Annotated in this window: 54 protein-coding genes (2 of these 54 cut by a window edge); 28 read left to right on the top strand and 26 right to left on the bottom strand. The window is 73.2% G+C overall.

Translation table 11 applies throughout. The annotated features are described in order from the left end of the window. On the bottom strand, positions 1 to 341 hold the 5' portion of the coding sequence (locus HS99_RS17220) for a 4-coumarate--CoA ligase family protein (RefSeq protein ID WP_030550683.1). It extends 1261 nt beyond the left edge of the window; the window shows 341 of its 1602 coding nt (coding positions 1-341); the start codon lies at positions 339 to 341; its stop codon lies beyond the left edge, outside the window. A 212-nt stretch (positions 342 to 553) separates the two neighbouring features. Between HS99_RS17220 and HS99_RS17215 the strand changes: the two genes are divergently transcribed. Further along, positions 554 to 1159, top strand: coding sequence for a hypothetical protein (locus tag HS99_RS17215; RefSeq protein ID WP_232543019.1), 606 nt, complete (start codon positions 554 to 556; stop codon positions 1157 to 1159). After that, a complete protein-coding gene (locus HS99_RS17210) occupies positions 1146 to 1832 on the top strand; it encodes a class F sortase (protein WP_043388143.1) in 687 nt (228 codons plus the stop codon). The genes HS99_RS17215 and HS99_RS17210 overlap by 14 nt, the downstream gene beginning before the upstream one ends. Positions 1833 to 1846: 14 nt before the next feature. Here HS99_RS17210 and HS99_RS17205 read toward each other — a convergent pair whose 3' ends face one another. From HS99_RS17205 to HS99_RS17180, 6 genes are all read right to left on the bottom strand, one after another. Next, positions 1847 to 3019 carry an acyl-CoA dehydrogenase family protein gene (locus HS99_RS17205; protein ID WP_030550690.1) on the bottom strand — a complete coding sequence of 391 codons (1173 nt, stop codon included), beginning with the start codon at positions 3017 to 3019 and terminating at the stop codon, positions 1847 to 1849. A 32-nt stretch (positions 3020 to 3051) separates the two neighbouring features. After that, complete coding sequence (locus HS99_RS17200) at positions 3052 to 4986, bottom strand: ATP-binding protein (RefSeq protein WP_030550692.1); 1935 nt, start codon at positions 4984 to 4986, stop codon at positions 3052 to 3054. Positions 4987 to 5000: 14 nt separating this feature from the next. Further along, positions 5001 to 6599, bottom strand: coding sequence for an acyl-CoA carboxylase subunit beta (locus HS99_RS17195; RefSeq protein ID WP_030278827.1), 1599 nt, complete (start codon positions 6597 to 6599; stop codon positions 5001 to 5003). Continuing rightward, the gene (locus HS99_RS17190) at positions 6596 to 8302 is read right to left on the bottom strand and encodes an acyclic terpene utilization AtuA family protein (RefSeq protein WP_030550699.1); all 1707 of its coding nucleotides are present in this window, start codon (positions 8300 to 8302) and stop codon (positions 6596 to 6598) included. Before HS99_RS17190 ends, HS99_RS17195 begins: the two co-directional genes overlap by 4 nt. A gap of 173 nt (positions 8303 to 8475) precedes the next feature. Continuing rightward, a complete protein-coding gene (locus HS99_RS17185; protein WP_030550701.1) occupies positions 8476 to 9159 on the bottom strand; it encodes a response regulator in 684 nt (227 codons plus the stop codon). Positions 9160 to 9202: 43 nt separating this feature from the next. Next, positions 9203 to 10396 (bottom strand): sensor histidine kinase, encoded by a 1194-nt coding sequence (locus HS99_RS17180; RefSeq protein WP_078938633.1) that lies wholly within the window; start codon positions 10394 to 10396, stop codon positions 9203 to 9205. 189 nt (positions 10397 to 10585) lie between these two features. On the opposite strand from HS99_RS17180, the gene HS99_RS17175 reads away from it, so the two are divergent. Beyond that, the gene (locus HS99_RS17175) at positions 10586 to 10975 is read left to right on the top strand and encodes a hypothetical protein (RefSeq protein WP_030278844.1); all 390 of its coding nucleotides are present in this window, start codon (positions 10586 to 10588) and stop codon (positions 10973 to 10975) included. 182 nt (positions 10976 to 11157) lie between these two features. On the opposite strand, the gene HS99_RS47825 is transcribed toward HS99_RS17175, so the two are convergent. After that, a complete protein-coding gene (locus HS99_RS47825; RefSeq protein WP_267885508.1) occupies positions 11158 to 11292 on the bottom strand; it encodes a hypothetical protein in 135 nt (44 codons plus the stop codon). A gap of 194 nt (positions 11293 to 11486) precedes the next feature. Between HS99_RS47825 and HS99_RS17170 the strand changes: the two genes are divergently transcribed. From HS99_RS17170 to HS99_RS17155, 4 genes are all read left to right on the top strand, one after another. Then, positions 11487 to 11990: a GNAT family N-acetyltransferase gene (locus tag HS99_RS17170; RefSeq protein ID WP_030550705.1), complete on the top strand. Its 504-nt coding sequence runs from the start codon at positions 11487 to 11489 to the stop codon at positions 11988 to 11990. Between the two features lie 215 nt (positions 11991 to 12205). After that, positions 12206 to 12949, top strand: a complete 744-nt coding sequence (locus HS99_RS17165) for a class I SAM-dependent methyltransferase (protein WP_030550707.1) — start codon at positions 12206 to 12208, stop codon at positions 12947 to 12949. A 145-nt stretch (positions 12950 to 13094) separates the two neighbouring features. Then, a complete protein-coding gene (locus tag HS99_RS17160; RefSeq protein ID WP_030278851.1) occupies positions 13095 to 13508 on the top strand; it encodes a VOC family protein in 414 nt (137 codons plus the stop codon). Positions 13509 to 13634: 126 nt separating this feature from the next. Next, complete coding sequence (locus HS99_RS17155) at positions 13635 to 15998, top strand: ATP-binding cassette domain-containing protein (RefSeq protein WP_030278853.1); 2364 nt, start codon at positions 13635 to 13637, stop codon at positions 15996 to 15998. Here HS99_RS17155 and HS99_RS17150 read toward each other — a convergent pair. The 3 genes from HS99_RS17150 to HS99_RS46755 all read right to left on the bottom strand — a co-directional run bounded on the left by HS99_RS17150 (position 15983) and on the right by HS99_RS46755 (position 18699). Beyond that, positions 15983 to 16510, bottom strand: a complete 528-nt coding sequence (locus tag HS99_RS17150) for a GNAT family N-acetyltransferase (protein WP_030278855.1) — start codon at positions 16508 to 16510, stop codon at positions 15983 to 15985. The two genes, HS99_RS17155 and HS99_RS17150, sit on opposite strands and share 16 nt — an antisense overlap. A gap of 157 nt (positions 16511 to 16667) precedes the next feature. Next, entirely contained in the window at positions 16668 to 17603 is a 936-nt protein-coding gene (locus HS99_RS17145) for a Gfo/Idh/MocA family protein (protein WP_030550709.1), read from the bottom strand. A gap of 67 nt (positions 17604 to 17670) precedes the next feature. Next, the gene (locus HS99_RS46755; RefSeq protein ID WP_370863262.1) at positions 17671 to 18699 is read right to left on the bottom strand and encodes an LLM class flavin-dependent oxidoreductase; all 1029 of its coding nucleotides are present in this window, start codon (positions 18697 to 18699) and stop codon (positions 17671 to 17673) included. Between HS99_RS46755 and HS99_RS46750 the strand changes: the two genes are divergently transcribed. Next, a complete protein-coding gene (locus HS99_RS46750; RefSeq protein ID WP_232543017.1) occupies positions 18592 to 19089 on the top strand; it encodes an arylsulfotransferase family protein in 498 nt (165 codons plus the stop codon). The genes HS99_RS46755 and HS99_RS46750 overlap by 108 nt on opposite strands. Before the next feature lie 23 nt (positions 19090 to 19112). Here the strand turns inward: HS99_RS46750 and HS99_RS17130 are convergent, their stop codons facing one another. After that, complete coding sequence (locus tag HS99_RS17130; RefSeq protein ID WP_030278864.1) at positions 19113 to 20024, bottom strand: LysR family transcriptional regulator; 912 nt, start codon at positions 20022 to 20024, stop codon at positions 19113 to 19115. 124 nt (positions 20025 to 20148) lie between these two features. On the opposite strand from HS99_RS17130, the gene HS99_RS17125 reads away from it, so the two are divergent. Next, a complete protein-coding gene (locus HS99_RS17125) occupies positions 20149 to 20832 on the top strand; it encodes a TolB family protein (RefSeq protein ID WP_141763744.1) in 684 nt (227 codons plus the stop codon). A gap of 190 nt (positions 20833 to 21022) precedes the next feature. On the opposite strand, the gene HS99_RS17120 is transcribed toward HS99_RS17125, so the two are convergent. The 3 genes from HS99_RS17120 to tdh form a co-directional block, all read right to left on the bottom strand. After that, the gene (locus HS99_RS17120) at positions 21023 to 22615 is read right to left on the bottom strand and encodes a CocE/NonD family hydrolase (RefSeq protein ID WP_030550717.1); all 1593 of its coding nucleotides are present in this window, start codon (positions 22613 to 22615) and stop codon (positions 21023 to 21025) included. 325 nt (positions 22616 to 22940) lie between these two features. Continuing rightward, positions 22941 to 24134, bottom strand: a complete 1194-nt coding sequence (locus HS99_RS17115) for a glycine C-acetyltransferase (protein WP_030278873.1) — start codon at positions 24132 to 24134, stop codon at positions 22941 to 22943. Between the two features lie 29 nt (positions 24135 to 24163). Next, positions 24164 to 25192, bottom strand: coding sequence for an L-threonine 3-dehydrogenase (tdh, locus tag HS99_RS17110; protein WP_030278875.1), 1029 nt, complete (start codon positions 25190 to 25192; stop codon positions 24164 to 24166). Between the two features lie 452 nt (positions 25193 to 25644). Here tdh and HS99_RS17105 point away from each other — a divergent pair, with 452 nt between their 5' ends. Further along, entirely contained in the window at positions 25645 to 27138 is a 1494-nt protein-coding gene (locus HS99_RS17105) for a serine hydrolase domain-containing protein (protein ID WP_051835464.1), read from the top strand. Positions 27139 to 27207: 69 nt separating this feature from the next. Here HS99_RS17105 and HS99_RS17100 read toward each other — a convergent pair whose 3' ends face one another. After that, positions 27208 to 28269 (bottom strand): ATP-dependent DNA ligase, encoded by a 1062-nt coding sequence (locus HS99_RS17100; protein ID WP_030278879.1) that lies wholly within the window; start codon positions 28267 to 28269, stop codon positions 27208 to 27210. Between the two features lie 65 nt (positions 28270 to 28334). Between HS99_RS17100 and ligD the strand changes: the two genes are divergently transcribed. From ligD to HS99_RS17085, 3 genes are read left to right on the top strand one after another with little or no spacing between them, the layout of a single operon-like run. Further along, positions 28335 to 29351, top strand: a complete 1017-nt coding sequence (gene ligD / locus HS99_RS17095) for a non-homologous end-joining DNA ligase (protein WP_030550720.1) — start codon at positions 28335 to 28337, stop codon at positions 29349 to 29351. Between the two features lie 9 nt (positions 29352 to 29360). Then, complete coding sequence (locus HS99_RS17090; protein WP_030550722.1) at positions 29361 to 29963, top strand: class I SAM-dependent methyltransferase; 603 nt, start codon at positions 29361 to 29363, stop codon at positions 29961 to 29963. A 39-nt stretch (positions 29964 to 30002) separates the two neighbouring features. Continuing rightward, positions 30003 to 30653, top strand: a complete 651-nt coding sequence (locus HS99_RS17085; protein WP_030597664.1) for a GNAT family N-acetyltransferase — start codon at positions 30003 to 30005, stop codon at positions 30651 to 30653. A 62-nt stretch (positions 30654 to 30715) separates the two neighbouring features. Here the strand turns inward: HS99_RS17085 and HS99_RS41330 are convergent, their stop codons facing one another. Continuing rightward, positions 30716 to 31123: an RICIN domain-containing protein gene (locus HS99_RS41330; protein WP_050366973.1), complete on the bottom strand. Its 408-nt coding sequence runs from the start codon at positions 31121 to 31123 to the stop codon at positions 30716 to 30718. Between the two features lie 250 nt (positions 31124 to 31373). Next, the gene (locus tag HS99_RS17080) at positions 31374 to 32597 is read right to left on the bottom strand and encodes an 8-amino-7-oxononanoate synthase (RefSeq protein ID WP_030550728.1); all 1224 of its coding nucleotides are present in this window, start codon (positions 32595 to 32597) and stop codon (positions 31374 to 31376) included. 171 nt (positions 32598 to 32768) lie between these two features. Here HS99_RS17080 and HS99_RS17075 point away from each other — a divergent pair, with 171 nt between their 5' ends. Continuing rightward, positions 32769 to 35261: a DEAD/DEAH box helicase gene (locus tag HS99_RS17075; RefSeq protein WP_370863267.1), complete on the top strand. Its 2493-nt coding sequence runs from the start codon at positions 32769 to 32771 to the stop codon at positions 35259 to 35261. Between the two features lie 74 nt (positions 35262 to 35335). Here the strand turns inward: HS99_RS17075 and HS99_RS17070 are convergent, their stop codons facing one another. Continuing rightward, positions 35336 to 36235 carry a hypothetical protein gene (locus HS99_RS17070; protein ID WP_141763743.1) on the bottom strand — a complete coding sequence of 300 codons (900 nt, stop codon included), beginning with the start codon at positions 36233 to 36235 and terminating at the stop codon, positions 35336 to 35338. 237 nt (positions 36236 to 36472) lie between these two features. Between HS99_RS17070 and bioB the strand changes: the two genes are divergently transcribed. The 5 genes from bioB to HS99_RS17045 all read left to right on the top strand — a co-directional run bounded on the left by bioB (position 36473) and on the right by HS99_RS17045 (position 42040). Beyond that, on the top strand, positions 36473 to 37687 hold the full coding sequence (gene bioB / locus HS99_RS17065; protein ID WP_030550730.1) for a biotin synthase BioB: 1215 nt from the start codon (positions 36473 to 36475) through the stop codon (positions 37685 to 37687). A gap of 83 nt (positions 37688 to 37770) precedes the next feature. Continuing rightward, positions 37771 to 39075: an adenosylmethionine--8-amino-7-oxononanoate transaminase gene (locus tag HS99_RS17060; RefSeq protein ID WP_030550732.1), complete on the top strand. Its 1305-nt coding sequence runs from the start codon at positions 37771 to 37773 to the stop codon at positions 39073 to 39075. After that, positions 39072 to 39830, top strand: a complete 759-nt coding sequence (gene bioD / locus HS99_RS17055) for a dethiobiotin synthase (RefSeq protein ID WP_037828210.1) — start codon at positions 39072 to 39074, stop codon at positions 39828 to 39830. The genes HS99_RS17060 and bioD overlap by 4 nt, the downstream gene beginning before the upstream one ends. 53 nt (positions 39831 to 39883) lie before the next feature. Next, entirely contained in the window at positions 39884 to 40330 is a 447-nt protein-coding gene (locus tag HS99_RS17050) for a hypothetical protein (protein ID WP_030550734.1), read from the top strand. Between the two features lie 246 nt (positions 40331 to 40576). Further along, on the top strand, positions 40577 to 42040 hold the full coding sequence (locus HS99_RS17045; protein ID WP_030550736.1) for an aminopeptidase P family protein: 1464 nt from the start codon (positions 40577 to 40579) through the stop codon (positions 42038 to 42040). 130 nt (positions 42041 to 42170) lie between these two features. Here the strand turns inward: HS99_RS17045 and HS99_RS17040 are convergent, their stop codons facing one another. The 3 genes from HS99_RS17040 to HS99_RS17030 all read right to left on the bottom strand — a co-directional run bounded on the left by HS99_RS17040 (position 42171) and on the right by HS99_RS17030 (position 45031). Beyond that, complete coding sequence (locus tag HS99_RS17040) at positions 42171 to 42842, bottom strand: class I SAM-dependent methyltransferase (RefSeq protein WP_030278901.1); 672 nt, start codon at positions 42840 to 42842, stop codon at positions 42171 to 42173. A gap of 121 nt (positions 42843 to 42963) precedes the next feature. Then, positions 42964 to 44352 carry a sensor histidine kinase gene (locus HS99_RS17035; RefSeq protein ID WP_232543016.1) on the bottom strand — a complete coding sequence of 463 codons (1389 nt, stop codon included), beginning with the start codon at positions 44350 to 44352 and terminating at the stop codon, positions 42964 to 42966. A 1-nt stretch (position 44353) separates the two neighbouring features. Beyond that, complete coding sequence (locus HS99_RS17030) at positions 44354 to 45031, bottom strand: response regulator transcription factor (RefSeq protein WP_030278905.1); 678 nt, start codon at positions 45029 to 45031, stop codon at positions 44354 to 44356. A gap of 148 nt (positions 45032 to 45179) precedes the next feature. Between HS99_RS17030 and HS99_RS44995 the strand changes: the two genes are divergently transcribed. Together HS99_RS44995 and HS99_RS17020 are read left to right on the top strand one after the other, a co-directional pair. Beyond that, positions 45180 to 45767, top strand: coding sequence for a hypothetical protein (locus tag HS99_RS44995; RefSeq protein WP_030550740.1), 588 nt, complete (start codon positions 45180 to 45182; stop codon positions 45765 to 45767). 1 nt (position 45768) lies between these two features. Further along, positions 45769 to 46569, top strand: coding sequence for a COG4705 family protein (locus tag HS99_RS17020; RefSeq protein WP_046385903.1), 801 nt, complete (start codon positions 45769 to 45771; stop codon positions 46567 to 46569). Between the two features lie 119 nt (positions 46570 to 46688). Here the strand turns inward: HS99_RS17020 and paaK are convergent, their stop codons facing one another. After that, complete coding sequence (gene paaK, locus HS99_RS17015) at positions 46689 to 47945, bottom strand: phenylacetate--CoA ligase PaaK (protein ID WP_232543015.1); 1257 nt, start codon at positions 47943 to 47945, stop codon at positions 46689 to 46691. A 416-nt stretch (positions 47946 to 48361) separates the two neighbouring features. Between paaK and HS99_RS17010 the strand changes: the two genes are divergently transcribed. From HS99_RS17010 to HS99_RS17000, 3 genes are all read left to right on the top strand, one after another. Further along, on the top strand, positions 48362 to 49906 hold the full coding sequence (locus HS99_RS17010; RefSeq protein WP_050366969.1) for a hypothetical protein: 1545 nt from the start codon (positions 48362 to 48364) through the stop codon (positions 49904 to 49906). A gap of 30 nt (positions 49907 to 49936) precedes the next feature. Continuing rightward, entirely contained in the window at positions 49937 to 50212 is a 276-nt protein-coding gene (locus HS99_RS17005) for a hypothetical protein (RefSeq protein ID WP_030278916.1), read from the top strand. Between the two features lie 245 nt (positions 50213 to 50457). After that, positions 50458 to 51621, top strand: a complete 1164-nt coding sequence (locus HS99_RS17000) for an ROK family transcriptional regulator (RefSeq protein ID WP_030550746.1) — start codon at positions 50458 to 50460, stop codon at positions 51619 to 51621. A gap of 129 nt (positions 51622 to 51750) precedes the next feature. Here the strand turns inward: HS99_RS17000 and HS99_RS16995 are convergent, their stop codons facing one another. Further along, entirely contained in the window at positions 51751 to 52497 is a 747-nt protein-coding gene (locus HS99_RS16995; RefSeq protein WP_223886150.1) for a GntR family transcriptional regulator, read from the bottom strand. 332 nt (positions 52498 to 52829) lie between these two features. Here HS99_RS16995 and HS99_RS16990 point away from each other — a divergent pair, with 332 nt between their 5' ends. Next, positions 52830 to 53633 (top strand): exodeoxyribonuclease III, encoded by an 804-nt coding sequence (locus HS99_RS16990; protein ID WP_030550750.1) that lies wholly within the window; start codon positions 52830 to 52832, stop codon positions 53631 to 53633. Positions 53634 to 53704: 71 nt separating this feature from the next. Then, entirely contained in the window at positions 53705 to 53851 is a 147-nt protein-coding gene (locus tag HS99_RS44990) for a hypothetical protein (protein WP_157846553.1), read from the top strand. 211 nt (positions 53852 to 54062) lie between these two features. Here the strand turns inward: HS99_RS44990 and HS99_RS16985 are convergent, their stop codons facing one another. Next, a complete protein-coding gene (locus HS99_RS16985; protein ID WP_030278924.1) occupies positions 54063 to 54257 on the bottom strand; it encodes a hypothetical protein in 195 nt (64 codons plus the stop codon). 44 nt (positions 54258 to 54301) lie between these two features. Here HS99_RS16985 and HS99_RS41325 point away from each other — a divergent pair, with 44 nt between their 5' ends. Together HS99_RS41325 and HS99_RS16980 are read left to right on the top strand one after the other, a co-directional pair. Next, entirely contained in the window at positions 54302 to 54460 is a 159-nt protein-coding gene (locus HS99_RS41325) for a hypothetical protein (protein ID WP_232543014.1), read from the top strand. Between the two features lie 94 nt (positions 54461 to 54554). Then, positions 54555 to 54860, top strand: coding sequence for a carboxymuconolactone decarboxylase family protein (locus HS99_RS16980; RefSeq protein WP_223886149.1), 306 nt, complete (start codon positions 54555 to 54557; stop codon positions 54858 to 54860). Between the two features lie 110 nt (positions 54861 to 54970). Here HS99_RS16980 and HS99_RS16975 read toward each other — a convergent pair whose 3' ends face one another. Beyond that, positions 54971 to 56189, bottom strand: the 3' portion of a protein-coding gene (locus tag HS99_RS16975; RefSeq protein WP_030278928.1) for a glycoside hydrolase family 15 protein. The gene runs 605 nt beyond the window's last position; only the last 1219 of its 1824 coding nucleotides appear in the window; its start codon lies off the right edge, out of view; its stop codon occupies positions 54971 to 54973.

The raw sequence follows: 56189 nt of genomic DNA, 5'->3' as shown, positions 1-56189 counted from the left end.
TCGCTGTCGCCCAGTTGGCCGGCCAGCTCGCCGGGGGTGCTCAGCGAGGACACCGTGGTCACGGTGGCGCCGGCCCGGCTGGCGCCGTAGTAGGCCGCCGGGTAGGCGATCGAGTTCGGGCTGAACAGCGCCACCACGTCGCCCTTTCGCACCCCCGCCTCGGCCAGCCCGGCGGCGACCCGCTCGACCGAGGCGGCGAGCCGGGCGTAGCTGACCCGCTCCCCGGTGAGGCCGTCGATCAGGGCCGTCCGGTCGCCGTACCCGGCGGCCGGTGACAGTACCGCTTCGTGGATCGGCAGGTCGACGTCGGGAACGTCCGGGAACTCGCTTCGGAAGACCAAGGCATGCCTCCAGTAAGGAAGTTGACGCGACAACTAAGTGGTTCCGGGGTGCGCTCAGGAGCATACGGACAGTCAGGGGGCAGGCTCGGCCATTGTGAGGAACCCGGGGCGGTGCACGCGTGGCGCGGTTGCTCCGGAGGGCGCCCGACCGGGCGGTTTGCAGCACGGCCGCCCACCCCCGAGGTGCGGCCTCGGACCATGGAGCAACCCCCGTGAGACCTCCCTCCGCCCATCTGCCCTCCTCCCGCCGTCTGCTCGCCGCCGCCACCGCCGCGGCCGCGCTCACCCTCGGTACGGCGCCGGCCGCGCTGGCCGCGCCGGGCGACAACGGCGACATCAAGGTGCACGAGAGCAGCACGCCGCTGACCGACCAACGCGACCAGCTCAAGGTCTGCCGGCTCTACCTGGACGCCTCCAACTTCGACACCCTCCAGCTGGTCAACTGGACGATCGAGCAGGCCCCGCCGACCGGCACCGCCCTGGTCCAGTCCGGGGCGATCACCCTCGCCAACGGCACCGGCGTGACCAGCGCGCTGACCCTCCCGGACGGGCACTACAAGCTCGAATGGACGTTCGCGGGTGAGACCGGCGCGGCGAGGCAGAAGGTCTTCGACGTCTCCTGTGCCACCTCGGCCCCGCTGCCCGCGCACCTGCCCGGCGGGCCGCACGGCGGACCGCACGGCGGAGTGGGCACCGGCGGCGGCACCTCGGGACCGGACGCCGCCGAGGTGCTCGGCGGCTCCGCCCTGCTGGCCGGTGCCGCCGGGCTCTGGATCCGCGCGACGCGCCGCCGCTCCGGACGCAATGCCACGTCCTGACCGCCCCCTGCGCGCCCGGCGCGGCGGCCCCGGCCCGATGGCGGCCGGGGTCGTCGCGCTGGTCCTGGCGGCCGGCGGCGGCTGGCTCCTCCATGACGGCACCGACGGCCTCGGCGGCCCACCGCTGCCCGCCCCGGTACCGCCGGCGTCCACCGCCCCGACCGCCGCCCCGACCGGGACGGCGAAGCCGACCCCGGCACCCGCCGTCCCGCCGCTGGCGGCCTCGGTGCCGACCCGGATCCGGATTCCCGCGATCAAGGTCGACGCCCCGGTGACCGGCCTCGGGCTGACCCCCTCCCAGCAGCTGGACACCCCGCCGACGGACCAGCGCAACCTGACCGGCTGGTACCGGGACGGCACCGCGCCCGGCGCCGCCGGGAACGCCCTCGTGGTCGGCCACGCCGACACCCGCAGCGGACCGGCCGTGTTCTACCGGCTCGGACTGCTGCGCGTGGGCGACACCGTCGAGGTGAGCCGCAAGGACCGCCGCGTCGCGGTGTTCACCGTCGACTCGGTCCGGGTCATCCCGAAGCGGGACTTCCCCGACGCCCTGGTGTACGGCCCCACCGAGCGGGCCGAGCTCCGGCTGATCACCTGCGGCGGGAAGTTCGACCGGAAGACCGGGTACGAGTCCAACACCGTCGTGTTCGCCCACCTGTCGAAAACCCGCTAGACCGGTTTGCCGGATCAGTACGACTTCGGCAGGCCGAGGGTGTGCTGGGCGACGTAGTTGAGCACCATCTCCCGGCTGACCGGGGCGACCCTGCCGACCCGCGTGGCGGCCAGCAGGGCGCCCAGGCCGTACTCCTGGGTGAGGCCGTTGCCGCCGAGGGTCTGCACCGCCTGGTCGACCGTCCGGGCGGCGGCCTCCCCGGCGGCGTACTTGGCCATGTTCGCCGCCTCCCCCGCGGCGACGTCCTCGCCCGCGTCGTAGAGCAGCCCGGCCTTCTGGGTCATCAGCCGGGCCAGCTCGATCTCCACCGCGCACTGGGCCAGCGGGTGCGCCAGGCCCTGGTGGGCGCCGATCGGGGTGGACCAGACGGTACGGGTCTTCGCGTACTCCACCGCCTTCCCGAGCGCCTGGCGGGCCAGGCCCAGCGAGAAGGCGGCGGTGAGGACGCGCTCCGGGTTGAGGCCGGCGAACAGCTGGAGCAGGCCGGCGTTCTCGTCGCCGACCAGGGCGTCGGCGGGCAGCCGGACGTCGTCCAGGAAGACCTGGAACTGCTTCTCGGGGGCGACGAGTTCCATCGGGATCGCCCGGTACTCGAAGCCGGGGGTGTCCCGTGGCACGACGAACAGGCAGGGCTTGAGCTTGCCGGTGCGTGCGTCCTCGGTGCGGGCGACGAACAGCACGGCGTCCGAGTGGTCGATGCCCGAGACGAACACCTTGCGGCCGGTCAGCAGCCAGTCCTCGCCGTCCCGGCGGGCGACGGTGGAGATCCGGTGCGAGTTGCTGCCGGCGTCCGGCTCGGTGATGCCGAAGGCCATCCGGCGGCTGCCGTCGGCCAGACCGGGCAGCCAGCGCTGCTTCTGCTCCTCGGTGCCGTAGCGGGCTATCACCGTGCCGCAGATCGCCGGGGAGACGATCAGCAGCAGCAACGGGCAGCCCGCGGTGCCGAGTTCCTCCAGGACGATGGCGAGGTCGCTGATGCCGCCGCCTCCGCCGCCGTACTCGGCGGGCAGGTTGACGCCCAGGTAGCCGGCCTTGCCGGCCTCCGCCCACAGTTCGTCGGCGGGCTCGCCGGCCCTGGCCTTGGCGAGGTAGTAGGCGGAGCCGTAGCGGCGGCCGAGGTCGCCGACGGCCTTGCGCAGGGCGGTGCGTTCGGGGGTTTCGAGGAGCTGACTGCCGATGCCGGACATGCGGGGGTCCTTCCTCAGGCTGTACGGGGGTCTCAGGCCGGTTCGGTGGACTTGACGACGGCGAGCAGGGTGCCGAGCTCGACCTGTTCGCCGGGGGCGACGCGAAGTTCGGCCAGGATGCCGTCGGCGGGGGCGGTGACGCGGTGCTCCATCTTCATCGCCTCCAACACGAGCAGCGGCTGCCCGGCGGTGACGGTGTCGCCGACGGCGGCGGCGGTGCGCAGGACGGTGCCGGGCATCGGGGCGAGCAGGGCGCCCGGGTCCGTGCGGACGGTGGGGTCGGGGAATCGCGGCAGCGCGGTGAGCGCGATGCTGCCGGTCGGGGTGTCGACGTGGACCCGGTCGCCGTAGCGGGCTACGGCGTAAGGGCGTTGGACCGCTCCCTCGCGCAGCACGACCAGGTCCGCGGTGGCGTCCACGAGTTCGACGTCGCCGTGGCCGTCGGTCTCCAGGCCGGCCCTGGTCCGGCGGTAGCGGACCTCCAACTCCTCTCCGTCCGCGGCCCGGTAGCGCCTGGACTGGGGCTGGGAGGGCAGATTGCGCCAGCCGGACGGCAGGGCGGTCCGGCGGGCTGCCGCCTCGGCGAGGGCGGCGGCCAGGGCGGCGCGCCCGGCGCTCCTGGCGTCGGGGGCGGTGAGTTCGGCCGCGTGCTCGGCGAGGAAGCCGGTGTGCAGGTGCGCGGCGAGGAAGGCCGGGTGCCGCAGCGCGCGGACCAGCAACTCCCGGTTGGTGGCCGGGCCGTGGATCCGGGCGCGGGCGAGCACGTCGGCCAGCCGGCGGGCGGCGGCGGCTCGGGTCGGCGCCCGGACGATCACCTTGGCGAGCATCGCGTCGTAGTGCGGGGTGATCTCGCTTCCGGGCTCCACACCGGAGTCCAGCCGCACCGCGCCGTTGCCGAACTCCGTGTGCTCCGAGTCGAGTTCGAGCCGGTGCAGGGTCCCGGTCGCGGGCTGCCAGTCCTTGGCCGGGTCCTCCGCGTACAGCCGGGCCTCGATCGCGTGGCCGGCGGTCGGCGGCGGAGCGGCCGAGGGCAGCTCCTCCCCCTCGGCGACGGTGAGTTGGAGCGCGACCAGGTCCAGGCCGGTGACCGCCTCGGTGACCGGGTGCTCGACCTGGAGGCGGGTGTTCATCTCCAGGAAGAAGAACCGGCCGTCCTCGGTGAGCAGGAACTCGGCGGTCCCGGCGCCGACGTAGCCGATCGCCCGGGCGGCGTTCACCGCCGCCGTGTGCAGCTCGGCCCGTACGTCCGCCGGCAGGCCGGGCGCCGGGGCCTCCTCGATCACCTTCTGGTGCCGCCGCTGAAGCGAGCAGTCGCGGTCCCCGACCGCCCAGACCGTGCCGTGGGCGTCGGCCAGCAGCTGGACCTCGACGTGCCGGCCGGTGGGCAGATAGCGCTCGCAGAACACCTCGTCCGAGCCGAAGGCCTTGGCCGCCTCCGCCCGGGCCGCCTCGATCTCGGCGGGCAGGTCCGCGAGGTCCCGGACGACGCGCATGCCACGGCCTCCGCCGCCCGCCGCGGCCTTGACCAGCACCGGGAGGTCGGCCTCGGCCGGCTCGTCCAAAGCCCCCAGAACGGGCACCCCGGCCGCGGCCATCAGCCGCTTGGCGGCGGTCTTGGAGCCCATCGCGGCGATCGCGGCCGGCGGCGGGCCGACCCACACCAGGCCCGCGTCCAGCACGGCCCGCGCGAACTCGGCGCTCTCGGAGAGGAACCCGTACCCCGGGTGGACGGCGTCGGCCCCGGCCTCCAGCGCGGCCCGCACGATCAGCTCGCCGCGCAGGTAGGTGTCTGCGGGCGCCGCGCCGGGCAGCCGGACGGCGGCGTCGGCCTCCCGGACGTGCGGGGCGCCGGCGTCCGGGTCGGAGTGCACGGCGGTGGTCGCGATGCCGAGCTCCCGGCAGGTGCGGAACACCCGGCGGGCGATCTCGCCCCGGTTGGCGACCAGCAGGTTGGTGATCGTGGTCATGGTCGGTAGCCCTCTCACATTCGGAAGACGCCGTAGCCGCGCGCGCCCTCGACCGGCGCGTTGTGGATCGCGGACAGGCACAGGCCGAGCACCGTACGGGTGTCGCGCGGGTCGATCACGCCGTCGTCGTAGAGCCGGCCGGACAGGAAGACCGGCAGCGACTCCGCCTCGATCTGCTGCTCGACCATCGCCCGGATCGCGGCGTCGGCGTCCTCGTCGTACGGCTGCCCCTTGGCGGCGGCCGACTGGCGGGCCACGATCGACAGCACCCCGGCGAGCTGCTGCGGTCCCATCACGGCGGACTTGGCGCTCGGCCAGGAGAACAGGAAGCGCGGCTCGTACGCCCGGCCGCACATCCCGTAGTGGCCGGCCCCGTAGGAGGCGCCCATCAGCACGGACAGGTGCGGGACCTTCGAGTTGGCCACGGCGTTGATCATCGTCGCGCCGTGCTTGATGATGCCGCCCTGCTCGTAGTCCCTGCCGACCATGTAGCCGGTGGTGTTGTGCAGGAACAGCAGCGGGGTGCTGCGCTGGTTCGCCAACTGGATGAACTGCGCGGCCTTCTGGGACTCCGCGCTGAACAGCACGCCCTGGGCGTTGGCCAGGATGCCCACCGGGTAGCCGTGCAGCCGGGCCCAGCCGGTGGCCAGGCTGGTGCCGTAGAGCGGCTTGAACTCGTCGAAGTCGGAGCCGTCGACGATCCGGGCGATCACCTCGCGCGGGTCGAAGGGCACCTTGAGGTCCCCCGGGACGATGCCGAGCAGCTCCTCCTCGTCGTACTTCGGCGGCTCGGCGAACCGGTCCGGGTCCGGGCCCGGCTTGCGGTGGTCGAGCCGGGCGACGATCCGGCGGGCGATCCGCAGCGCGTCCCGCTCGTCCACCGCGAAGTGGTCGGCCAGGCCGGAGGTGCGGGCGTGCATCTCGGCGCCGCCCAGCGACTCGTCGTCGGCCTCCTCGCCGGTGGCCATCCTGACCAGCGGCGGGCCGCCGAGGAAGACCTTGGCGCGCTCCTTGACCAGCACGGTGTGGTCGGACATGCCCGGCACGTAGGCGCCGCCGGCCGTCGAGTTGCCGAACACCACGGCCACGGTGGGGATTCCCGCGGCGGACAGCCGGGTGAGGTCGCGGAACAGGGCCCCGCCCGGGATGAAGATCTCCTTCTGGCTGGGCAGGTCGGCACCGCCCGACTCGACCAGGTTGACCAGCGGGAGGCGGTTGGTCAGCGCGATCTCGTTGGCCCGCAGCGCCTTCCGCAGGGTCCACGGATTGCTCGCTCCGCCGCGCACCGTCGGGTCGTTGGCGGTGATCACGCACTCGACTCCCTCGATCACGCCGATGCCGGTGACCAGCGCCGCGCCCACCGGGTAGTCGCTGCCCCAGGCCGCCAGCGGGGACAGCTCCAGGAACGGCGAGTCCTCGTCGACCAGCAGCTCGATCCGCTCCCGGGCCAGCAGCTTGCCCCGCCGGCGGTGGCGCTCCACGTACTTGGGACCGCCGCCGGCCAGCGCCTTGGCGTGCTCGCCGTCCAGGGCGGCCAGCTTGGCGATCATCGCGGCCCGGTGCTCGGCGTACTCGGGCCCGGCCGGATCGACACGGGTGGGCAGGGCGGTCACAGCAGAACCTCCGGAATGTCCACGTGGCGCGAGCGCAGCCACTCCCCCAGGGCCTTGGCCTGGGGGTCGAAACGGTGCTGGGCGGCGACGCCCTCGCCGAGCAGGCCGGCGAGGGTGAAGTTGACCGCCCTGAGGTTCGGCAGCAGGTGCCGGGCGACGGGCGACTCCGCCGTCTCGGGCAGGAGTTCGCGCAGCTTCTCGACGGTGAGGGTGTGCGCGAGCCAGCGCCAGGCGTCCTCGGTGCGGGCCCAGACGCCAAGGTTGGCGTCGCCGCCCTTGTCGCCGCTGCGGGCACCGAGCAGCATCCCGAGGGGGGCGCGGCGGGTCGGGCCCGGCGGCAGCGGGTCGGGCAACTCCTCATGAACATCGGCCGGTTGGCCGGTGACGGGGGCGGGCGGGACGGCGATCCGGCGGCCGTCCGGCAGTACGGCGGTGTGCTCGACCAGCTTGGCGTCCGCGTACGCGGCGCTGAACACCCCGTACGGCGCGCCCGGGCCGGGCGGGGCGGTGAGGTGGAATCCGGGGTAGCCTGCGAGACCCAACTCGACTGCTGCCTTGCCGAGTTCACGGCCGACCTTGGCCGGGTCCCGGTCGCGGGCGGTCAGCCGGAGCAGGGCCGAGGCGGCCTCCTCGGTGGGGGCGTCCGGGTGGTCGGTGCGGGCGAGGGTCCAGCGCAGCTCGGCCGGGCGGCCCTCGGGCGGCAGCGCGGCGGCGAACTGGCGTTGCACGAGGGCGGCCTTGGCCTCGATGTCCAGGCCGGTGAGCACGAACACCACCTCGTTGCGGTGGCCGCCCAGGCTGTTGCAGCCGACCTTCAGGGTGGGCGGCGGGGCCTCGCCGCGCACGCCGTCGATCCGCACCCGGTCCGGGCCGTCCTCGGTGAGCCGGACGGTGTCCAGCCGGGCCGTGACGTCGGGGCCGAGGTAGTGCGGTCCGCCGGTCTCGTAGAGGAGTTGGGCCGTGACGGTGCCGATCGTGACGGCTCCGCCGGTACCGGGGTGCTTGGTGATCACGCTGGAGCCGTCCGGGTGCAACTCGGCCAGCGGGAAGCCGGGGTGGTCCACGTCGTGCTCGCCGAAGAAGGCGTAGTTGCCGCCGGTGGCCTGGGCGCCGCACTCCAGCACGTGCCCGGCCACCACCGCCCCGGCGAGGGCGTCAAGGTCGGCGGCGGTCCAGCCGAAGTGGGCGATCGCGGGCCCGGCGACCAGCGCGGCGTCGGTCACCCGTCCGGTCACCACCACGTCCGCGCCCCTGGCCAGGCATTCGGCGATCCCGAACCCGCCGAGGTAGGCGTTGGCGGCCAACGCCCTCTCCGGCAGCCCGAGTTCCTCCCGGCGCGGCAGCAGGTCGTCGCCCTCGACATGGGCGACGGCGGTCGGTACCCCCAGGCGCTGCGCCAACACCCGCAGTTGCTCGGCGAGCCCGGCCGGGTTGAGGCCGCCCGCGTTCACCACGATCCGCACGCCCCGCTCCCGGGCCAGCCCGAGGCACTCCTCCATCTGGCGCAGGAACGTCCGCGCGTACCCGAGCGACGGATCCCTCAGCCGGTCCCGCGCCAGGATCAGCATGGTCAGCTCGGCGAGGTAGTCCCCGGTGAGCACGTCCAGCGGCCCACCCGTCAGCATCTCCCGCACCGCCGCGAAGCGGTCCCCGTAGAACCCCGAGGCGTTGCCGATCCGCAGTACCGAGCTCGTGCGCGCCAAAGCGCCTCCCCTGCCGGTGGGTTGACGACACCCCGCACGCATGCCGCCGCGCAGCAGCGTGGCACCGGCCGAAGAAAAAAGCAATCATGCCTGCTTGTTTCGCAGCGCCGACCCGAGCGGCGCCCGCTACCGCCCGCGTGGCCCCCGCGGGACCGGAACGGCGGGCCTCGGCGTCAGTCGGCCGTGGGCCGCCGGTCGCCGCCGACTGTGACCAGGCCGCTCTCGTAGGCGACGACCACGGCCTGGGCGCGGCTGCTGAGCGCGAGTTTGGACATCACCCGGTTCACGTGCGTCTTGACGGTGGCGGTGCTCACCACCAGGCTCTCGGCGATCTGGTCGTTGGTCAGACCCCGGCCGACGAGGTGGAGGACGTCCCGTTCGCGCGCGGTCAGCCCGTGCAGCGTGTCCGGGCGGCCGACGAGCGGCTCGGCCTGCCGGGCGAACGTCTCCACCAGGCGCCGGGTGACGGTCGGGGCGAACAGCATCTCGCCGTCCGCGATCTGCCTGACCGCGGCGAGCAGCCGCTCGGGCGGCGTGTCCTTGAGCAGGAACCCGCTGGCCCCGGCGCGCAGCGCCGCGTAGACGTACTGGTCCAGGTCGTAGACGGTCAGCATGGCGACCCTGGGCTTCGGCGGCGGTGCGGCGGCGAGGATCCGTTCCAGGGCGGCGATGCCGCTCATGCCGGGCAGCCGGATGTCCATCAGGACGACGTCGGGGGCGCAGCCGGCGGCCAGGTCGACGGCCTCCTCGCCGGTGGCGGCCTCCCCGGCCACCTCCAGGCCGTCGGTGGCCCGGACCAGGGCGGCGATTCCCGCCCGGATGAGCACCTGGTCGTCCACGATCAGTACCGATGTCACCGTCGCCGCCCCCTCGTCCCCGTGCCTCGACCGGTGCACGACGTCACGGATCGGTCGAGGTGACCGGCAGCGTGAACGCGACCTCGAACCCGCCGTCCGGGCGGGGGCCGGTGTGCACGGACCCGCCGTAGAGTCTGACGCGTTCACGGATCCCGATCAAACCGAGTCCGCTGCCCGGCACCGCCCGGCCGTTCCCGGGCCCGTCGTCGGTGATCCGGCCTTCGAGTCGGTCCGGCCGGTAGCACAGGTCGACGGTCGCGGTGGCGGGCCGCCCGGCATGCTTGATCACGTTGGTCAGCGCCTCCTGGACGACCCGGAACGCGCACAGGTCCACGCCGGGGGCCAGCATCCGCGCGGAGCCCGCCACGACGACCCGGACCGGCACGCCCGCCGCCCGGGTGCGCTCCACGAGCTCGCCGAGCTGGGCCAGACCGGGCGCCGCACGGTAGAGCCGCTCCTGGTCGCAGGGCACCTCCCCCGACACGCGCAGGACCTGGAGCAGTCCGCGCATCTCCTCCAGCGCCTCGCGGCTGGTCGCACCGATCGCGGCCAGGGCGGCCCGGGCCGCCGGCGGATCGGAAGCGAAGACGTACTCGGCGACGCCCGCCTGCACCGCCAGCGCCGACAGGTGGTGAGCGATCACGTCGTGCAGTTCCCGGGCGATCCGCACCCGCTCCTCCACCACGGCGTGCCGCGCCCGCAGTTCCTGCTCGCGCCGCAGCCGGTCGGTCGCCTCGGCCAGCTGGGCGTTCCGCTCGGCCAGGCGCCGGGTGCCGGTCGCGAAGATCCCCACGATGCCGAGCGCGATGACGGACTGCGCGACCGCGAGCTCCACCGACAGCCGCGCCTCCAGCCCGCTGGCGATCCAGGCGCCACCGGTCAGCGTCCCGGCCGCGACCGCCTCGCGCGGCGGCTGGCGGGCGATGACGGTGTAGCCCGCGAGCAGCGGCGGCCACACGTTCACCGAGGGCTGGAACCCGGCCCCGGTGTACACCAGCAGACCGGTGACGGACAGGACCAGTACGGGCCACGGGTGCCGCCGGCGCACCGCCAGCGGCAGTGCCACCAGGACGCACAGCCCGGCCGCCGCCAGGTCGAACGGCCGCCAGCCCTCCGCCCGGTAGCGGGCCTGGTAGGACTGCAGCCCGTACACGATGGTCACCACCGTGAGCACGACGGCGAGCGCGGTGTCCGCCTGCACCGGATCCACCCGCAGCCTCCGACCGATCAACCGCATCCCGGCAGGGTACGGACGGCTGCGGCCGGTGTCGTCAGCCCTGGGGTTGACCGCACCGGGCCCCGGAGCGGCAGCCGCTACCGCAGGGGTTTACCCGGCCGTTCGACCCTGGAGTTGACGCCGCGTCGGGGCCCGAACTGCCACGCTCTTCCCATCCACCGCGACCCCGCGGTGGCAACGGGAGGAAGCATGAGGAAGAAGCTCGCGGCGACGGTTCTCGGCGGGACGGCGGTGCTGGGGCTCGCGCTGGGCACCAGCCCGGCGTCGGCCGCATCGTGGCACTACGCCTGGTTCGACACCCACACCCCGACCACCGGCTGGTCCACCAAGAACATCGGCCTCGGACCGGGCGGAAGCAGTGTGCGGTTCGACGTGTGGTGCTCCGGCGGCGGCTCGTACAAGGTGGAGATCCGTAAGGCCGGCGTCGGCATCGGCGTCAGCCAGGCCGACCACGTGCCGTGCGACGGCCACTGGTACTCCGTCACCACCAAGCACCTGAACACCCGCTGGGCGTACTACGCCCACCTCAGCACCCACAACGGCAAGCGCCCGCTCCAGGTCGCGGCCTACTGGGGCTGATCGCCCGCGCGGTCCCTCACGACCGGCGCGACGCCACGGGGGACGAGGCGCCGGGGGTGCGAGGCGCCCGGGGGTGCGGGGCCGGGGGTGCGGGGGCCGAGGAAGGCCAGGACGTGTGCTCGATCGGGGGACGTCCTGGCCGACCTCGGCCACCGCGTCGGCGCAAGGGCGCGGTCGCGGGCTCAGATGTGGCCGGGGCCGGGAGGGGGGCCGCCGCTTCCCCAGGGGCCCGTGCCGAATATCCAGGCGCACAGGAAGAACAGGATGAAAGGCACCAACAGCAGGGTCAGGATCACGAACACGATCCGGTCGCCCATCGGTGGCCTGTTGTCATCCGGTCGATGCTCCGCCACGCGTCCCGCCCCTCTCCCGTCGCCGGTCACCGTGAGACCAACTCAACTTAACGCCCAAGGGCGTTGATGTCTCCGGTCGGAGCAGGGCGTTGCGTCCCGCGGGAGGGCGGGGCGATATTCCGTGCGCCGACTGCCCGCCGCTGGATAGCCTCGGCGGCATGACCTGGCTTCCTGCTGACTTCGTCCACCCCGTCCGCGTCCCGCTGCCCGGCGGGGCCCACCATCTGCGGCCGATCCGGGAGTCGGACGCGCCGATGGACTACCCGGCCGTGATGGGGTCGCGGGAGCGGTTGTTCGGCATCTTCGGACCCGCCTGGGGGTGGCCGTCGGAGACGATGACGGCGGAGGCGAACCGGGTTGACCTGGCGCGGCACGAGCGGGAGATCGCCGCGCACGAGTCGTTCAACTACGTGCTGTTGGACCGGGCCGAGACGGCGGTGCGCGGGTGCGTGTACATCGACCCGCCGGAGCGGGCCGGCGCCGACGCGGAGATCTCCTGGTGGGTGGTGGACGAGCTGGTCGGCAGCGAGGTGGAGCAGGCGCTGGACGCCCTGGTGCCCCAGTGGATCGCCGCCGACTGGCCGTTCCGGCGACCGCGCTTCCTGGGGCGGGAGATCAGCTGGCAGGACTGGCTGGCGCTGCCGGGTGTCCGGGGTGCCTGAACGCGCCCTGAGTTTCGGGACGGTCGCGGAGGCCTACGAGCGAACTGGACGCCGACATCACGGCGCACCTCGCCCGCCGCCGCTGATTCGTGGCTTCTGCCAGTACGCCCGCCCCGTCGGCCTGCGGAAGACTTCCCGGCGGAGGCCACGGCGCGTCCCGGGCCGTGGCCGCAGCAGACGGCCGCACAGGGCCGATCACAGGGGAGGACGGCGCGATGAGCGTGCACCAGTACGACCGGATCGGCGAGGCGTTCGAGGGCTTCAAGGCCCTGCCGTTGGTGCGGTACGGGGAGGTTCCGAGCGTCCTGGCGCTGGTCGGGGACGTGCGCGGCAAGACCGTCCTCGACCTCGCGTGCGGCACCGGTTTCTACAGCCGGGAGCTCCGGCGGCGCGGCGCCGCCGAGGTGCTCGGGATCGACATCTCCACCGAGATGATCGCCGCGGCACGGGCGTTGGAGGAGCGCGACCCGCTCGGCATCCGCTACGAGGTCGGCGACGTCGCCGAACTGCGGCCGCTGGAGCTGCAGTTCGACTCCGCACTGGCGGTGCAGTGCCTCAACTACGCCGAGGACGTGGCGGCGCTGGAGCGGATGTGCCGCAACGTCCACCGCAGTCTGGTGCCGGGCGGGGACTTCTTCGTGTTCGCCCAGAACCCCGACTACCGCTTCGACTGCGCGTCCCTGGAGCAGTACGGGTTCCGCTGCGAGCCGACCGGCGAGGAGGCCGGGGCTGGTCCGCGGGTGCGGGTCACCGCGCTGCTCGACCCCCAGCCGATCAGCATCGTCGCCACCTGTCCGCGCCGCGAGGTCTACGAGCAGTCCCTGCGGGCGGCCGGGTTCCACGACCTGGAGTGGGTGCCGCTGCGGATCTCCGAGGAGGGCCTGCGCGAGTTCGGCGAGGACTTCTGGGCGGACGCGCTCGCCCACCCGCCGCTGGAGCTGCTGCGCTGCCGCGCCTGAGCAGCAGTGGGACCGGCGCTCGCCCGATCGGGGGGTCGGGCGAGCGCCCTCGTGCGGGTGCCCGGCGGGGACCGAGAGGGACGGAGAGGGAACCGGTCAGGATTCGAGAAGCGCCCTCCCGGGGGCCGCGCCTAGCGTTGCGGTCATGAACGACATCACCATTCACTGGACCTTCCTCCCGCACACCGACCCCGAGGCCTCCCTGGCCTTCTACCGGGACCTGCTCGGCTTCGAGGTCCGCCAGGACGTCGGCGGCGGCCCGATGCGGTGGATCACTGTCGGCCCCGCGGACCAGCCCGGCGTCTCGCTGGTGCTGGAGCCGCCGTTCGCGGACCCGGGCATCACCGAGGACGAGCGGCGTACCATCACCGAGATGATGGCCAAGGGAACGTACGCGCGACTGGTGCTCGCCACCGCCGACCTGGACGGGGTGTTCGACCGGTTGAAGTCCGGCGGCGCCGAACTCGTCCAGGAGCCGACCCTGCAGCCGTACGGCATCCGCGACTGCGCCTTCCGCGACCCGGCGGGCAACATGGTCCGCTTCAACGAAGTGCGCTGAGTCGCCCGGGCCCGCCCCGACCGCCGGAAGGCCGGGGCGGGCCCCGACCCGCCCGTCCGGACAGCCCGCCGTCCGGAGAGGCCGCCGCCCGCAGACCGCAGACACCGCCAGGGAGCGAAGAACACGATGGCCGAGCCGCACGTCGCCGACAGCCACGACCTGATCAGGGTGCACGGCGCCCGCGAGAACAACCTCAAGGACGTCAGCGTCGACATTCCCAAGCGCCGGCTGACGGTGTTCACCGGGGTGTCCGGTTCCGGCAAGAGCTCGCTGGTCTTCGACACCGTCGCCGCCGAGTCGCAGCGGCTGATCAACGAGACCTACAGCGCCTTCGTCCAGGGCTTCATGCCCACCCTGGCGCGCCCCGAGGTGGACGTCCTGGAGGGGCTGACCACCGCGATCATCGTCGACCAGCAGCGGATGGGTGCCGACCCGCGCTCCACCGTCGGCACCGCCACCGACGCCAACGCGATGCTGCGCATCCTGTTCAGCCGGCTCGGCACCCCGCACATCGGCTCCCCCAAGGCCTTCTCCTTCAACGTCCCCTCGATCAGCGGCGCCGGCGCGGTGACCGTCGAGCGCGGCGGCCGGACGGTCAAGGAGCGGCGCAGCTTCAGCATCACCGGCGGCATGTGCCCGCGCTGCGAGGGCCGGGGCAGCGTCTCCGACATCGACCTCACCCAGCTGTACGACGACACCAAGTCGCTCGCCGAGGGCGCGATCCTCATCCCGGGCTGGAAGCCGGACAGCTGGTGGACGGTCGGCGTCTACGCCAACTCGGGCTTCCTCGACCCGGACAAGCCGATCCGCCGGTACACCAAGAAGGAGCTCCAGGACTTCCTGCACCGGGAGCCGACCAAGGTCAAGGTCAACGGGGTCAACCTGACCTACGAGGGCCTGATCCCCAAGCTCCAGAAGTCCATGCTGTCCAAGGACAAGGACGCCCTCCAGCCGCACATCCGGGCCTTCGTGGAGCGCGCCGTCACCTTCACCGCCTGCCCCGAGTGCGAGGGCACCCGGCTGAGCGCGGCCGCCCGTTCCTCGAAGATCGGGAAGATCAGCATCGCCGACGCCTGCGCGATGCAGATCAGCGACCTCGCCGACTGGGTGCGCGGGCTGGACGAGCCCTCGGTGGCGCCGCTGCTCACCGCGCTGCAGCAGGTGCTGGACTCCTTCGTGGAGATCGGCCTCGGCTACCTCTCGCTGGACCGCTCCTCCGGCACCCTCTCCGGCGGCGAGGCCCAGCGGGTCAAGATGATCCGCCACCTGGGCTCCTCGCTCACCGACACCACGTACGTCTTCGACGAGCCCACCACCGGACTGCACCCGCACGACATCAGCCGGATGAACGACCTGCTGCTGCGGCTGCGGGACAAGGGCAACACGGTGCTGGTGGTGGAGCACAAGCCGCAGACCATCGCGATCGCCGACCACGTGGTGGACCTCGGCCCGGGAGCCGGTGCGGCGGGCGGCTCGGTCTGCTTCGAGGGCAGCGTGGCCGGGCTGCGCGGGAGCGGCACGGTGACCGGGCGGCATCTGGCGGACCGAACCTCGCTGCGGGAGGCGGTCCGTACGCCCACCGGGAAGCTGGCGATCCGCGGCGCGGACACCCACAACCTGCGGAACGTGGACGTGGACGTCCCGCTCGGAGTGCTCACCGTGGTCACCGGGGTCGCGGGCTCCGGGAAGAGCTCGCTGATCCACGGCTCGCTCCCCTCGGAAGAAGGCGTGGTGTACGTCGACCAGGGCGCGATCAAGGGCTCCCGGCGCAGCAACCCGGCAACGTATACCGGGCTGCTCGACCCGATCCGCAAGGCCTTCGCCAAGGCGAACGACGTCAAGCCGGCCCTGTTCAGCGCCAACTCGGAGGGCGCCTGCCCGACCTGCAACGGCGCGGGTGTGGTCTACACCGACCTGGCGATGATGGCCGGGGTGGCCTCCACCTGCGAGGACTGCGAGGGCAGGCGCTACGACGCCTCGGTGCTGGAGTACCGGCTGGGCGGCCGGGACATCAGCGAGGTGCTGGCGATGTCGGTGACGGAGGCGGAGGAGTTCTTCGGCGCCGGGGAGGCGAAGCTGCCGGCCGCGCACCGGATCCTGGAGCGGCTCGCCGATGTCGGCCTCGGCTACCTGAGCCTCGGGCAGCCGCTGACCACGCTGTCCGGCGGGGAGCGCCAGCGGCTGAAGCTGGCCACCCACATGGGCGACAAGGGTGGGGTCTACGTCCTGGACGAGCCGACCACCGGTCTGCATCTGGCGGACGTCGAGCAGCTGCTCGGCCTGCTGGACCGACTGGTGGACTCCGGCAAGTCGGTGATCGTGATCGAGCACCACCTGGCGGTCATGGCGCACGCCGACTGGATCATCGACCTCGGCCCGGGCGCCGGGCACGACGGCGGCCGGGTCGTCTTCGAGGGCACCCCGGCCGCGCTGGTCGCGGCCCGCTCGACGCTGACCGGCGAGCACCTGGCGGACTACGTGACCGGCTGACGGGCCTGCTCCAGCGGGAGGCGCATCTCCAGGATCCGGGCGCCCTCGTCCAGCACGTACGGCGTCTCGCCGCCGGTGTACGTGAAGCCGCGCCGCCGGTAGAAGGCGGCGGCGCGGTGGTTGGCCTCGTGGACGCCGAGCAGCATCCACCTGGCGCCGCCGTCGCGGGCCCAGGCGATGACGGCGTCCAGCAGGGCGTCGGCGACGCCGCGGTCGCGGCCGCGGTGCGCCGGGTCGACCCAGACGCCGATCAGGTCGACGGTCTCGGCCTTGACGCTGGGGGTGCCGAGCATGGTGGCGACCCACTGGTCGGTGTCGTCCACGGCGACCAGGCCGATCCGGCCGGGCTCGTTCAGCCAGTCCGTCCGGGCCCGCCAGTTGCCCTCCCCCTGGATCCGGGCGTACTCGTAGGGCTCCCCGAACGCCATTGGGGTATCGAGGAGTTGGGCCAGCCGAATGGTGCGCAGCCGCTGCCAGTCCTCCCGGCCGATCCGCTCGATCCGGTACTCCATGCCGTCCCCCGTGGTACGAAAAGGCCTCCGCTGCCGGTGATCACCGGCAGCGGAGGCAGGATAGCCGGGCCGGGGTCATGGCCCGGCTCAACGGTCACCGGACCACATGGCAGCGGCCGGTGACACACCGATGAAGCGCCGCACCCCGCCCTGCCGGTCAGACCGCCTCGATGCGCTCCACGATCAGCTCGCACAGCTCGTGGGTGCGCAGCGCGTCGTGGGCGTCCAGCGTCTTCCCGGCCCGCACGGCGTCCAGGAAGGCCAGGACACACTGCTCGATCCCGCGCTGGCGGGCCACCGACACCCAGTCACCGCGCCGGCGCACGGTGGGCTGGCCGCGATGGTCGATCACCTCGGCCAGGTTGCGCACCTCGCGCTTGGAGTCGCCGCCGGAGACCTCCAGCACCTCCTCGGTGGAACCGGAGACCCGGTTCATGATCCCCAGCGCGGTGAACCCCTCCCCGCCGAGCGTGAGCACCACGTGCTCCACCAGGCCGTCCCGGTCCTTGCGGGCCCGGACGTCCACGTGCTCGACCTCGCCGGGCACCAGGAACCGCAGGGTGTCCACGACGTGGATGAAGTCGTCGAAGACCAGGGTCCGGGCGGCCTCGGCCAGGCCCTCGCGGTTCTTCTGCAGCACGATCAGGTCGCGCGGGCGCTCCAGCGCCTGCGCGTAGCCGGGCGCGTGGCGCCGGTTGAACCCGACCATCAGCGAGCGGCCGGTGCGGTCGGCGAGGTCGACCAGCTTGCGCGAGCCGTCCAGGGTGTGGTCCAGCGGCTTGTCCACGTACACGTCCACCCCGGCGCGGAGCAGCCGCTCGACGATCGGCACGTGCTGGTCGGTGACCGCGTGCACGAAGGCGGCGCGGATGCCGCTGTCGATCAGCTCGCCGAGGTCGGTGAACCGCTTCCCGTCCTCGACCCGGTACGTCTCCCCCAGCCGGTCCAGCTTCGCCCCGTCCCGGGTCATCAACCGCACATCCAGGCCCGGCAATCCGCCCAGGACCGGCAGGTACGCCTTCTGCGCGATGTCACCGAGCCCGATGACACCCACCGGAAGGGGGCCACCGCCAGGGACAGGGGTCGAGTTCATCAGCTTTCTCCACGGGTGCGCGCCGACAGCATCACCCCCACCCTATGCACCGGCTGCCGTGCGCCCCTCACCTGCCGCCGGCGGCCGGCGGGATGCCGCCCGGGGTACGGGCGCCCGGCGGCGGGGCGACCAGGCCGCGGGCCAGGAGCACGGGCCGGACGCCTCCGCCGAACCAGTAGGCCTCCTCCAGGTGCGGGTACCCGGAGAGGACGAAGTGGTCGATGCCGATGGCGTGGTACTCCTCGATCCGGTCGGCGACCTCCTCGTGGCTGCCGACCAGGGCGGTGCCCGCCCCGCCGCGGACCAGGCCGACGCCGGCCCACAGGTTGGGGTGGATCTCCAGCTTGTCCCGCGATCCCTGGTGGAGCGCCAGCATCCGCTGCTGGCCCACCGACTCGCTGCGGCCGAGCAGGCGTTGGGCGTGTGCCACCTCGGCGTCGCCGATGCCGTCCAGGAGCCGTTCGGCCTCCTGCCAGGCGTGCCGGGAGGAGTCGCGGGAGATGGTGTTCAGCCGGACGCCGAAGCGGATCTCCCGTCCCTCGGCCTCGGCGAGTCCCCGGATCCAGTCGATCTTCTGCTTGACCTGGGCCGGCGGTTCGCCCCAGGTCAGGTAGACGTCGGTGTGCCGGGCGGCCACCGGTCCGGCGGCCGCGGAGGAGCCGCCGAAGAAGACCGGGACCGTGGGAGCCGGCGGCACCGGCACGTGCGCACCGGTCACCCGGTAGTGGGCACCGTCGAAGTCGTACGGGGTTCCGGACCAGGCGCTGCGGACCACGGCGAGGAACTCGTCGGTCCGGGCGTAGCGGCTGTCGTGGTCCAGGTGGTCCCCGAAGCGGGCCTGTTCGTCGGCGTCGCCGCCGGTCACCACGTTCAGCAGGAGCCGGCCGCCGGTGGCCCGCTGGTAGGTGGCGGCCATCTGGGCGGCCAGGGTGGGCGAGATCAGTCCGGGCCGGAAGGCGACCAGGACGAACTCGCCGACGGTTCCGTCATGGTGGGCTTCCGCAGCGCCTCGACGGCGGTAATCATCCACCGGGAGACCGGTGACGTGACCTGGCGGCTCGGCCCCGACGTCCTCGCCCAGCAGCACTACCCGCACGAACTCGCCAACGGCACCATCCTCGTCTTCGACAACGGCTCCTACCGGCAGGGGACTTCGGTGCCGTACTCGCGGGTGGTCGAGGTCGACCGCGCCAGCCGGGCGGCCGTCTGGGAGTACCGCGACGACCCGCCGCAGAACTTCTACAGCCCGTACACGTCCAGCGCCCAGCGACTGCCCAACGGCAACACCCTGATCGCCGAGGGCTCGTTCGGCCGGATCTTCGAGGTCACCGCCGGAGGCGAGGTGGTCTGGGAGTACGTCGTCCCCCACTTCGGCTCGTTCGGTGAGGGCGTCGGCCTCGAATCCTCAAGCCGGGCCCAGAACGCCGTCTTCCGGGCCTACCGGTACGCGCGGTCGGCGATCGCATGGCTGCGCTCCGCACCCTGAAGGTAGCCGTTCGTCGGGTGGGCTCAGGCCCCCGAGGCGGCCGCCTCGGCGAGGGAGTCCAGGACCGGGCGGATCAGCGGGTGCCCGTCGGCACCGGCGCGCACGGCGGCGAAGACCCGGCGGGTGGCCAGTTCGCTGTCCACCGGGCGAACCGAGACCCGGGCCAGGTCGACCCCGCGCAGCGCCGAACGCGGCACCAGGGCGACGCCCGAACCGGCCGAGGCCAGGGCGACGACGGCGCGGAAGTCGTCCGAGGAGTGCAGCAGGCGCGGCTGGAAGCCGGCGTGCTCGCAGGCCAGCAGGACCACGTCGTGGCAGGGGTTGCCAGGGTAGGGGCCGATCCACGGCTCGTCGGCCAGCGCGGCCACCGCGAGCGGGCCCGACTCGGCGGCCAGCGGGTGGGCCAGCGGCAGGACGGCCTCAAAGGGCTCCGCGTACAGCGGGACCCGGGTGAGCCGGGCGTCGTCGGCGCGCGGGGCGCCCCGGTACTCGACGGCCACCGCGAGGTCGGCCCGGCCGTCCAGCACCATCGGCAGGCTGGCGTCGCCCTCGGCGTCCAGCACCTTGAGCCGTACGCCCGGCGCCCGGCCGGCGAGCAGCCCGATCGCGGGGGCCAGCACGTGCGAGATGCCGGTGGCGAAGGAGGCGACGGTGACCTCGCCCGCGACGCCCGCGCTGTACGCGGCGAGGTCGGCCTCGGCCCGCTCCAGCTGGGCGAGCACCGCGTCGGCGTGGCCGAGCAGGATCTCCCCGGCGGCGGTCAGCCGCACGCCCCGGCCCTCCCGGGCCAGCAGGTGGTGGCCGGTCTCCTGCTCCAGGGCGGCCAGCTGCTGGGAGACCGCGGAGGGGGTCAGGTAGAGGGCGGCCGCCGCGGCGGTCACGGTGCGGTGGTCCGCCACGGCCCGGAGGGTCCGCAGCCGTCGTGCGTCGATCACAGCCCAATTCTGCCAGCGTGCCGCGGCTGACCCGTTCGGGTGGGTCGCAGAGCGGTGGTACCACCCGTGGCGTATTTCGGGCGGAGATCGCTTCGGGCCGTTGACCGTCGCGCTCGGACGGCGCTTGGCTCGGGACCGAACCGGCGCCACCGTCGGGTTCACCTCCCGGGCGAGCAACCTCGTCCCGCAGCAGCCCGCGGCGACCACCACGACGGCGGGTGCGGGCACCGCGGAGCTGCTGGCCGGCCCGCGGTTCTACCCGTACTACGTCTGGAAGGCCGACACCGGCAGGATCACCGGCGCCAGCGCGGACGGCACCACGGGCGAGCTGAGCGGCGCCGGCGGCGACGCCCGGATCAGCCCCGACGGCCGGTTCGCCCTCTACGGCCTGCCGGTCTACGGCGCCGGCCGGCCCGGCAGCCACGGCATCCGGATGGACCTGTACGCCCGTGAGCTGGCCACCGGCACGATCACCCGGATCAACACCTTCCTGCCCGGCACCACGACCACCGAGGGCGCCTACGACCCCGCCGTGACCGCGGACGGCCGCTGGGTCTACTTCGACTCCGGCGCCGACAACCTGGTGCCCGGCGACACCAACCAGCAGAACGACGTGTTCCGCCGCGACCTGCGCACCGGGCGGGTCGAGCGGGTCACCGCCGCCCAGGACGGCTCGCAGAGCACCGGCGGCTCCGACAGCCCGTACGTCGACGCCACCGGCGACACCGTCGTCTTCACCGCGGAGGACGCCAACCTGGTGCCGGGTGACAACAGCACCTACCTGGACGTGTTCCTGCGCCGGCTGTGACCCGCCCGGCGCGGGTGCCGGGCCGCCACCCGCCCCCTCCCGCCGGGTTTCCCGGGACCGCTCGGCGGCGCCCGCACCGGACGCCGCATACGACTGTTGACGTATTTTCCGACCGGATTCATCTCAGCTGTTGACCACCGGCCCCGGCGCGACCGGGGCCAGGACGACTGCCGCTTCCCGAACCAGGACCTCAGCGAACCGGCAGCGAGACCTCCGCCGGACCGAAGGTCACCGTGCTGCCCTTCGGCGTCTCGCCGCCGTACAGCTCGTCGTGGGTGCCGAGCACCAGCGTGAGCCGGTGGCCGGCCGGGAGGTCGTACGCGGTGGGGAACAGCGTGACGTCCAGCGGGAAGGGCTGCCCCGCCGGGCGTCCGCTCCAGCTCTGCGGGGCGTGCGCGATCAGCCGGCCGACGCCGAAGGCGTCCGTGTCGTAGAGGTACGCGACGGCCGTGCCCTGCGGCGCGGAGGCGGTGACGGTGGTCCGCACCCGGACGGCTCCGCGCACGGGGAGGCCCTGCCGGTACGGCCCCGCCTGCCGGACGGCCGCGGCGTCGCGGTCCAGCAGGGGCACCAGGGCGGTCGGCGGCTGGTGCAGCCACTGGTCGACCAGGCCGGAGAGCAGGACGACGCCGCCGCTCGCGCCGGAGGACCGGTCGCCGCGCACGGTGGACGTCTCGCCGAAGGACAGCTGCTCGGTGCGGGAGCCGACGGAGCTCCAGTCCGGGTACGCCTCGTGGGCGCCGGTCGGGCGGACCTCCAGGTCGACTCCGGTCCGGCTGCCCCCGGCGCCCTTGAGGTAGTGGTCGAGCCACGCGCGGGCGCCGTCCCAGGTGTCGTTGGAGAAGCCGAGCAGGCCGGTGAACTCCTGGCTCGCGTGGTCTCCCGGGCGCAGTTCGAGTCGCTTGGGGACGGTGAGCTTCCGGTAGAAGTCCGTCATCTGCCCGGGGTTGAAGAAGCTGTCGCTCCAGCCGTTGGCGAGGTAGACGGCGGTGCCGTGGGCGTTGATCCGGTCCAGGTAGGTGGCCGGTGAGCGGACGTTCGCCCACTTGACCACCTCGGGCAGGTCGCGGTCGGCGAACAGGTCGTCCAGGGCGGTCGCGAACTCCGGGCTCTTGCGGCCGGTCAGGCCCTCGATCGTGGCCAGCCTGGTGGCGGCCTGGGTGTGCCGGGTCTGCCCGCTGTACAGCGCGTCGGTCAGGTCCGCCCAGCCGCTCAGCGAGGCGACGGCCTTGATCCGCGCGTCGAACGCGGCGCCGAGGAGGGTGAGGCCGCCGCCGAGCGACAACCCGACCATGCCGACCCGGTCGGGATCCGCCGGGGTGTGGGCGAGCGCCCAGTCGATCACCGTCGAGATGTCGGCGACGTCCTTGGGCCCGGCGACGTCCACCTCCCCGCCCGAGCCCCAGAACCCGCGCACGGTGTACGTCACGACGACGTACCCGGCGGCGGCGAAGCGGTGGCCCTGGGCGACGTACTCCAGGTCGTTCTGCCCCCAGCTGGCCGGCTGCACCACCACCGGGTAGCGCCCCTGGGCGTCCGCGCCCGGCGTCCCGGCGGGCGGGGTGAACACGTCGGCCTTGAGGACGACTCCGTCCCCGGCGGTGATGTCGGCCAGCCGGAAGCCGTCGAGCGCCGACGCAGTGGCACCGAACGCGGGCGCCCCGGCGGCGGGTTGGGCCGCGACGGCGGAGGGGGCCGCCACCGCCCCTGCGCCGAGCCCGAGCGCCGCGACGAGGAGGGCGCTCACTGCCCGGTGTCGGCTGGTCCGGCGGGGTCGTGCCATCACACTCTGCTCCCTTGTTTCACTCGATGTGATCACGGCGAGCCTAAGATCTTCCGTCAGCGCGGGGGAGGTGATGATCAGCCAAATTACTGGCCGGTAACGTCGGGTGGCGACGGTGACGCGCCGGGAACCGCGAACGGGGGTGGGACACCGGCGCGGGCCGGCGTCCCACCCCCGAAGCGGGAGGGTGGGGCAGGTGGTTCTGGAGCCGTGCGGCAGTGGTGAATCGATTCGCCACTGCCGCAACGCACTTGTGAGCCCGCGGGCCGGTCCGGTTCCGAGCGGTCCGGCCCGCGGGCGGTCTGGGGACCCCCTCAGCGGGAGGTCAGTCGCCCAGCGCGGCGCGGGCGTCCACGAAGGCGGCGACGGCGCGCTCGACGTCCTCGGTGGAGTGCGCGGCGGAGAGCTGCACCCGGATCCGGGCCTGGCCGTGCGGGACGACCGGGTAGGAGAAGCCGATCACGTACACGCCGCGCTCCAGCAGGAGTTCGGCCAGTCGGCCCGCCTTCGCCGCGTCGCCGATCATCACCGGGGCGATCGGGTGGTCGCCCGGCAGGATCTCGAACCCGGCCTCGGTCATCTTCGTACGGAACAGCGCGGTGTTGGCCGTCAGCTTCTCGCGCAGCTCGTTGGAGTTCTCGACCAGGTCGAGCACCTTCAGCGAGGCGGCCGCGATCACCGGGGCCAGCGAGTTGGAGAACAGGTACGGGCGGGAGCGCTGGCGCAGCAGGGCGACGATCTCACGGCGGGCGGCGACGTAGCCGCCGGAGGCGCCGCCGAGCGCCTTGCCCAGGGTGCCGGTGATGATGTCCACCCGGTCCATCACGCCGTGGAGTTCCGGGGTGCCGCGGCCGCCCGCGCCGACGAAGCCGACGGCGTGCGAGTCGTCGACCATGACCATGGCGTCGTAGCGGTCGGCCAGGTCGCAGATCTCGCGCAGCGGGGCGACGTAGCCGTCCATCGAGAAGACGCCGTCGGTGACGATCAGTCGGCGGCGGGCGTCCTGGGTCTCCTTGAGCTGCTGCTCGAGGTCGGCCATGTCGCGGTTGGCGTAGCGGTGGCGGCGGGCCTTGCTGAGCCGGATGCCGTCGATGATGCTGGCGTGGTTGAGCGCGTCGGAGATGACGGCGTCCTCGGCGCCGAGGACGGTCTCGAAGACGCCGCCGTTGGCGTCGAAGCACGAGGAGTAGAGGATGGTGTCCTCCTGGCCGAGGAAGGCCGAGAGGCGGTCCTCCAGCTCCTTGTGCACGTCCTGGGTGCCGCAGATGAACCGGACCGAGGCCATCCCGTAGCCCCAGCGGTCCAGCGCGTCCTTGGCCGCGGCGAGCACCTCGGGGTGGTCGGCCAGGCCGAGGTAGTTGTTGGCGCAGAAGTTCAGCACCTCGCCCGGACGGCCGCCGCCCGTGACGGTGACCGCGGCGCTCTGCGGGGTGCCGATGACCCGCTCCGGCTTGAAGAGGCCGGCCTCGCGGATCTCGTCGAGGGTGGCGGCGATGTCGGCGCGCACGTTGTCGAACACAACAGGCTCCTTTGGCGTCAGCGGGGTGCTCAGGCGGTCCAGTCGAGGATGATCTTGCCGCAGTTGCCGCTCGCGGCGTCGTCGAAGGCCGCCTCGAAGTCGGTGGCGGCGTAGCGGCCGGTGATCACCGGGCTGAGGTCCAGGCCGCCCTCCAGCAGCACGGACATCGCGTACCAGGTCTCGAACATCTCGCGGCCGTAGATGCCCTTGATGGTGATCATCGAGGTGACGACCGAGGCCCAGTCGACCGGGAACTGCTCGGCCGGCAGGCCCAGCATGGCGATCTTCCCGCCGTGGGTCATGTTGGCGATCATCGACTGCATCGCCTCGGGGCGACCGGACATCTCCAGGCCGACGTCGAAGCCCTCGCGCAGGCCCAGCTTCTGCTGGCCCTCCTCGATGGTGTGCTCGGCGACGTTGAGCGCCAGCGTCACGCCGACCTCGCGGGCCAGGTCGAGGCGGTACGGGGACACGTCGGTGATCATCACGCTGCGGGCGCCGGCGTGCTTGGCGACGGCGGCGGCCATGATGCCGATCGGGCCGGCGCCGGTGACCAGCACGTCCTCGCCGACCAGCGGGAAGGACAGCGCGGTGTGCACGGCGTTGCCGAAGGGGTCGAAGATCGCGGCCACGTCGAGGTCGACCGGCACCCGGTGCACCCAGACGTTGGAGGCGGGCAGCGCCACGTACTCGGCGAAGGCGCCGTCGCGGTTGACGCCCAGGCCGATGGTGTTGCGGCACAGGTGGCGGCGGCCGGCCAGGCAGTTGCGGCACTTGCCGCAGACCAGGTGGCCCTCGCCGCTGACCAGGTCGCCGATCGCGATGTCCGCGACGCCGGCGCCGATCTCGGCGACCTCGCCGACGAACTCGTGGCCGAGGACCAGCGGGGTCCTGATGGTCTGCTGCGCCCAGCCGTCCCACTTGCGGATGTGCAGGTCGGTGCCGCAGATGCCGGTCCGCAGCACCTTGATCAGCACCTCGCCGGGGCCGATCTCCGGCTTGGGGACGTCCATCAGCCAGAGCCCGGGCTCGGCGTTGTGCTTGACGAGTGCCTTCACGGGCGACGGCTCCTGACGTGCGGGGCGGGGACGGCCTCGGGGTGTGGGCCGAGGGGCGCGGTTCGGCCGCTCCTGACGGGCACGCTCCGGCAGGCAGAAATCTGCCTGGTGGGAGGGGGTGCGGTCCATCGAGGAATTCTTAAGGGCGGCCACAGCTGGGCTAAACGATCGTGCCCGAGCTGGGGGCGGGGGCGGCTGCGGCATGCCGGTGCTCACCCGTCCGGCCGAGCGCGGGGAGCCGTCGGCGACACCAACCGGACGTCGCGCCCCGGTACTTGACATCGCACCGCGGGCGGGACCGGCCACTCGGATGGGGCTCGGGCCCGTTCGGGCCAGCCGGGCCGCCACCGGCGCGCGGGCCCCCGAGCGCGGTGCTTACGGTGGCGAGGCTCCCCTGCGGCCCGTGGAGCAGGCGCTCCGGGGCCCTTCGCCCCAGAGAGGCGCCTCGACACATGACCAAGACCCGACGGCCCCGCCCGGCCGAGTCCCGCACCGCCGCCACTCGCATGGCCGCCACCCGCACCGCCGGCCGCGCGGCCGCCGCCGCCCTCGCCCTGACCGGCCTGCTCGCCGCCGCCGGCTGCTCCGGCGACTCGAAACCCGCCCGGCAGGGCGGCCGGGAGGTCACCGCCGAACCGGCCGCGCTCGGCCCGTCCGGGGGCACCGCCGGCTCGGGCGGTTCCCCCTCGGGCAGCGCCTCCTCCAACGCGGTGGTGGCGCTGACCCCCGCCGTCACCGGCCGGCTGGACGACGCGATCCAGCGGGTGCAGAAGCAGACGGGCGTCCCCGGCGTCTCGGTCGGCATCATCACGCCGAGCGGCACCTACCAGAAGTCCTTCGGCGTCGCCGACAAGAGCGCCAACACGCCGATGGATCCGGGGATGTACAGCCGCATCGGCAGCGAGAGCAAGACCTACACCGCGACCGCGGTGCTGCGCCTGGTGGACCAGGGCAAGGTCGGCCTGGACGACCCGATCTCCAAGTACGTGGACGGCGTGCCCGGCGGCGACGGGATCACCGTCCGCCAGCTGGGCGAGATGCGCAGCGGCCTGTTCCCGTACACCTCCGACCAGGACTTCGTGAACGCGTTCATCAACGACCCCAACCACGTTTTCACCCCGGACGAGTTGCTCGCCTACGGGTACAGGCACCCCGCGGTGTTCCCGCCCGGGTCCAAGTTCCAGTACAGCAACAGCAACTACATCCTGTTGGGCAAGCTGATCGAGCAGGTCGGCGGGCAGTCGGCCGGCGACTTCCTCCAGGCCCAGGTGTTCAGCCCGGCCTCGCTGGGCAAGACGAGCTTCCCCACCGACGCGACGCTGCCCGACCCGCACGCCCACGGCTACACCAACCAGACGCCCGACGGGTCGGTCCAGGACGCCACCGGCTGGAACCCGTCCTGGGCGTGGACGGCCGGCGCCGTCATCACCACCCTGGGCGACCTGGAGAGCTGGGCGAAGACCGTGGCCACCGGCTCCGTCATCAGCCCGGCCAGCCAGACCGAGCGCATGAAGACCCTGCCGACCGACGCCCCGAACGTCAGCTACGGCTTCGGCCTGTTCAACAACAACGGGTGGATCGGCCACAACGGCTCGATGCCGGGCTACGAGAGCGTGGCGGTCTACATGCCGGACGCCCAGGCCACCCTGGTGATGCTGCTCAACACCGACGTGCTCTCCCAGGGGCAGGAACCGTCGACGCTGTTCGCGAACGAGATCACCAAGATCATCTCGCCGAAGCACGTCTACGCGCTGCCCGCGGAGACCGCCTCACCGTCGGCCCCCGGCTCGGCCTCCGGTTCACCCTCGGGCTCGCCTTCCGGTTCACCCTCGGGCTCGCCTTCCGGTTCACCCTCGGGCTCGCCTTCCGGTGCGCCCTCGGGCTCGCCCTCCGGCTCCCCGAGCGCGTCGCTGCCCACCAACACGGCCTCGACCGTCCGGACCTGATCCCCGGCTCCCGCGGTCGAGCGGCCCGACCCGGCTCACCCGGGTCGGGCCGCTCGCACTGACCCTACGTCAGATCCCCAACACCTGGCCGAGATCGTACGAGACCGGCTCCTCCAACTGCTCGTAGGTGCAGCTCTCCGGCGTGCGGTCCGGCCGCCAGCGGCGGAACTGCGCGGTGTGCCGGAAACGGCTGCCCTCCATGTGGTCGTAGGCCACCTCGATCACCCGCTCGGGGCGCAGCGCGATCCAGGACAGGTCCTTGCCGCCGGTCCAGCGGCTGACCGCCCCCGGCAGCCGGCCCTCGGCGTGCGCGGCCTCCTCCGCCCAGGCGCCCCAAGGGTGTTGGGCCAGGTCGTCCATCCGGAGCGGGGCCAGTTCCTCGACCAGCTGGCGGCGGCGGGCCATCGGGAAGGCCGCGCAGACGCCGACGTGCTGGAGCTTGCCCTGCTCGTCGTAGATGCCGAGCAGCAGCGAGCCGACCACCGGCCCGCTCTTGTGCTCGCGGTAGCCGGCCACCACGCAGTCGGCCGTGCGCTCGTGCTTGATCTTGTACATGGTCCGCTCCCCCGGCCGGTACGGCTGGTCCAGCGGCTTGGCCACCACCCCGTCCAGCCCGGCACCCTCGAACTCGGCGAACCAGCTCTGCGCGACTTCGCGGTCGGTGGAGGCGGGGGCGGTGAACACCGGGTCGGCCGCCCCGCGCAGCGCCGCCTCCAGGGCCGGGCGGCGAACCGAGAGGGGCTCGTCGACGAGCGGGTCGTCACCCAGGGCGAGCAGGTCGAAGGCGACGAAGGAGGCGGGCGTCCGCTCGGCGAGCAGCCTCACCCGGCTCGCGGCCGGGTGGATCCGCTCCAGCAGCTCCTCGAAGCGCAGCCGCCCGTCCCGGGCGATCACCACCTCGCCGTCCAGCACGCAGCGCGGCGGCAGCTCCCGCCGGAAGGCCTCCACCAGTTCGGGGAAGTACCTGGTCAGCGGTTTGCCGGTGCGGCTGCCGAGCTCCACCTCGTCGCCGTCGCGGAAGACGATCGTGCGGAAGCCGTCCCACTTGGCCTCGTACTGCATCCCCGGCGGGATCTTGGCCACCGACTTGGCGAGCATCGGCGCCACCGGCGGCATCACGGGCAGGTCCATGGGGCCAGCCTCGCGCCAAGCGGCTCGGGGCGCGCGCCGGGCGCCGCGCCCTTACCGTGAGGGGCATGGGCTCAGCCGTCGAACTGGAAGTCGCCGGGCGCACCGTCCGGCTGTCGAACCCGGACAAGGTGTACTACCCCGAGCGCGGCTTCACCAAGCTCGACGTCGCGCAGTACTACCTGGCCGTCACCGACGGAGTGCTGCGCGGACTGCGGGACCGGCCCACCACCCTCCAGCGCTTTCCCGAGGGGGTCGACGGCGAGTTCTTCTACCAGAAACGCGCCCCCAAGGGCCTGCCGGACTGGCTGCCCACCGCCCGGATCGAGTTCCCCAGCGGCCGCTCCGCCGACGAGATCTGCCCCACCGAACCGGCCGCCGTGCTGTGGGCCGCCAACCTGGGCTGCCTCACCTTCCACCCCTGGCCGGTCCGGCGCACCGACACCGACCACGTCGACGAGCTGCGCATCGACCTCGACCCCCAGCCCGGCACCGACTTCCGCGACGCCGTCCGTGCCGCCCACGAACTGCGCGCCCTGCTGGAGGAGCACGGACTGCGCGGCTGGCCCAAGTCCTCCGGCGGGCGCGGCCTTCACGTCTACGTCCCGCTCGTGCCCGAGTGGACCTTCACCGACGGCCGGCACGCCGTGATCGCCCTCGGCCGGCTGCTGGAACAGCGCCTGCCCGGGAAGGTCACCACCGCCTGGTGGAAGGAGGAACGCGGCGAACGGATCTTCGTCGACTACAACCAGATGGCCCGCGACCGCACCATCGCCTCCGCCTACTCCCTGCGCGCCCGCCCCCGCGCCACCGCCTCCACCCCGCTGCGCTGGGAGGAGCTGGACGACGCCGCCCCCGAGGACTTCGACCTGCGGACGGTACCCGCCCGCTTCGCCGAACTCGGCGACCTCAACGCGGAGATGGACGGCCACGCGTACCGGCTGGACAGCGTGCTGGAGCTGTACGAGAAGCAGCTGCACGACGAGGGCCTCGGCGAACTCCCGTACCCGCCCGACCACCCGAAGGCCGCGGGCGAACCCACCCGGGTCCAGCCGAGCCGGGCCCGCAAGAAGCCCGGCCCCTAATCTGACCGGATGCCTTTCGACCACAACGACCACTACCACCCGTTGCTGCTGCGGTCCGTGCCGCCCGACGCCCGCCGCGCCCTGGACGTCGGCTGCGGCACCGGCGCCTTCGCCCGGGCGCTCGCCCGGCGGGGCCTCGAAGTGGACGCCGTCGACCGCGACGAATCCGTGCTCGCCGCCGCCCGGGCGAGCGGCGGGCCGGCGCCGATCCGGTACCGGCAGGCGGACCTCACCGCGCTCCAACTGACGCCCGGCCACTACGACTTCATCTCCTGCCTGGCCAGTCTCCACCACCTGCCGCTCGACACCCTCGCCCGGCTGCGCGAAGCCCTGGCGCCCGGCGGGGTGCTGGTCGTGCTCGGCTGCTACCGGGAGACCACGCCCGGGGACCGGCTGATCAGCCTGACGGCGGTGCCGGTCAACGCGCTGTGCCGGCTCGCCGTCCACCTGCGCGAGCGCGGCGCCCCACCGTCCCGGGTGCGGGCCCCGGTCACGATGCCGCAGACCTCGCTCCCCGAGATCCGGGCGTACGCGGAGCGGCACCTGCCGGGATTCCGGGTGCGCCGACTGCTGTTCTGGCGGTACCTGCTGGCGTATCGCCGCCCATGGTGATCAACTGAGCGGGACGAGTCTTCTCCGGGAGGGACGGGCATGGGCGTGCGGGGGCTGGCGGAGATCCTGGCCGACGCGGCGGGCGGAGCGTTCCCGCCGCCGGACGGGGCGGTCACCGTGGTGCCCCAGCCTGCGCCGCGCGAGGCCGGGGTGCTGGCCCTCGCCGCCCACGCGGTGGTGTTCACCGACGAGGACCCGGACTGGGTGCGCGAGACGCTCGCCGCCACCCCCGGCGACCCGCTGTCCGCGCCGCTCTGCCCGCCCTTCCTGACCGCCTTCGCCGAGCGCACCGGGCGGACCGTCAACAACATCGACCTGCTCACCGTCGCCGACCGCCTCCCCGGCGCCCCGCCGCTGCCGCTCACCCCGGTCCAGGATCGCGAACACCCCCGCGTGGTACGGGCCTTGCGCTACCGCGAGGACGTCCTGGTGTACGAGACCGACGGCGGCGTACTGATCCTCGGCCGCGGCGTGGCGGGCCGCTGGGAGGCCGCCGTCGAGGTCGACCCGCACGCCCAGGGCCGCGGCCTCGGCCGCGCGCTGGCCGTCGCCGCCCGCCACCTCACGCCTTCCGGCGGGACCGTCTGGGCCCAGCAGGCCCCCGGAAACGCCCCCAGCGTCCGCGCCTTCCAGGCCGCCGGCTACCGCCCGATCGGCGCGGAGGCCCTGCTGGTGGTGGGACAGCCGTAGGGATCCTCGACCTCAGCGCACCAGGACGCGGTCGGCGCCGACGTCGTGGTCCCGGGCCCTGATCAGCGCTCGATCGTCAGCCACCGTTGGTTGGTCCCGCCGTTGAGTGCCCACTGGGTCGCGTTCGCGCCGTTCGCGGTGTCCCACCCCGGTATCTCCAGCACCTTCGCGCTGTTGCCGTTGGTGATCAGCCAGCCCTCGGTCGGGCTGTTCCGGCTCCACGACCAACTCTGATTCATTCCGCGGGTGCAGTCCCACTGACGGGCAGGTGCCCCACCATCCGTGCGCCAGTCGGCGATCTCCAGGCAGAGACCGCTGTTCCGGTTGACGAACGCACCCGGAATCCCGGAGGCGAAGTCCCACACCTGGTTGGCCCCACTATGGCAGTCCCATTGGCGCACGGGCGCGCCCGCGTCCGTGCGCCAGTCCGCCACTTCCAGGCACTTGCCGCTGTGAGCGTTGCGCAGCATCGCCGTCTTCGGGGGGATGCCGTTGGGGAAGCCGGGCGGGAAGGAGTCCGCACTCCCACCGGGGCGCTCACGGCAACCATCACGGCAGCGCCGAGCGTGGGTAGGAACGAGTGGCGAAAGACGCGGTTCATGTGCGAAGTCCCATCGACGGAGCGAAACTGCCGAAGTCCCGCGGGCACCTGCGCACGACCATTTCGACCGGAACTACGCCCCCGTGCACCGCTCGGTACCCCCCGAACGATCCCGCATCCTACTGATCGGTACCGGTGCGATCCACTGAAATCGCCCCCGCCGGGGCGAGGTTGGCGATGGTGCGGACGGCGTCCGTGATCTGGGTGTCGGTGAGGTCGCCGCGGGCGGTCAGCCGCAGCCGGGAGATGCCGTCCGGGACGGACGGGGGGCGGAAGCAGCCGACGGCGAGGCCGGCGCGGAGGCAGTCGGCGGCCCAGGTGACGGCGGCCTCGGGGCCCGGGGCGCGGACGGAGACCACGGCCGCGTCCGGTTCGCAGGCGTGCAGGCCGGCGGCGGTGAGGCGGGCGGCGAGGGTGCGGGCGACCTCGCGGGCCCGGTCGGCGCGCTGGGGTTCGGCGCGCAGCAGGCGCAGGGCGGCGAGGGCGGCTCCGGCGGCGGCCGGGGCGAGGCCGGTGTCGAAGATGAAGGTGCGGGCGGTCTCGGTGAGGTGGCGGATCACCCGGCGGGGGCCGAGCACGGCGCCGCCCTGCGAGCCGAGGGATTTGGACAGCGTGACGGTGGCGACGGTGTCCGGCTGCCCGGCGAGCCCTGCCGCTGCCAGTGCGCCGCGGCCGCCGGGGCCGAGCACGCCCAGCCCGTGCGCGTCGTCCACCAGCAGCGCGGCGCCGTGCGCCCGTACCGCCTTGGACAGTCCGCGCAGCGGCGCCGCGTCCCCGTCCACCGAGAACACCGAGTCGGTGACCACCAGTGCCCGCCGCTGCGCCCGCCCGGCGAGGATCTCGGCGACGGCCGCAGGGTCGCTGTGCGGGGCCCGGTGGACGTCGGCCCGGGCGAGCCGGCAGCCGTCGATCAGCGAGGCGTGGTTGTAGGCGTCGGAGACGATCAACGTGTCCGGGTCGGTCAGCGCGGTGAGCGCGGCGAGGTTGGCGGTGTACCCGGAGGAGAACACCAGCGCGGCCTCCGCCCCGCAGAACTCGGCCAGCTCCTGCTCCAGTTCGGTGTGCAGCGCGGTCGTCCCGGTGACCAGCCGGGAGCCCGTCGCCCCGCCGCCCCACCGCAGCGCCGCCTCCCCCGCCGCGCGGGTCACCACCGGGTGCCGGGTGAGCCCCAGGTAGTCGTTCCCGGCCAGGTCCAGCACCTGGTCCTCCGCCCCACGGCTGCGCAGCCTGCGGGTCAGCCCGGCGTCGGCGCGCAGCTCGGCGGCCTCGTCGAGCCAGTCGAAGACGTGCGCCGGGGCGAGCCCGGCGGCGGTGTGCGGTGCGGGGGTGAGGGGGAGGGTCATGTCCGGCACTCTGGCACGCCCCGCGAACGGGGATCAATGTGCCACTCGGCACATGATCGGCGCGGCCCACTGGCCGGTCGTGACAACCGGGGCCCGGCCGCCGGCCGCTCGGAGGCTTTGCCCGGGGTGGCGGCGAGCAGGCAAGATAGCCGGGTGACCCTCCTTGATCTGATGCCGAAGCCCGCCACTCCCGACGCGCTGTACGAGACGTTCGCAGCCTGGGCGGAGGAGCGCGGGATCACGCTGTACCCGGCGCAGGAGGAGGCGCTGATCGAGCTGGTCTCGGGGAACAACGTGATCCTGGCGACGCCGACCGGCTCGGGGAAGTCCCTGGTGGCGGCGGGTGCGCACTTCGCGGCGCTGGCGGAGGGGCAGCGGACGTTCTACACGGCGCCGATCAAGGCGCTGGTGTCGGAGAAGTTCTTCGACCTGGTGAAGATGTTCGGCACCGAGCAGGTCGGCATGATGACCGGCGACGCGAGCGTCAACCCGACCGCGCCGATCATCTGCTGCACGGCCGAGGTGCTGGCGCAGATCGCGCTGCGGGACGGTGCGCGGGCGGACATCGGCCAGGTGGTGATGGACGAGTTCCACTTCTACGCGGAGCCGGACCGCGGCTGGGCCTGGCAGATCCCGCTGCTGGAGCTGCCGCAGGCGCAGTTCCTGCTGATGTCGGCGACCCTCGGCGACGTCCGCCGCTTCGAGGAGGACCTGACCCGGCGAACCGGCCGCCCCACGACCGTGGTGCGCAACGCGACCCGCCCGGTGCCGCTGTTCTACGAGTACCGGCGCACCACCATGCACGACACCCTGGAGGAGCTGCTGCAGACCGGCCAGGCGCCGGTCTACGTCGTGCACTTCACCCAGAAGGAGGCGGTGGAGCGGGCGCAGTCGCTGATGAGCATCAACATGTGCTCGAAGGCGGAGAAGGAGGCCATCGCCGATCTGATCGGCGGCTTCCGCTTCACCACCAAGTTCGGCCGCAACCTGTCCCGTTTCGTCCGTCACGGCATCGGCGTTCACCACGCGGGCATGCTGCCGAAGTACCGCCGGCTGGTCGAACGCCTCGCCCAGGCGGGCCTGTTGAAGGTGATCTGCGGGACCGACACGCTGGGCGTCGGCGTCAACGTGCCGATCCGCACGGTGCTGTTCACCGCCCTGTCGAAGTACGACGGGCAGCGCGTGCGCATCCTGCGCGCCCGTGAGTTCCACCAGATCGCCGGGCGCGCGGGCCGGGCCGGCTTCGACACCGTCGGCCAGGTGGTCGCCCAGGCGCCGGAGCACGTGATCGAGAACGACAAGGCGATCGCCAAGGCCGGGGACGACCCGAAGAAGAAGCGCAAGGTGGTCCGGAAGAAGGCGCCGGAGGGCTTCGTCGGCTGGACCGAGGAGACCTTCGACAAGCTGATCGCCGCCGACCCGGAGCCGCTGGTCTCCCGGTTCAAGGTGAGTCACGCGATGCTGCTGTCGGTGATCGGCCGCCCGGGCAACGCCTTCGAGGCGATGCGCAAGCTGCTCACCGACAACCACGAGGACAAGGCCGCCCAGCGCCGGCACATCCGCACCGCGATCGCCATCTACCGCTCGCTGCTGGAGGGCGGCGTGGTGGAACGGCTGCCGGAGCCGGACGCCGAGGGCCGGATCGTCCGCCTCACCCTGGACCTCCAGGAGAACTTCGCCCTCAACCAGCCGCTGTCCACCTTCGCGCTGGCCTCCTTCGAGCTGCTCGACCCGACCTCGCCGTCCTACGCGATGGACGTGATCTCGGTGGTCGAGGCGACCCTCGACGACCCGCGCCAGATCCTCGCCGCCCAGCAGAACAAGGCGCGCGGCGAGGCCGTCGGCGAGATGAAGCGGGACGGCATCGAGTACGAGGAGCGGATGGAGCGGCTCCAGGAGATCACCTACCCGAAGCCGCTGGAGGAGCTGCTCACCCACGCGTACGAGGTGTACCGCCGGGCGCACCCGTGGATCGGCGACCACCAGCTCCAGCCCAAGTCCGTGGTGCGCGACCTGTACGAGCGGGCGATGACCTTCTCGGACTACGTCGGCTTCTACGAACTGGCCCGCACCGAGGGCATCGTGCTGCGCTACCTGGCCGGGGCGTACAAGGCGCTGGAGCAGACCGTCCCCGAGGACGTGAAGACCGACGACCTGAAGGACGTCATCGCCTGGCTCGGCGAGCTGGTCCGCCAGGTCGACTCCAGCCTGCTGGACGAGTGGGAGCAGCTGGCCAACCCGACCGAGGCCGCCACCGCCGAGGTGACCCTGGACGACAAGCCGGCGCCGGTCACCGCCAACGCCCGGGCCTTCCGGGTGCTGGTGCGCAACGAGATGTTCCGCCGGGTCGAACTGTGCGCCCTGGAGCACTGGGACGAACTCGGCGAGCTGGACGGCGAGTACGGCTGGGACGCGGACCGCTGGGCGGACGCGATGGACGGCTACTGGGACGAGTACGACGACCTGGGCACCGGCCCGAACGCGCGCGGCCCCAAGATGCTGATCATCGAGGAGGAGGACTCCGCCTGGAAGGTCCGGCAGATCTTCGACGACCCGGAGGGCGACCATGACTGGGGCATCAGCGCCGAGGTCGACCTCTACGGCTCGGACGAGGAGGGCCGGGCGGTGCTGCGGGTGACCGCGGTGGATCGGCTCGGCGGCTGACGGACCGTCAGGATCGCGGTTGAGTGACCGTCAAAAGGGGCCCGGCGCGAGCGCGCCGGACCCCTTGGCGTTTGTCACATCCAGACAAACGGCTGACCCGCCGCGTAGGACAGCGCCCGGGTGGCCTCGTCCAGGTTCGGCTCGCCGCCGGAGGCGGTCGGCGTCGGGGTGGACGGCGCCGGGTTCGAGGAGGCGGTGTCGGCCGGGCGGGCGTCGCCGGAGCGGGAGCTGGTGACGGTCACGTAGTGGCCGACCGCCTCGACCCGGGCCTCGCTGCCCGGCTTGGCGCTGCCGGCGGACGGGGCGGGCGCGAAGTTGGTGTCGGCGAGGATGAAGGCGACCGCGCCGGGCTTGCCGCGCAGGGTGTCGGCGGCCCTTACGGCGGCGGCCTGATCGGCGAAGCGCAGCAGGGTGACGCTGCTGCGCACCGGGTGGTCGACGCCGGTGAAGCTGACGATCAGGTAGGCCTGGCAGCCGCTGTCCTTGAGCAGCTCCTGGGTACCGTCCTGGAGCACCTCGTCGCACTTCTCACCCTGCCGGATGCCGTTGCGCCGGGCCTTGTACCCGGCGGCCTCGACCAGCCGTTGGGCGGGGAAGAGGCTGCCGGCGTTGAGGCCCTCGGAGTCGGTGGGCGGCGGCGGGGTGCCGACCACCGGGGGCGTCCTGGCCGCGTCCTTTTGGGACGGGCCGAGGCCGGGTATGTAGTCGCCGGGCGTCGGGCGGGTGATGATCCATCCGCCGGCCGCGACCACGCCGACCATGACGACCCAGCCGACCGCGCGGCGGCCGGTCAGCCGTCGGCCGCGATTGCGGCCCATGCCCCCGGTCGAGGCCTCCCGGGTCGCAGTCTCCCGGCTTGCGGCCTCCCCTGCAGAGGCTTCCCCGATCGGGTCGGGACCCCCGCCGGTCCGCTGTCCTGCCTGGCCGTCCTGGCCCTCTCCCGGAGTCGGGGTGCGCTCCCCCTGCGTGGTCATGGCGCAGATTCTAAGCACCCTCCGCGTGGCCCGGATCACGGGGTCGGGGGGTTGTCGATCTTCCTGTGCGGGCCGGTTTCACTACCCGTCGGTAACCGCGCCCCCGGGCCCCCGTCAAGCGCGTGACCAGCGCCGACGCCGTGAGCTTCGACACTGTGGCAATCGGCACATCCTTCCGGGGATCTTCTGGTGGGTTTGCTCTGGCGCCATTCCGACGCCAGCAGGCAGGATCGGCCCATGGATCTGCTCGATACCCTCACCGCCAAGGGCCTGCGCGGCGAAGTGCCGACCCGCGAGGAGGCCCTCGCCGTCCTCGCCACCACCGACGACGAGCTGCTCGACGTGGTCGCCGCGGCCGGCAGGGTGCGCCGCCGCTGGTTCGGCCGCCGGGTCAAGCTCAACTACCTGGTGAACCTCAAGAGCGGGCTCTGCCCCGAGGACTGCTCCTACTGCTCGCAGCGGCTGGGCTCCAAGGCCGAGATCCTCAAGTACACCTGGCTCAAGCCGGAGCAGGCCGCCGACGCCGCCCGCGCCGGGGTGGCCGGCGGCGCCAAGCGGGTCTGCCTGGTCGCCAGCGGCCGCGGCCCGACGGACCGTGACATCGACCGGGTCACCGACACCATGGCCGCCATCAAGGACGCCGACCCCGAGGTCGAGATCTGCGTCTGCCTCGGCCTGCTCTCCGACAACCAGGCCGAGCGGCTCAAGGCGGCCGGTGCCGACGCCTACAACCACAACCTCAACACCTCCGAGAACACCTACGGGACCATCACCAAGACCCACACCTACGCGGACCGGGTCGACACCGTGCAGAAGGCCCACGGTGCCGGGCTGTCCGCCTGCTCCGGCCTGATCGCCGGCATGGGCGAGACCGACGAGGACCTGGTCGACGTGGTGTTCGCACTGCGCGAGCTCGGCTCGGACTCCGTCCCGGTCAACTTCCTGATCCCCTTCGAGGGCACCCCGCTCGCCAAGGAGTGGAACCTCACCCCGCAGCGCTGCCTGCGCATCCTGGCGATGGTCCGGTTCGTCAACCCCGACACCGAGGTGCGGATCGCCGGCGGCCGCGAGGTGCACCTGCGCTCGATGCAGCCGCTCGGCCTGCACATCGCCAACTCGATCTTCCTCGGCGACTACCTGACCAGCGAGGGCCAGGCCGGCCAGGCCGACCTCGACATGATCAAGGACGCGGGCTTCGAGGTCGAGGGCGCCGGCGAGGCCACCCTGCCGCGCCACCGCGCCGACGTCGCCGAGGCGGCCGCCGCTGCGGGCTCCTGCGGCAGCGCGGCCTCGGCCTGCGGCAGCGGCGGCGGCTGCGGCCCGTGCGGCGGGCACTCGCACGGGGCGCCCGAGGCCGCCCCGGTCACGGAGGGTACGGACGACGGGCTGCGCGAGGACCTGGTCAAGGTCCGCCGCCGCGGCGCCGGTACCGAACTCGCCCCCAACGCCTGACCCTTCGGCGCCCTCGGGCACCCCTGGGCACCCTTGGGCACCCTTGGGCACCCGCCGTCGGAACACTTCGGAGAGACCTCACCATGCCCCAGCTGTCCGCGGACACGCTGCTCGCCCTCGACCGGGCGCACGTCTGGCACCCGTACGGGCCCATGCCAGGCACCGTCACCCCGTACGTGGTCGAATCCGCCTCGGGCGTCCGGCTGCGCCTCGCCGAGCCCGTCGCGGACGGGCGGCGCGAGCTGGTCGACGGGATGTCCTCCTGGTGGGCGGCCATCCACGGCTACCGGCACCCGGTGCTGGACGCGGCCGTGCGCGAGCAGCTGGGGCGGATGAGCCACGTCATGTTCGGCGGGCTCACCCACGAGCCCGCCGTCCGGTTGGCCGCCCGGCTGGTGGAGATCACCCCGGAGCCGCTGCAGCACGTCTTCCTCGCCGACTCCGGCTCGGTGGCGGTCGAGGTCGCCATGAAGATGTGCCTGCAGTACTGGCAGTCGACCGGACGGCCGGAGAAGCGCCGGCTGCTCACCTGGCGCGGCGGGTACCACGGCGACACCTTCCACCCGATGTCGGTCTGCGACCCCGACGGCGGGATGCACCACCTGTGGGGCGGGGTGCTGCCCGGGCAGCTCTTCGCGCCCCAGCCCCCGGCCGGCTTCGACGCCCCGCTCGACCCCGAGTACGCGTCGCTCTTCGAGGGGTTGATGGAGCGTCACGCCGACGAGCTGGCGGCCGTCATCGTCGAACCGGTGGTCCAGGGCGCCGGCGGGATGCAGTTCCACTCCCCCGCCTACCTGCGGATGCTGCGCGAACTCTGCGACCGGTACGGGGTACTGCTGGTCTTCGACGAGATCGCCACCGGCTTCGGCCGCAGCGGCGCGCTGTTCGCCGCCGACCACGCGGGCGTCTCCCCCGACGTGATGTGCCTGGGCAAGGCCCTCACCGGCGGGTACCTGACGCTCGCCGCCGCGCTGTGCACCGGCGAGATCGCCGACGGGGTCAGCCGCGGCGAGATGCCCGTACTGGCCCACGGCCCGACCTTCATGGGCAACCCGCTGGCCTGCGCGGCCGCCAACGCCTCGCTGGACCTGCTGCTCGGGCAGGACTGGGCGGTGGAGGTCAAGCGCATCGAGGCCGGGCTGTCCGAGGGCCTGGCTGCGGCTTCGGACGTGCCGGGTGTTCGTGACGTCCGGGTCCGGGGCGCCATCGGCGTGGTGCAGTTGGACCACCCGGTGGACGTCCCGGCGGCGACCGAGGCGGCGGCCCGCGAGGGCGTCTGGCTGCGGCCGTTCCGGGACCTCGTCTACACCATGCCCCCCTACGTGACGCAGGACGAGGACGTGGCACGGATCGCTGCCGCCGTGACCGCCGCGGCGGTGGCCGGATGAGCGCGCGCATCCTGTTCGTGACGGGCACCAACACGGACGTCGGCAAGACCGTCGCCACGGCGGCCGTCGCCGCGGCGGCGCTCCGGGCCGGGCGGAAGGTCGCCGTGCTCAAGCCCGGGCAGACCGGCGTGGCCCCCGGCGAGCCGGGCGATGCGGCCGAAGTCGCCCGACTGGCGGGTGACCTGACGATCAGCGAGCTGGCGCGCTATCCGGAGCCGCTGGCGCCGGACACCGCCGCTCGGCGGTCGGGCCTGCCCTACCTCTCCCCCGCCGAGGTGGTAGCCGAAGTCGCCGACCTGGCCGCCACCCACGACGTGGTCCTGGTCGAAGGCGCGGGCGGCCTGCTGGTCCGCTACGACGACCAGGGCCGTACGCTCGCCGACCAGGCCCGGGCCGTCCTCGACGCCGGCCTCCCGGCCGAGGTGCTCCTGGTCGCCTCCGCCGGGCTCGGCACCCTGAACATCGTCGCGCTCACGGCGGAGGCCCTCGCGGCCCGCGGACTCCCGCTCGCCGGCGTCCTGGTCGGCTCCTGGCCGACCGACCCCGGCCTCGCCGAACGCTGCAACCTCGCCGACCTGCCGCGCTCCGCCGGTGCCCCGCTGCTCGGAGCCCTGCCGGAACGGGCGGGCGCGGCGGAGGACTTCACCGAGGTGGCCCTCGCTTCCCTGGCCCCTGAGCTGGGCGGCACCTGGGACGCGGAGCACTTCGCACACGTCCATCGGCCGGAACCGGGTCCGCGTCCCCCGAAGGTGTGATCCCGGCGCCCAAACCGTGCGGGATGCGGTACCGGCTCAATACCGTTCCCGGTATGACAGACGGGCTGACCGTGGACGAGGCCCTGCGGGCCTTGGCCGCCCTCGAGGCGGCGTGGAAGGACGACGACGAGGCCCTGTCCGCCCTTGCGGCGGGCGGGGCCGACGAGCGGCCGCTGCCGGCGCTGGTCGCCGCGTACGGCGAGCACGCGATGGACACCCTGATGGCGCTGGCCTTCGGCCTGCGGTCCAGCATGAGCGACGAGGAGATCGCGGAGCTGTCGGACGCCGTCAGCGCCAACATCGGCGCCCGGATGAGCGCCCTGCTCACCCAGACCCTCAAGGCCTGGGGAACGGTCGCCGAGGCGGACGACCTCTCCGTCACCAAGATCATCGCCCACACCGTCATCGACGCCATGCGCGCCGTCACGGAGGACCCGACCAGGACCGAAGTCCTGCCCCTGCTGGCCACCTTCCGCAACTACGCCCTCAACGACGGCTGAGGGACTGCACTTTTCGGGGCGGGCTTCGAGCGGTCTCGAAGCCCGCCCCGTTATGTGCGCACCCTCAACCATGCGGCTGCTGATCGACGACCTTTTCAGCGGGGGCACGGGCGGGCCCGGCACCAGGGCACCGTCGGCACCGGCCTCTTCTCTTCGGTCCCCGTTCGATATACGGTACACAACGCTTGTTACGTACCCGGCAGGTCGGCGCGACGGTGCGCCGTATCCCCCTCTGGAGAGTCCGCTGTGACCGAGCCCGCCCAGCCCGCCCAGCCCACCGAGTCCACCCCGTCCATCAGGTACCGCAAGAACGGCCTCACGCGCGGGGTGACCGAGGAACTCGCCGAGAGCATGAAGCACGGCTGGGCCGACACCGAGCGCCACGCCCTGGAGCCGGTCCCGCAGGCCGCCCACACCGAGCGTCGCCGGGCCGAACTGTCCGCCGCCTTCCCGGGCGAGCTGCTGGTGGTCCCGTCCGGCAACCCCAAGGTGCGGGCCAACGACACCGACTACCCCTTCCGCCCGTCCTCCGACTACGTCTACCTGACCGGCGACCAGTCCCAGGACGCCGTGCTGGTGCTGGAGCCCACCGGGGACAGCGGCCACCGGGCCGTGCTCTACCTGCGCGACCGCTCCGACATCGAGAGCGGCGAGTTCTGGCTGGACGGCCACGGCGAACTGTGGGACGGGCGCCGCAACAGCCTGACCGAGAGCGAGCGGCTGTTCGGCCTGCCCTGCCGGGACGTCCGCACCGTGTGTGCCGACCTGGCCGCGGCCACCGCCCCGGTCCGGGTTCTGCGCGGACACGACGCCGGGGTGGAGGAGACCCTGCGGGACCGGACGACCGCCGAGCGGGACGCCGACTTCGAGGTCTTCCTGTCCGGAATGCGCCTGGTGAAGGACGAGTTCGAGATCGCCCAGCTGCGTCTCGCCTGCCAGGCGACCGCCCGCGGCTTCGAGGACGTGGTGCGCGTCCTCGGCACGGACGCCGCGACGCCGGAGCGGCTGATCGAGGGCACCTTCTTCGTCCGGGCCCGGCTGGAGGGCAACGACGTCGGCTACAGCACCATCGCCGCCGCCGGACCGCACGCCACCACCCTGCACTGGGTGCGCAACAACGGCCAGGCCCGCCCCGGCGACCTGCTGCTGCTCGACGCCGGTGTGGAGACCAACGAGCTCTACACCGCCGACGTGACCCGCACCCTGCCGGTCTCCGGCCGCTTCACCGACATCCAGCGCAAGGTCTACGACGCGGTGCACGCCGCCCAGGAGGCCGGCATCGCCGCCGTCCGGCCGGGCGCGGACTTCCGCGACTTCCACCACGCCGCCCAGCGCGAGCTCGCCGAACACCTCACCGCCTGGGGCCTGTTCGGCGACCTCACCGCCGACAAGGTGTACGAGCTGGGCCTGCACCGCCGCTTCACCCTGGCCGGGACGGGCCACATGCTCGGCATCGACGTCCACGACTGCGCCCACTCCCGCACCGAGGAGCACGTCGACGGCACGCTGCTGCCGGGCATGGTGCTCACCGTCGAGCCGGGCCTGTACTTCCAGGAGAACGACCTGACGGTGCCGGAGGAGTACCGCGGCATCGGCGTCCGGATCGAGGACGACATCCTGGTCACCGAGGACGGCAACGAGAACCTCTCCGCCGACCTCCCCCGCGGCTCCGAGGAGGTCGAGGCCTGGCTGGCCCGCCTGCGCGGCTGACGGGCGCAACGGCAGTGGTGCGGCCCCCGGGACGGATCACCCGAGGGCCGCACCCCGCGCTCGCTTCAACTCGCCGAAGGCCGCCAGGCGGCGCCGCGCGCGACTTCGCGCCGAGCGCGGCAGGCGCGGGTCAGCCGAGGCGCCACACGGTGGTGGTCTTGACCGAGGCGTCCTCCAGGTCCGCGACCACCGGCACCTGGTAGGCGGCGACGGCGGTGAACCGTTCGCGGGGCAGGTAGGCCCGGCCCGGGTCGCCGACGATCACGGTGGCGCCGCGGGCGGCGGCCCGTTCCAGGAAGGGCAGGAAGCGGGCGGCCATGGCCCGTTCGTAGAAGACGTCCCCGGCGAGCACCACTTCGGCGGGGGCGCCGTCCCCGTCCACCAGGTCGACCAGGGCGCCCGCCACCCGTACGCCGTTGGCCTCGGCGTTCAGCTCGATCGCGGCCACCGCGTAGGCGTCGATCTCGGCGGCGCGCACCTCCTTCGCCCCGCGCAGCGCGGCCGCCACCCCGACCAGTCCGGATCCGGCGGCGATGTCCAACACCGCTCGCCCGTCGACCAGTTCGGGGTGGTCCAGAACGTAGCGCGCGACCGCCACCCCGCCGGCCCAGGCGAACGCCCAGAACGGGGGCGGCAGTCCGTCCCGGCCGCGCTCGCGCTCGGTGGTCTCCCACAGCGCGATGGCGTCCTGCGCCATGTGCAGGCGGATCTCGGGCACGAAGGGTACGGGCGTCAGCTCCGTCTCCCGCCGGATGAAGGCGGGGTCGGCGTCGGCTCGAAGAGTTCGCAGCTCACTCGGCATGCCCGCAGCATAGGGCCTTCCGGGTACGGCTCCCGCCCGGTCGCCAGGACGGGCCACGCGCCTTCAGACGGCCGCCGCGAGACCACGCGCCCTCAGACGGCGGCCGCGAGAGCACGGGCCCTCAGTCGGCCGCGGTCAGCGGGATCGTCGCGGTGAGCCGGGCGCCGGTCGGGGTCGGGGTGACGGCGAGGGTGCCGTGGTGGTGGCGGGCGATGTCGCGGGCGATCGACAGGCCGAGGCCGGTGCCACCGTGGTCGCGGGAGCGGGCGTCGTCGAGGCGGGTGAAGCGTTCGAAGACCCGCTCGCGGTCGGCGGGCGGGATGCCGGGGCCGTCGTCCTCGACGTCCAGCAGGGCGAGGCCGCGCGCCGGGTCGGTGCCGAGGCGCACGTGCACGGTGGTGGCCGCGTGGCGGTCGGCGTTGTCCAGCAGGTTGGTGAGCAGCCGGCCCAGCCAGAGCGGGATGCCGTCGACGGTGACCCCGGGGGCGAGGTCGGTGGTGCGGCGGTGGGGGCCGGACGGGCGGGCGAGGACGGTGGTGGCGACCAGATCGGTGAGGTCGATCCGATGGCGGGGGCGGTCGTCGGTGCCGCCGGCGTCCAGCCGGGCGAGCAGCAGCAGGTCGGTGGCCAGGTTCTGCAGCCGGTCGGTGTCCGCCAGGGCGCCGTGCACCAGTTCGGCGCGGACCGCCGGGTCCGGGTGGGTGTCGGCGACCTCCAGCTGGGTGCGCAACACCGCGAGGGGGCTGCGGAGTTCGTGCGAGGCGTCGGCGATGAACTGCCGCTGGCGGCGGCCGGAGGCCTCCAGCCGGTCGAGCATCGCGTTCATGGTGGCGGCGAGCCGGGCGATCTCGTCGGCGGTGCCGGGTTCGGGGACGCGGCGGTGCAGGTCCTGCCCGGTGATGGCGTCGACCTCGGCGCGGATCGCCTCCACCGGGCGCAGCGCCTGCCCGGTGACCTTCCAGGTGACCACCACCCCGGTGAGCAGCAGCAGCGGGCAGGCGACGGCCAGCCCGGCCTGGGTGATGTCCATGGCCTCGTCGGCGGCGCGCAGCGAGGCGCCCGCGTAGACGGTGACCGGCCCGTCGGGGGTGTCGGCGGTGACGGCGGCGAGCCGCTGGCGGTGGTGGTCGTACAGCGGGTCGACGTCGTCGGTGGTGTGCGAGCCGGTGCGCCGCGCGGTGGCCAGGGCGGGGCGGCCGGCCAGGTTGGGGCTGGCGGCGAGGACGGTGCCGCGGGCGTCGACGACCTGGAGGAAGTCGGTGCCGTGGGCGGGGTGCAGGACGGGCACCAGCCGCCCCTGGACGGCGAGTTGGGCGACCGACTCGGCCTGCTGGCGGGTGGCGGAGGCGGCCGAGGCGACCAGGTCGGCGTGCACGGCGGCGAGCAGTCCGGCCCCGGCCAGGGCGAGCGCGGCGGCCAGCACCGTACCGGCGGCCGCGGTGGCCCGGGCCCGTACCGTACGGGGGACGAACCGGCGCAGTGGAGAGGGGAGTTGCCGAGGTCGGAGCACGTCAGCCGCCGGCCGGGTCGAGCCGGTAGCCTGCACCGCGCATGGTCTGCAGGGCGGCCCGGCCGAAGGGCGCGTCGATCTTGCGCCGCAGCGCGTGGACGTGCACCTCGACGATGCTCGGGTCGGCGTCGTGGTCGGCGTCCCAGACGTGGTCGAGGATCTCGCGCTTGGAGACCACCGTCCCGGCCCGGGCGGCCAGGTGTTCCAGGATCGCGAACTCGCGGGCGGTCAGGTGAGTGGGGGTGCCGGCCCGGGTGCAGGTGCGGGCGTTGGCGTCCAGGACCAGGTCGCCGAGGGTGTGCAGCCGGGGGCGCTGCCGGTCGATCCGCCGGTGCAGGGCGCGCAGCCGGGCGAGCAGCACGACGAAGGAGAACGGCTTGGAGAGGTAGTCGTCGGCACCGGTGTCCAGGGCCTCGGCCTCGTCCCACTCACCGTCCTTGGCGGTGAGCATCAGGATGCCGGCCCGGCAGCCGCCCGCGCGCAGCCGGGCGCAGACCCGGTAGCCGTTGAGGCCGGGCAACATGATGTCGAGGACGATCACGTCGTAGGGGTGTCGCTCGGCGAGGGCGAGGCCCTCGGGGCCGTTGTGGGCTGTGTCGACGGTGTGTCCGTCGGCCTCCAGCCCGCGCCGCAGCGCGGTGGCCATCCGGTGTTCGTCCTCCACGACGAGTATGTGCATCCCTTCAGGGTGCCAGGTGCTCCTGAGAGCTCCCGACCCGCCTTAAGCGCAGGTTCAGGTACGGTCCGCCATGATCGCCGGGCGCGGCCCGGGCGGTACCGGGCCGGACGCTGAGCGCAGCAGCCGCACGAGGCAAGGAGTGCCCCCGATGACCGACCCCCTGTCGTCCACCACCCCGCAGCCCGGGATCGAGCCGGAGATCCCGGAGGTGCCGCCGCTCGCGCCCCGCCGTCGGCGCGCGGAGCGCCTGCGCGCCTGGGCGGGCGGCCGGGAGCGCCGGATAGCCGCGTCGGTGGCGGCGGTGGCGCTGCTCGCCGGGGGCGGGCTCGCGGTCGCGGCAGCGGCGCACGAGGGACACGGGGAGCGCGGGCACGGGCACGGGCAGCGCGAGGCGGCGGCCCGGTCCGAGGACGGGAACGGGCACGAGTACGGGAACGGTCACGAGTACGGGAACGAGCGCGGGACCGGGAACGAGCACGGGAAGCAGCGCGGGCACGGCCACGGCGAGGCGCCCGCCCCGCTGCCCTCCTTCGCCGCCTCCGCCGCCCTGGACAAGGCCCAGGCCGCCGTCCCCGGCGGCCGTGCCGAGTCGCTGAGCCGGGTGACCGCGCAGGGCGGCGGCGCGGCCTGGGCCGTGACGGTCGTCGGCCAGGACGGCGTGCGCCACCTGGTGACGGTGGACGGCACCGACGGCCAGCTCACCTCCAACACCGTCGTCGACGGCTCGGAGGGCTGACGTGGCCCGGTCCTACGCGCCGGCCGCACCCCGCCCCGCCGCGCCGGACGGCGTCCGGGCCGCCAGCAAGGTCCCCGTGGTGGACGGCTGGTTCTGGGTGGTGAAGGTGCTGACCACCGGCATGGGCGAGACCCTGTCGGACTTCCTCGCCAAGACCTTCGACCCGGTCCTGGCGGTGGGCGCCGCCGGGCTGCTGCTGGCCGTCACCCTGCTGGTGCAGCTGCGCACCCGCCGCTGCGTGCCCGGGCTGTACTGGGCGGTGGTCGTGCTGGTGAGCGTGTTCGGCACGATGGTCGCCGACGTGGCGCACGTCGCGCTCGGCGTCCCGTACGCGCTGTCGGCCGGTGCGCTGGCGGGGGCGCTGGCGGCGCTGTTCCTGCTCTGGCACCTGGTGGAGGGCTCGCTGGCGATCGACCGGGTGACCGGGCTGCGCCGGGAGCTGTTCTACTGGGCGGCCGTGCTGCTGACCTTCGCGCTGGGCACCGCGCTCGGCGACCTGACAGCGGCCACCCTCGACCTCGGCTACCTGGTGGCCGGTGTGGGCTTCGCGGTGCTGATCGCCGTTCCGGCGGTGGCGGCGCGGGCCCGCTGGGTGGGCCCCGTGGCCGGGTTCTGGTGGGCGTACGTGCTGACCCGCCCGCTGGGCGCCTCGTTCGCGGACTGGCTGGGCGTCGGCGCGGACCGCGGCGGCATCGGCCTGGGCACCGGCCCGGTCAGCCTGGCCCTGGCCGTGCTGATGGCGGTAGCCCTGGCCCTGTCCGCACGATCCCACCGCCGCGTGGCTGGACTCATCGCCCACTGACCGTCTACATTGCTGTAGACGTCGGAGGCGCACGGCATCACCCCCCGGACAGCCGTGCGCCTCCGACCTCCTCTTCGCGCGAACGCTCGTCCTCTTTGCGCGAACGCTCGTCCCACTTCTCAGGACCGCTCGTCCACCACCCGCTTGATCTTCCCGACCGAGCGCTCCAACGTGTACGGATCCACCACCTCGGCCGCGACCGTCACGCCCACCCCGTCCTTCACCGCCCGGACGATCGACTCCCGGGCCGCCGCCCGCAGTTCGGCGGGCGCCTCCGGGCGGGCCTCCACCCGCACCGTCAGGTGGTCCATCCGCCCCTGCCTGGTCAGCCGCAGCTGGAAGTGCGGGGCGACACCCGGCGTGCGCAGCAGGATCTCCTCGATCTGGGTCGGGAAGAGGTTCACCCCGCGCAGGATGATCATGTCGTCGCTGCGCCCGGTGACCTTCTCCATCCGCCGGAAGGCCGGCCGCGCGGTGCCCGGCAACAGTCTGCTGAGATCGCGGGTGCGGTAGCGGACGACCGGCAGCGCCTCCTTGGTGAGGGAGGTGAAGACCAGCTCGCCGCCCTCGCCCGCGGGCATCACCAGGTCGGTGAAGGGGTCCACGATCTCCGGGTAGAAGTGGTCCTCCCAGATGTGCAGCCCGTCCTTGGTCTCCACGCACTCCTGGGCGATGCCGGGGCCGACCACCTCGGAGAGGCCGTAGATGTCGACGGCGTGCAGGTCGAGCCGTTCCTCGATCTCGCGCCGCATCTCCTCCGTCCAGGGCTCGGCACCGAAGATGCCCACCTTCAGCGAGCTGGCGCGCGGGTCGAGGCCCTGCTTCTCGAACTCGTCCAGCAGGGTGAGCAGGTAGGACGGGGTGACCATGATGATCTCGGGGCGGAAGTCCTGGATCAGCCGAACCTGCCGGGCGGTCATGCCGCCGGAGGCCGGAATGACGGTGCAGCCGGCTCGTTCGGCGCCGTAGTGGGCACCCAGGCCGCCCGTGAACAGCCCGTAGCCGTATGCGATGTGCACCTTGTGGCCGGGGCGGCCGCCGGCCGCGCGGATCGAGCGGGCGACCACGTCGGCCCACATGGACAGGTCGTTCTCGGTGTAGCCGACCACGGTCGGGCGCCCGGTGGTGCCGCTGGAGGCGTGGATCCGGCGGACCTGCTCCATCGGGACGGCGAACATGCCGAAGGGGTAGCCCTCGCGCAGGTCGGCCTTGGTGGTGAAGGGGAACCGGGCGAGGTCGTCCAGGGTGCGGCAGTCCTCGGGGCGCACGCCGGCCGCGTCGAACTTGCGGCGGTAGAGCTCGACGTTGTCGTAGGCGTGCCGCAGGGTGGCGCGGAGGCGGTCGAGCTGGTGGGCGCGCAGTTCATCGACGCCCATCCGTTCACCGGCGTCCAGCAGGGCGGGTGGAATCGGCTCCCCCAGGCGTCGCCCCGGGCCTCGTCCGAGGCGTCGCCCCAGGCCTCGCCCCAGGCCTCGGTCCGGGCCCCGTCCCGGTTCGGATGAGCTGCCGGTCATCGTCGCTCCTTCGCAGGTCGGCCGATCCTGGGAGCCCGACCGATCGTTCGGTCTGGACGGGCCCTGGCCAAGTAATCCAGCACCCGGACACACCTGTCAATAGCGTGCGCAGTGGTTCCGGAATGCGAGGTTCCGGCGCCTTCGTGCCGGGATTCCCGTCGCCGCTTGGCTGGCCGATATGAAAATCATTACGGAATTTTGACTCGGCGGCGCCCGCTGCGGGCCCGGACCCATGGTTCAGTAGTGCGGCTTCTCCCCCGCACCCCGGAGTGATCACCTTGGCCTCGACCCCTGCGCTGGTCAGCGCGCTGCGCGAGCTCGGCGACCGGCCCGCCGTCGTCGCCGACGGACGCGCGATCAGCGGCATCGGCCTGCTGCTCGGCGTCTCCCCGCCGGGCGGCCTGCCGCGGGCCCTCGCCGATCGCGTCGCCGAACACGCCGCACTGGCGCCCTCCGCCGCCCGCGCCGCCGAGGAGCGGCTCCGCCACTGGGCCGGCGTCCTCGGCCCGCCACCGATCCGGCACACCGTGCTGCACCCGGCCACCGACCTCGCCGTGGAACTCGCCCTGGCCACCCTGCTGGCCGGCGGCACCGTGCACTGCGCCGACCCCGACCAGGCGCCCGAACAGCAGCTCACCGCCATCGCCGCCAACGGCACCACCCACCTCAGCCTGCCCTCCACCCTGCTCTGGCGGCTCAGCCGCCAGCCCGGCCTGGCCGAGCACGACCTCGCCGCGCTGCGCCTGGTCCTGCACGTCGGACCGGAGCCCCGACAGGACGACGTGTACGCCGCCGTCGACGCCCTTGGCGCCGTCCTCGCCCACGTCCGTGCCCCGCACAGCGAGGCCGAGGCCGCCGACCGGCGGCTGCGCGCCGACGCCGAGACCGCCACCGCCGCCGCCTGGAAGCACAGCATCGGCGTCACCGCCGAACAGATCACCGGGTTCGGCGCCCACCTCGACCGGGCCGTCCTCAGCGCCCTGCTGCACACCCTCCAGCAGGCCGGAGTGCTCACCGACCCCTCCCGCGGCTGGTCGGAGGCCGAACTCCTGGCCACCGCCCTCGTCACCCCCGCCCAGCGCCCCCGGGTCGGCCGCTGGCTGGACGCCCTCGCCCGGCACGGCCTGATCACCCGCCAGGACGGCGGCGCCCAGGGCCCGCTCTTCCACGGCGCCCCCGAAATCACCGCCGCCCACGTCCGGGAGGCCTGGCGGCCCGCCGTCGAGAGCTGGGCCGACGGCCTCGGCACCGCCCCCGTTCTGGATCGGGTCCGGCGCAGCGCACTGCGCCTGCCCAAGCTGCTCACCGGCGAGGAGGCGCCCCGCCCCGCCGCCGCCCCGGTCCGCTGGGCCGCCGCCCGCGGCTACCTCGGCGCCGCGCTCGGCACACTCGTGCGCGCCACCGCCGAGACCCACGACGGGCCGCGGCCGCTGCGGGTCCTCGAACTCGACCGCGACGGCGCCGAGACCGCCGTCGCCCGCGCCTTGGCCGCCCGGCCCCGGCAGAACGCCGACCACCACCTCGCCCCCGACGGCGGACGCTACGACGTCGTGGTCGCCACCGCCGCCGGCCGTCCCGACGGGGAGGTTCCGGCGCTCGTCGACCAGCTCGCCCCCGGCGGCCGGCTGCTGCTGCTCGCACCCGTCACCGAACAGCTCGACCTGCTGATCACCGGTGACCACCGCGGCCTCACCGCCCACCCGGCCGACCACTGGCGGGCCGCCCTCACCGCCGCGGGCTGCCCCACCGTGCTCACTCTGCCGGCGGACGGGCACCCGATGGGGCTGCTGGGGCAGGGACTGTTCGCGGCACGGGTCGACTGACCGCACCGTCCGCGGGCTACGATCGGGCGCATGGCCGCTTCCGTGCGTTCGATCCGCTCCCGCACCTCGCTCGGCTCGATCGGTTCCATCGGTTCCATCGGCTCGCTGCTGTCCATCGGCTCGGTCGGGTCCGTCCTCTCCATCGGCTCGGTCGGCAGCGTGCTGTCCGTCGGCTCGGCCGGCTCCGTCTTCAGCGCGTTCTCCGCGTGCTCCTGGCTCAGCGTCGGCTCGCTGCTGTCGGTGCGCTCCCGCTGGTCCGTACGGGGCCGGCGCCCGGGGCGGGGGCCGTCCGTGCTCGACCGGTGAAGCAAGGGTCACGTACTGCCACCCCGATCCGTACCATTTCGATACCAAAGCCCGGGTGAGCTGCGGGAATCCTCGCCGCGCCGGGGCGTCCCCCGGTAGGCTCCGGCCCCAGGGCCTGTCCGGCGGGCGGCGGCGCGCCGCCCGTGCCGGCGTACCGGGGGCAGACCCCCGCGGGCCACTCGGTGGGCTCCGCGCACTCGACACCGCGCGCCAGGGCAGTCGCGCGAACGGCGAAGGGCATCGCATTGGCGGATCGGCTCACCGGAGGAGACTCCTCGCTGCTGCGGCGGATCAACGCGGCGGTCACGCTTCGGGCGCTGCGGACCGGCCACTCCGTGACCCTCACTCAGCTCGTCGGCGAGACCGGGCTCTCCCGGCCGACCGTCGAGGGCGTGATCGAGGGCCTGGTCGAGACCGGACTGGTCGCCGAGGTCGAGCAGCCCCGGGAGGACGGCCAGCCGGGCACCGGCCGCCGCGGCCGCCCGGCCCGCTGGTTCCGCTTCCGCGCCGAGGCCGGGCACATCCTCGGCATCGAGATCGGCGTGCACGACATCCGGGTCATCCTCGCCGACCTCACCGGCGAGGTGGTGGGCAGTCACTTCAAGCCGGTCGACGAGACCCTGGACGCGGAGGAGCGGCTCACCGCCGTCCGCGCCGCCGTCGCCGAGGTCCTGCGCAAGGCGGGCATCTCCCGGGACAACCTGTGGGCCGTCGGCATCGGCACCCCCGGCATCGTCGACCGCGAGGGCACCATCCGGCTCGGCACCGCGATGCCCGGCTGGACCGGCCTCGACCTCGGCGCCCGACTGCGGCGCTCCTTCCGCTGCCCCGTCCTGATCGAGAACGACGCCAACCTCGCCGCCATCGCCGAACACTGGCAGGGCGCGGCCGTCGGCGCCGACGACGTGGTCTTCGTGATGGCCGGCCTCAGCCCCGGCGCCGGATCGCTCATCAACGGCAAGCTCCACCGCGGCTACGGCGGCGCCGCCGGCGAGATCGGCGCCCTGCACCTGCTCGGCCAGGAAGTCACCCCGGAGAAGCTGCTCTCCACCACCGGCAAGCCGCTCAACCCCCTCGACGAGGCCGCCGTCGCCCGCGTCCTGCGGCTCGCCCGGGAGGGCGACGAGGTCGCCAAGGTCGCCATGGACCGCTTCCTGACCAGGCTCGTCCAGGGCGTCGCCGCCCTGGTCCTCGCCATCGACCCCCAGCTGGTGGTCATCGGTGGCTGGGCGGCCGGCCTGGACGGCGTCCTGGAGCCGCTGCGCGAGCGGCTGGCCCAGTTCACCCTGCGGGCGCCGGAGGTGGCGCTGGCCGCGCTCGGCTCGGAGGTCGTCTCCATGGGCGCCCTGCGCGTCGCCCTGGACCACGTGGAGGACCAGCTCTTCGCGGTGGACCCGCCCCGTGTGTGAGCCGGACCCACCCCAGGCCCGGAGGTCGGGCGCGGGGGTCGAAGGTCGGGGACCGGAGGCCGGACAACGACAGCGGCCCGGACGCCAGTTGGCGTCCGGGCCGCTGTCCGAGGGTGGGTGCGGAATGGTTCAGGAGGCGGTGCGGACCTCGGAGGTCGCGGCGACCGGGGTGACCTCGACCAGGCCGGTCTCGCCGAAGGTCAGCTTGCAGGTGTCCGCGCGGTAGGTGGAGACCGCGAGCGCCACCAGGCGGCCGGCCGAGGCGTACTGGGTGGTCATGACCAGCACCGGGGTGCCCGGGGGGCGCTCCAGCAGGGCGGCCTCGTCGGCCTCGGCGACACCGAGCTCGACGGCGCGGGACTCACCGTCCACCTCCAGGCGCTCCAGCTGGCGCAGCACCGAGCGGGCCCGGTCGCTCTCGGCCCGGAAGCCGGGCAGGTGCGGCAGCGCGGAGGCCGGGACGTGCAGCGACTCGGTCGCCATCGCACGGCCCTCGACCAGGCGGACCCGGCGGACGGTGTGCACGGTGGCGCCCTCGGCGATGCCCAGGCCCTTGGCCAGCTGCGCGGAGGCCGGGGCGGTGGTGCAGTCCACCGTGCGCCAGGCCTGGCTGCGGCCGGCTCCGGGCCAGCCCTCCTCCTGCCGGTTGACCGGGACGCCGACCCGCGGGGCGGCGATCAGGGTGCCGATCCCCCGGCGACGGACCAACCGGCCCTCAAGCTCCAGCTGGTCCAAGGCCTGCCGCAGCGTCGCCCGGGCGACACCGAAGCGGGCGGAGAGGTCGCGCTCGTTCGGCAGGACCTCGCCGGTGGAGAACTCCGAGTCGATGGCCCGCAGCAGCACCGTGCGCAGGTGCCAGTACTTCGGTTCCGGCACCGCCGAAAGCTGTCCCGTCGTCCCGACCGTGCCCACCGTGTCCTCCACCTGGTCTGTCCGCCCTACGACAAGGAGGGCGGAACCCGGGCCCGCTGCCCGCTGTTGCGGCAGGTGGGAGAGCGAGCCTTTATCCGTCCTTCTTTATTAAAGGTCCTTGCAGTAAGCGACCCTAGGGGCTGCCTCCGGAGATGGTCAAGACCAATGGCACGGCTTGATACGACCGTCGCGAACATTCATGCCACGTTCACGACAGCCCGCGCCGGCGCCGTGCCACGACCCCCCGCCGCGCGTCACGGTTCGGGACGGACACGACCAATGGGTAGGCTGCCCGGGTGATCGTGGTGACGAGTGTGAACGTGAACGGAATCCGGGCGGCCGCCAAGAAGGGCTTCGTCGAGTGGCTGGCCGGAACGGAGGCGGACGTGATCTGCCTCCAGGAGGTGCGCTCCGAGCCCGGGCAGCTGCCCGTCGAACTGCGCGACCTGGACGGCTGGCACGCGGTCTGGGCCCCCTCCGTCGCCAAGGGCCGGGCCGGCGTCGCCATCCTCTCCCGCCAGGAACCGCAGCGCACCGCGATCGGATTCGGATCCGAAGAATTCGACAATTCCGGCCGCTACGTCGAGATCGACCTCCCGGGCCTGACCGTCGCCAGTCTCTACCTGCCCTCCGGCGAGGTCGGCACCGAGCGCCAGGATGAGAAGGAACGCTTCATGGTGGAGTTCCTCGTCCACCTCACCGCCCTGCGCGCCCACGCCACCGCCGCCGGCCGCGAGGTCGTGGTCTGCGGCGACTGGAACATCGCCCACCGCCCCGAGGACCTCAAGAACTGGAAGGCCAACCAGAAGTCCGCCGGCTTCCTCCCCGAGGAACGCGCCTGGCTCTCCCGCGTCTACGACGAGGCCGGCTACGTCGACGTCGTCCGCGCCCTCCACCCCGACCGCACCGGCCCCTACACCTGGTGGTCCTACCGCGGCCGCGCCTTCGACAACGACTCCGGCTGGCGAATCGACATGATTTGTACAACGGGGGGTATCGCACGCCGAGCCACGAAGGCATACGTGGAGCGGCCCGCCTCCCACGCCGAGCGGTGGTCTGACCACGCGCCGGTCACGGCGCACTTCGATTACGAGGCCTGAGCCGGCGTAGTCAGCCCGGCCGCCCGGCGAACCTTGGACCCGGCATCATCCAGTCCAAGGAGGAATCACCGATGGGACAGCGCAGGAGCAGGGGCCGGGTCTACCGCCGGTGCGGTTGCCAGGACGAGAACAGGAAGCAGCTCGGCCCGTGGTGCCCGCAGCTGATCGCGGACGCCAAGCACGGTACGTGGACGTACGCCGTCGACCTCGCCCCCTAGGACGGCCGTCGCCGCACCCGCCGCCGCGGTGGCTTCGCCACCCACGCGGAAGCCGCCCGGGAGATGGCACGGGTGCTGGACGGTGAGCTGCGCGGGGTCTACGAGGACCGCTGCACAGCGGTGGCCGGCTACCTGCGCGAGTGGCTTGCCGATCCCGCAAGCGCCCACGGCCAGGGCCCGAGCCCCTGGCCGGTCCGGTGTTCGCGTGGCTTCAGCCGGACGCGGTCGGCATCGCGCTCGTGGGGACGGGTTGGTGGAGCATCGTCCACACCGCCGCGGTCACCAGGGCCTGCTCGGCGGCTCCGGCTTCGGGTTCGGCCAGTCCGAAGATGGTGGAGGTGAACACCGAGACGGTGCGGCGGCCGGTGGCGTCGGTGTAGTCCTCGCTGGAGTAGCTGGGAACCACGCCCCACGACAGCCTCGGTCCTTCTGGCCAACCACGGCCTGCTGGTGTTCGGCCCGGACGCGGCTGCCGTCGGCCCCCTCGTGGTGGCGATCGAGGAAAGCGCCGAGGCCGAGATCGCCGCGGCAGCGATCGGCGGGGCCGTGAACTTCCCCGAAGGCGCCCTGAAGGCTGTCCGAGCCTCGATCGCACGAGTTTCGTCATGACGGATGACATCTTCACGCAGCGTTCCGAGGTTCTGCGGGATCGCTACCGCTCGACGCTCGGAGTCGTCCCGGGTGGGGGGAGGACCGTTTGCGGGTGGCTCAAGCCTTCGGCCAGCTCCCTACGGAGGAGGCGTTCGCGGCACTGCGGCACATCGTGCTGACCGACAGTCCACTCGGCGGGCGGGTACAGCAGCTGGTCCACTTCGGGCAGCTGCTGGCTCTCGGCCGGGCAGAACCCGCCCGGATCCACGCCCGGGGAGCGCTCCATGCGGGCGCCGGCATCGCCGACCTCATCGGCGTCGCCGAGACCTCGCTCATCACCTCCGGCACGCCGGCCTACGCGCTCGGCATCGAGATCATCGTCGAACTCCTGCAGGCCGAAGACGGCAGGGCAGGCTGACCGGAAGCCTCTGCCGGCCATTCGCCGCTGCCGGTGACGAGGCAACACCACCGGCACGGAGAACGGGTGGCTTCCGTTCGTGCTGCACGCCGTGGACACGTGTCGTTCACCTACTGGGCGCGCATCGTTTGTCGCTCGGCATCGCGGATGGCGCGAGCGGCGTTGATGAGCCCGATGTGGCTGAAGGCTTGGGGGAAGTTGCCGAGTGCCTCTGCCGTGGTGGAGTCGGTCTCCTCGGCCATCAGGCCGAGGTCGTTGGCGTGTGCGAGGGCGGCCTGGAAGGCGTGTCGTGCGCGGGTGGTGTGGCCGGTGAGGGCGAGGGCTTGGGCAAGCCAGAAGGTGCACAGCAGGAAGGTGCCTTCTTCTTCCCGCAGCTCGTCGGTGAGGTAGCGGCGGACCAGGCCGTTGCGGTCGGTCAGTTGGGTGGCGATGGCGAACACGGTGGATTGGACGCGGGGGTCGTGCGGTGGTAGGAAGCCGACGATGGGCAGCATCAGCACGGAGGCGTCGAGGTCGTCGCTGTCGAATGCCTGAGTGAAGGCGCCCAGGTCGGAGTTCCAACCACGTCGTTCGATGGCTTGGCGGATCTGGTCGCGCTCGTGCTGCCAGTGGGGCAGGCGTTCGTCGGCCTGGAGGGCGGGGGCCATGGCGATGGCGCGGTCCAGGGCGACCCAGCACATCAGTTTCGAGTGGAGGAAGTGTCTGCTGGGTCCGCGTCTTTCCCAGATGCCCTGATCCGGTTGGGGCCACCGTTGGGCGGCTGCCTCGGCCGCCTGGAGCAGGAGGGTGCGTGTGGCCGGGTCGAGGGGCTCACCGGGCGGGAGGGTCTGGTGGGCGGCGTCGAGGAGTTCGCCGTAGACGTCGAGTTGGCGTTGGCGCCAGGCGTCGTTGCCGATTCGAACGGGGCGGCTGTTGCGCCAGCCGGTCAGGTGGGGCAGGAGCCGCTCGCTCAGGTCGCGTTCCCCGCCGATGCCGTACATGATCTGCAGGTCGACGCCGCGGTCGAGTTGGGTTGCCGCGGCCCGGGCGAGGAAGCCGAAGAAGCGGTTCTTCTCCTTGTCGCAGGCGGCCGTGGCAAGCGCCTGAAGGGTGAAGCTCGCGTCGCGGACCCAGGTGTAGCGGTAGTCCCAGTTGCGCGTCCCGCCCGTTGTCTCGGGCAGGGAGGTGGTGGGCGCGGCGACGATGGCTCCGGTGGGCGCGAAGGTCAGGGCTCGCAGCACGCGTCCGCTGTGGCCCACCTCGTCCTGCCAGGGGCCGACGTAGCCGCGGTGGAGCTTCGACCAGGAGCGCCAGCCGTCGATGGTGTCGGACATGCGGCGCCGGATCCGC

The sequence above is a fragment of the Kitasatospora aureofaciens genome, from assembly GCF_001188955.3.
Lineage (GTDB): Bacteria > Actinomycetota > Actinomycetes > Streptomycetales > Streptomycetaceae > Kitasatospora > Kitasatospora aureofaciens.
The sequence above is the reverse complement of the archived record's forward strand: the minus strand, read 5'-3'. Positions and strand labels throughout refer to the sequence as shown.

Excerpts from the sequence above, each read along its gene's own strand:
- HS99_RS17200 (WP_030550692.1), bottom strand. The coding sequence starts at position 4,986 with ATGACCACGATCACCAACCTGCTGGTCGCCAACCGGGGCGAGATCGCC.
- HS99_RS17165 (WP_030550707.1), top strand. The coding sequence starts at position 12,206 with ATGAGCGTGCACCAGTACGACCGGATCGGCGAGGCGTTCGAGGGCTTC.
- HS99_RS17210 (WP_043388143.1), top strand. The coding sequence starts at position 1,146 with ATGCCACGTCCTGACCGCCCCCTGCGCGCCCGGCGCGGCGGCCCCGGC.
- HS99_RS17070 (WP_141763743.1), bottom strand. The coding sequence starts at position 36,235 with ATGACCACGCAGGGGGAGCGCACCCCGACTCCGGGAGAGGGCCAGGAC.
- HS99_RS17145 (WP_030550709.1), bottom strand. The coding sequence starts at position 17,603 with ATGAACTCGACCCCTGTCCCTGGCGGTGGCCCCCTTCCGGTGGGTGTC.
- HS99_RS17150 (WP_030278855.1), bottom strand. The coding sequence starts at position 16,510 with ATGGAGTACCGGATCGAGCGGATCGGCCGGGAGGACTGGCAGCGGCTG.
- HS99_RS17005 (WP_030278916.1), top strand. The coding sequence starts at position 49,937 with ATGGCCGCTTCCGTGCGTTCGATCCGCTCCCGCACCTCGCTCGGCTCG.
- HS99_RS17050 (WP_030550734.1), top strand. The coding sequence starts at position 39,884 with ATGACAGACGGGCTGACCGTGGACGAGGCCCTGCGGGCCTTGGCCGCC.
- HS99_RS17205 (WP_030550690.1), bottom strand. The coding sequence starts at position 3,019 with ATGTCCGGCATCGGCAGTCAGCTCCTCGAAACCCCCGAACGCACCGCC.
- HS99_RS17170 (WP_030550705.1), top strand. The coding sequence starts at position 11,487 with ATGACCTGGCTTCCTGCTGACTTCGTCCACCCCGTCCGCGTCCCGCTG.
- HS99_RS17085 (WP_030597664.1), top strand. The coding sequence starts at position 30,003 with ATGGGCGTGCGGGGGCTGGCGGAGATCCTGGCCGACGCGGCGGGCGGA.
- HS99_RS17030 (WP_030278905.1), bottom strand. The coding sequence starts at position 45,031 with ATGCACATACTCGTCGTGGAGGACGAACACCGGATGGCCACCGCGCTG.
- HS99_RS17060 (WP_030550732.1), top strand. The coding sequence starts at position 37,771 with ATGCCCCAGCTGTCCGCGGACACGCTGCTCGCCCTCGACCGGGCGCAC.
- HS99_RS17040 (WP_030278901.1), bottom strand. The coding sequence starts at position 42,842 with ATGCCGAGTGAGCTGCGAACTCTTCGAGCCGACGCCGACCCCGCCTTC.
- HS99_RS46750 (WP_232543017.1), top strand. The coding sequence starts at position 18,592 with ATGGTGGGCTTCCGCAGCGCCTCGACGGCGGTAATCATCCACCGGGAG.
- HS99_RS17090 (WP_030550722.1), top strand. The coding sequence starts at position 29,361 with ATGCCTTTCGACCACAACGACCACTACCACCCGTTGCTGCTGCGGTCC.
- HS99_RS41330 (WP_050366973.1), bottom strand. The coding sequence starts at position 31,123 with ATGCTGCGCAACGCTCACAGCGGCAAGTGCCTGGAAGTGGCGGACTGG.
- bioB (WP_030550730.1), top strand. The coding sequence starts at position 36,473 with ATGGATCTGCTCGATACCCTCACCGCCAAGGGCCTGCGCGGCGAAGTG.
- ligD (WP_030550720.1), top strand. The coding sequence starts at position 28,335 with ATGGGCTCAGCCGTCGAACTGGAAGTCGCCGGGCGCACCGTCCGGCTG.
- HS99_RS17120 (WP_030550717.1), bottom strand. The coding sequence starts at position 22,615 with ATGGCACGACCCCGCCGGACCAGCCGACACCGGGCAGTGAGCGCCCTC.
- HS99_RS17080 (WP_030550728.1), bottom strand. The coding sequence starts at position 32,597 with ATGACCCTCCCCCTCACCCCCGCACCGCACACCGCCGCCGGGCTCGCC.
- bioD (WP_037828210.1), top strand. The coding sequence starts at position 39,072 with ATGAGCGCGCGCATCCTGTTCGTGACGGGCACCAACACGGACGTCGGC.
- HS99_RS44995 (WP_030550740.1), top strand. The coding sequence starts at position 45,180 with ATGACCGACCCCCTGTCGTCCACCACCCCGCAGCCCGGGATCGAGCCG.
- HS99_RS17155 (WP_030278853.1), top strand. The coding sequence starts at position 13,635 with ATGGCCGAGCCGCACGTCGCCGACAGCCACGACCTGATCAGGGTGCAC.
- HS99_RS17105 (WP_051835464.1), top strand. The coding sequence starts at position 25,645 with ATGACCAAGACCCGACGGCCCCGCCCGGCCGAGTCCCGCACCGCCGCC.
- HS99_RS17180 (WP_078938633.1), bottom strand. The coding sequence starts at position 10,396 with ATGCGGTTGATCGGTCGGAGGCTGCGGGTGGATCCGGTGCAGGCGGAC.
- HS99_RS17175 (WP_030278844.1), top strand. The coding sequence starts at position 10,586 with ATGAGGAAGAAGCTCGCGGCGACGGTTCTCGGCGGGACGGCGGTGCTG.
- HS99_RS17160 (WP_030278851.1), top strand. The coding sequence starts at position 13,095 with ATGAACGACATCACCATTCACTGGACCTTCCTCCCGCACACCGACCCC.
- paaK (WP_232543015.1), bottom strand. The coding sequence starts at position 47,945 with ATGGGCGTCGATGAACTGCGCGCCCACCAGCTCGACCGCCTCCGCGCC.
- HS99_RS17100 (WP_030278879.1), bottom strand. The coding sequence starts at position 28,269 with ATGGACCTGCCCGTGATGCCGCCGGTGGCGCCGATGCTCGCCAAGTCG.
- HS99_RS44990 (WP_157846553.1), top strand. The coding sequence starts at position 53,705 with ATGGGACAGCGCAGGAGCAGGGGCCGGGTCTACCGCCGGTGCGGTTGC.
- HS99_RS47825 (WP_267885508.1), bottom strand. The coding sequence starts at position 11,292 with ATGGGCGACCGGATCGTGTTCGTGATCCTGACCCTGCTGTTGGTGCCT.
- HS99_RS17075 (WP_370863267.1), top strand. The coding sequence starts at position 32,769 with ATGCCGAAGCCCGCCACTCCCGACGCGCTGTACGAGACGTTCGCAGCC.